Annotated in this window: 61 protein-coding genes (2 of these 61 running past the window's edge); 34 read left to right on the top strand and 27 right to left on the bottom strand. The window is 70.9% G+C overall.

All coding sequences use genetic code 11. The annotated features are described in order from the left end of the window. The 4 genes in view from ACIQID_RS16495 to ACIQID_RS16480 are tightly spaced (at most 40 nt apart) and all read right to left on the bottom strand, a layout consistent with a single transcriptional unit that may run on beyond the window. Nucleotides 1–410: the 5' portion of an acyl-CoA dehydrogenase family protein gene (locus ACIQID_RS16495; protein ID WP_400287111.1), read on the bottom strand. The gene continues 751 nt to the left of window position 1, outside the view; 410 of the gene's 1,161 nt are visible here — the first part of the coding sequence; it begins with the start codon at nt 408–410; the stop codon falls past the left edge of the window. Then, on the bottom strand, nt 407–1,165 hold the full coding sequence (locus ACIQID_RS16490) for an alpha/beta fold hydrolase (RefSeq protein ID WP_400287109.1): 759 nt from the start codon (nt 1,163–1,165) through the stop codon (nt 407–409). Before ACIQID_RS16490 ends, ACIQID_RS16495 begins: the two co-directional genes overlap by 4 nt. 40 nt (nt 1,166–1,205) lie before the next feature. Beyond that, nucleotides 1,206–2,123, bottom strand: a complete 918-nt coding sequence (locus ACIQID_RS16485; protein WP_400287107.1) for a sugar kinase — start codon at nt 2,121–2,123, stop codon at nt 1,206–1,208. After that, entirely contained in the window at nt 2,120–3,328 is a 1,209-nt protein-coding gene (locus tag ACIQID_RS16480; protein WP_331202170.1) for an MFS transporter, read from the bottom strand. Before ACIQID_RS16480 ends, ACIQID_RS16485 begins: the two co-directional genes overlap by 4 nt. A 377-nt stretch (nt 3,329–3,705) precedes the next feature. Between ACIQID_RS16480 and nrdH the strand changes: the two genes are divergently transcribed. The 4 genes from nrdH to nrdF are packed head-to-tail and all read left to right on the top strand — an operon-like array spanning nt 3,706 to nt 7,568. Next, a complete protein-coding gene (nrdH, locus tag ACIQID_RS16475) occupies nt 3,706–3,939 on the top strand; it encodes a glutaredoxin-like protein NrdH (RefSeq protein WP_017202656.1) in 234 nt (77 codons plus the stop codon). Between the two features lie 33 nt (nt 3,940–3,972). Continuing rightward, on the top strand, nt 3,973–4,407 hold the full coding sequence (nrdI, locus tag ACIQID_RS16470; protein ID WP_126893816.1) for a class Ib ribonucleoside-diphosphate reductase assembly flavoprotein NrdI: 435 nt from the start codon (nt 3,973–3,975) through the stop codon (nt 4,405–4,407). Continuing rightward, nucleotides 4,404–6,548, top strand: coding sequence for a class 1b ribonucleoside-diphosphate reductase subunit alpha (gene nrdE, locus ACIQID_RS16465; protein ID WP_060922464.1), 2,145 nt, complete (start codon nt 4,404–4,406; stop codon nt 6,546–6,548). Before nrdI ends, nrdE begins: the two co-directional genes overlap by 4 nt. Nucleotides 6,549–6,587: 39 nt before the next feature. Then, on the top strand, nt 6,588–7,568 hold the full coding sequence (gene nrdF, locus ACIQID_RS16460; protein ID WP_060922463.1) for a class 1b ribonucleoside-diphosphate reductase subunit beta: 981 nt from the start codon (nt 6,588–6,590) through the stop codon (nt 7,566–7,568). Nucleotides 7,569–7,760: 192 nt separating this feature from the next. On the opposite strand, the gene ACIQID_RS16455 is transcribed toward nrdF, so the two are convergent. Beyond that, complete coding sequence (locus tag ACIQID_RS16455) at nt 7,761–8,147, bottom strand: hypothetical protein (protein WP_400287103.1); 387 nt, start codon at nt 8,145–8,147, stop codon at nt 7,761–7,763. Between the two features lie 311 nt (nt 8,148–8,458). On the opposite strand from ACIQID_RS16455, the gene ACIQID_RS16450 reads away from it, so the two are divergent. Continuing rightward, nucleotides 8,459–8,821 carry a hypothetical protein gene (locus tag ACIQID_RS16450; RefSeq protein ID WP_400287101.1) on the top strand — a complete coding sequence of 121 codons (363 nt, stop codon included), beginning with the start codon at nt 8,459–8,461 and terminating at the stop codon, nt 8,819–8,821. Between the two features lie 190 nt (nt 8,822–9,011). Here ACIQID_RS16450 and ACIQID_RS16445 read toward each other — a convergent pair whose 3' ends face one another. Then, nucleotides 9,012–9,623, bottom strand: coding sequence for a hypothetical protein (locus tag ACIQID_RS16445; protein WP_400287099.1), 612 nt, complete (start codon nt 9,621–9,623; stop codon nt 9,012–9,014). Nucleotides 9,624–9,657: 34 nt separating this feature from the next. Beyond that, nucleotides 9,658–9,972 (bottom strand): hypothetical protein, encoded by a 315-nt coding sequence (locus ACIQID_RS16440; RefSeq protein ID WP_400287097.1) that lies wholly within the window; start codon nt 9,970–9,972, stop codon nt 9,658–9,660. A 134-nt stretch (nt 9,973–10,106) separates the two neighbouring features. Between ACIQID_RS16440 and ACIQID_RS16435 the strand changes: the two genes are divergently transcribed. Next, nucleotides 10,107–11,915, top strand: coding sequence for an oleate hydratase (locus tag ACIQID_RS16435; RefSeq protein ID WP_060922458.1), 1,809 nt, complete (start codon nt 10,107–10,109; stop codon nt 11,913–11,915). 8 nt (nt 11,916–11,923) lie between these two features. On the opposite strand, the gene ACIQID_RS16430 is transcribed toward ACIQID_RS16435, so the two are convergent. Together ACIQID_RS16430 and ACIQID_RS16425 are read right to left on the bottom strand one after the other, a co-directional pair. Next, nucleotides 11,924–12,328, bottom strand: a complete 405-nt coding sequence (locus ACIQID_RS16430) for a PIN domain-containing protein (RefSeq protein ID WP_400287094.1) — start codon at nt 12,326–12,328, stop codon at nt 11,924–11,926. Then, complete coding sequence (locus ACIQID_RS16425) at nt 12,325–12,579, bottom strand: type II toxin-antitoxin system VapB family antitoxin (protein ID WP_400287092.1); 255 nt, start codon at nt 12,577–12,579, stop codon at nt 12,325–12,327. Before ACIQID_RS16425 ends, ACIQID_RS16430 begins: the two co-directional genes overlap by 4 nt. A gap of 90 nt (nt 12,580–12,669) precedes the next feature. On the opposite strand from ACIQID_RS16425, the gene ACIQID_RS16420 reads away from it, so the two are divergent. Further along, nucleotides 12,670–13,341, top strand: coding sequence for a hypothetical protein (locus ACIQID_RS16420; protein WP_400287090.1), 672 nt, complete (start codon nt 12,670–12,672; stop codon nt 13,339–13,341). 16 nt (nt 13,342–13,357) lie between these two features. On the opposite strand, the gene ACIQID_RS16415 is transcribed toward ACIQID_RS16420, so the two are convergent. The 3 genes from ACIQID_RS16415 to ACIQID_RS16405 are packed head-to-tail and all read right to left on the bottom strand — an operon-like array spanning nt 13,358 to nt 15,169. Continuing rightward, nucleotides 13,358–13,747, bottom strand: coding sequence for a hypothetical protein (locus ACIQID_RS16415; RefSeq protein ID WP_400287088.1), 390 nt, complete (start codon nt 13,745–13,747; stop codon nt 13,358–13,360). A gap of 34 nt (nt 13,748–13,781) precedes the next feature. Continuing rightward, the gene (locus ACIQID_RS16410) at nt 13,782–14,489 is read right to left on the bottom strand and encodes an NADPH-dependent F420 reductase (RefSeq protein WP_400287086.1); all 708 of its coding nucleotides are present in this window, start codon (nt 14,487–14,489) and stop codon (nt 13,782–13,784) included. Further along, complete coding sequence (locus ACIQID_RS16405) at nt 14,483–15,169, bottom strand: SDR family NAD(P)-dependent oxidoreductase (protein WP_400287084.1); 687 nt, start codon at nt 15,167–15,169, stop codon at nt 14,483–14,485. The genes ACIQID_RS16410 and ACIQID_RS16405 overlap by 7 nt, the downstream gene beginning before the upstream one ends. Before the next feature lie 124 nt (nt 15,170–15,293). Here ACIQID_RS16405 and ACIQID_RS16400 point away from each other — a divergent pair, with 124 nt between their 5' ends. Then, nucleotides 15,294–16,154 carry a helix-turn-helix domain-containing protein gene (locus ACIQID_RS16400; RefSeq protein ID WP_400287082.1) on the top strand — a complete coding sequence of 287 codons (861 nt, stop codon included), beginning with the start codon at nt 15,294–15,296 and terminating at the stop codon, nt 16,152–16,154. On the opposite strand, the gene ACIQID_RS16395 is transcribed toward ACIQID_RS16400, so the two are convergent. The 4 genes from ACIQID_RS16395 to ACIQID_RS16380 form a co-directional block, all read right to left on the bottom strand. Beyond that, nucleotides 16,055–16,645, bottom strand: coding sequence for a GNAT family N-acetyltransferase (locus ACIQID_RS16395; RefSeq protein WP_400287080.1), 591 nt, complete (start codon nt 16,643–16,645; stop codon nt 16,055–16,057). The two genes, ACIQID_RS16400 and ACIQID_RS16395, sit on opposite strands and share 100 nt — an antisense overlap. 121 nt (nt 16,646–16,766) lie before the next feature. Continuing rightward, the gene (locus ACIQID_RS16390; protein WP_400287078.1) at nt 16,767–17,720 is read right to left on the bottom strand and encodes a sugar kinase; all 954 of its coding nucleotides are present in this window, start codon (nt 17,718–17,720) and stop codon (nt 16,767–16,769) included. After that, nucleotides 17,717–18,355 (bottom strand): bifunctional 4-hydroxy-2-oxoglutarate aldolase/2-dehydro-3-deoxy-phosphogluconate aldolase, encoded by a 639-nt coding sequence (locus tag ACIQID_RS16385; protein ID WP_400287076.1) that lies wholly within the window; start codon nt 18,353–18,355, stop codon nt 17,717–17,719. Before ACIQID_RS16385 ends, ACIQID_RS16390 begins: the two co-directional genes overlap by 4 nt. 32 nt (nt 18,356–18,387) lie before the next feature. Beyond that, nucleotides 18,388–19,527, bottom strand: a complete 1,140-nt coding sequence (locus tag ACIQID_RS16380; RefSeq protein ID WP_400287074.1) for a mandelate racemase/muconate lactonizing enzyme family protein — start codon at nt 19,525–19,527, stop codon at nt 18,388–18,390. 179 nt (nt 19,528–19,706) lie between these two features. Between ACIQID_RS16380 and ACIQID_RS16375 the strand changes: the two genes are divergently transcribed. The 13 genes from ACIQID_RS16375 to ACIQID_RS16315 all read left to right on the top strand — a co-directional run bounded on the left by ACIQID_RS16375 (nt 19,707) and on the right by ACIQID_RS16315 (nt 31,963). Next, entirely contained in the window at nt 19,707–20,525 is an 819-nt protein-coding gene (locus ACIQID_RS16375) for a transporter substrate-binding domain-containing protein (RefSeq protein ID WP_312675847.1), read from the top strand. 51 nt (nt 20,526–20,576) lie between these two features. Beyond that, the gene (locus ACIQID_RS16370) at nt 20,577–21,239 is read left to right on the top strand and encodes an amino acid ABC transporter permease (protein WP_126893827.1); all 663 of its coding nucleotides are present in this window, start codon (nt 20,577–20,579) and stop codon (nt 21,237–21,239) included. Further along, a complete protein-coding gene (locus tag ACIQID_RS16365; RefSeq protein ID WP_400287071.1) occupies nt 21,239–21,946 on the top strand; it encodes an amino acid ABC transporter permease in 708 nt (235 codons plus the stop codon). Before ACIQID_RS16370 ends, ACIQID_RS16365 begins: the two co-directional genes overlap by 1 nt. Then, complete coding sequence (locus ACIQID_RS16360) at nt 21,943–22,671, top strand: amino acid ABC transporter ATP-binding protein (protein WP_312675843.1); 729 nt, start codon at nt 21,943–21,945, stop codon at nt 22,669–22,671. Before ACIQID_RS16365 ends, ACIQID_RS16360 begins: the two co-directional genes overlap by 4 nt. A gap of 4 nt (nt 22,672–22,675) precedes the next feature. Next, on the top strand, nt 22,676–24,271 hold the full coding sequence (locus ACIQID_RS16355) for an amidohydrolase family protein (RefSeq protein WP_400287069.1): 1,596 nt from the start codon (nt 22,676–22,678) through the stop codon (nt 24,269–24,271). Then, nucleotides 24,261–25,775, top strand: coding sequence for a sugar porter family MFS transporter (locus tag ACIQID_RS16350; RefSeq protein ID WP_400287067.1), 1,515 nt, complete (start codon nt 24,261–24,263; stop codon nt 25,773–25,775). The genes ACIQID_RS16355 and ACIQID_RS16350 overlap by 11 nt, the downstream gene beginning before the upstream one ends. A 41-nt stretch (nt 25,776–25,816) precedes the next feature. Then, on the top strand, nt 25,817–26,659 hold the full coding sequence (locus ACIQID_RS16345; RefSeq protein WP_400287065.1) for a hypothetical protein: 843 nt from the start codon (nt 25,817–25,819) through the stop codon (nt 26,657–26,659). Between the two features lie 4 nt (nt 26,660–26,663). Further along, nucleotides 26,664–27,338: a GntR family transcriptional regulator gene (locus ACIQID_RS16340; protein WP_400287063.1), complete on the top strand. Its 675-nt coding sequence runs from the start codon at nt 26,664–26,666 to the stop codon at nt 27,336–27,338. Continuing rightward, nucleotides 27,335–28,120 (top strand): SDR family oxidoreductase, encoded by a 786-nt coding sequence (locus tag ACIQID_RS16335; protein ID WP_331202136.1) that lies wholly within the window; start codon nt 27,335–27,337, stop codon nt 28,118–28,120. The genes ACIQID_RS16340 and ACIQID_RS16335 overlap by 4 nt, the downstream gene beginning before the upstream one ends. A gap of 39 nt (nt 28,121–28,159) precedes the next feature. Beyond that, a complete protein-coding gene (locus ACIQID_RS16330; protein ID WP_331202135.1) occupies nt 28,160–28,780 on the top strand; it encodes a cyclodeaminase/cyclohydrolase family protein in 621 nt (206 codons plus the stop codon). Nucleotide 28,781: 1 nt separating this feature from the next. Next, nucleotides 28,782–29,636, top strand: coding sequence for an aminoglycoside phosphotransferase family protein (locus ACIQID_RS16325; protein WP_400287060.1), 855 nt, complete (start codon nt 28,782–28,784; stop codon nt 29,634–29,636). 13 nt (nt 29,637–29,649) lie between these two features. Next, on the top strand, nt 29,650–30,165 hold the full coding sequence (locus tag ACIQID_RS16320) for a hypothetical protein (protein ID WP_312675833.1): 516 nt from the start codon (nt 29,650–29,652) through the stop codon (nt 30,163–30,165). Nucleotides 30,166–30,466: 301 nt separating this feature from the next. Beyond that, a complete protein-coding gene (locus ACIQID_RS16315; protein WP_400287058.1) occupies nt 30,467–31,963 on the top strand; it encodes a thioester domain-containing protein in 1,497 nt (498 codons plus the stop codon). A 41-nt stretch (nt 31,964–32,004) separates the two neighbouring features. Here the strand turns inward: ACIQID_RS16315 and ACIQID_RS16310 are convergent, their stop codons facing one another. After that, entirely contained in the window at nt 32,005–33,096 is a 1,092-nt protein-coding gene (locus ACIQID_RS16310; protein WP_400287056.1) for a YihY/virulence factor BrkB family protein, read from the bottom strand. A gap of 198 nt (nt 33,097–33,294) precedes the next feature. Between ACIQID_RS16310 and ACIQID_RS16305 the strand changes: the two genes are divergently transcribed. Further along, nucleotides 33,295–36,084: a hypothetical protein gene (locus tag ACIQID_RS16305; protein WP_400287054.1), complete on the top strand. Its 2,790-nt coding sequence runs from the start codon at nt 33,295–33,297 to the stop codon at nt 36,082–36,084. 64 nt (nt 36,085–36,148) lie between these two features. Here the strand turns inward: ACIQID_RS16305 and aztD are convergent, their stop codons facing one another. From aztD to aztB, 4 genes are read right to left on the bottom strand one after another with little or no spacing between them, the layout of a single operon-like run. Then, the gene (gene aztD / locus ACIQID_RS16300; protein ID WP_400287052.1) at nt 36,149–37,348 is read right to left on the bottom strand and encodes a zinc metallochaperone AztD; all 1,200 of its coding nucleotides are present in this window, start codon (nt 37,346–37,348) and stop codon (nt 36,149–36,151) included. A 29-nt stretch (nt 37,349–37,377) separates the two neighbouring features. Next, nucleotides 37,378–38,295, bottom strand: a complete 918-nt coding sequence (aztC, locus tag ACIQID_RS16295; protein WP_400287050.1) for a zinc ABC transporter substrate-binding protein AztC — start codon at nt 38,293–38,295, stop codon at nt 37,378–37,380. Between the two features lies 1 nt (nt 38,296). Beyond that, nucleotides 38,297–39,523 (bottom strand): ABC transporter, encoded by a 1,227-nt coding sequence (locus tag ACIQID_RS16290; RefSeq protein ID WP_400287048.1) that lies wholly within the window; start codon nt 39,521–39,523, stop codon nt 38,297–38,299. Between the two features lie 16 nt (nt 39,524–39,539). Next, nucleotides 39,540–40,409, bottom strand: a complete 870-nt coding sequence (aztB, locus tag ACIQID_RS16285) for a zinc ABC transporter permease AztB (RefSeq protein ID WP_400287046.1) — start codon at nt 40,407–40,409, stop codon at nt 39,540–39,542. A gap of 55 nt (nt 40,410–40,464) precedes the next feature. Between aztB and aztA the strand changes: the two genes are divergently transcribed. Next, nucleotides 40,465–41,202 carry a zinc ABC transporter ATP-binding protein AztA gene (aztA, locus tag ACIQID_RS16280; protein WP_400287044.1) on the top strand — a complete coding sequence of 246 codons (738 nt, stop codon included), beginning with the start codon at nt 40,465–40,467 and terminating at the stop codon, nt 41,200–41,202. Here aztA and ACIQID_RS16275 read toward each other — a convergent pair. Continuing rightward, nucleotides 41,140–41,484: a hypothetical protein gene (locus ACIQID_RS16275; RefSeq protein WP_312675819.1), complete on the bottom strand. Its 345-nt coding sequence runs from the start codon at nt 41,482–41,484 to the stop codon at nt 41,140–41,142. The two genes, aztA and ACIQID_RS16275, sit on opposite strands and share 63 nt — an antisense overlap. Nucleotides 41,485–41,589: 105 nt before the next feature. On the opposite strand from ACIQID_RS16275, the gene ACIQID_RS16270 reads away from it, so the two are divergent. Continuing rightward, nucleotides 41,590–43,185 (top strand): DHA2 family efflux MFS transporter permease subunit, encoded by a 1,596-nt coding sequence (locus ACIQID_RS16270; RefSeq protein WP_400287042.1) that lies wholly within the window; start codon nt 41,590–41,592, stop codon nt 43,183–43,185. A 16-nt stretch (nt 43,186–43,201) separates the two neighbouring features. Here the strand turns inward: ACIQID_RS16270 and ACIQID_RS16265 are convergent, their stop codons facing one another. After that, on the bottom strand, nt 43,202–44,032 hold the full coding sequence (locus ACIQID_RS16265; RefSeq protein WP_400287040.1) for a zinc-ribbon domain-containing protein: 831 nt from the start codon (nt 44,030–44,032) through the stop codon (nt 43,202–43,204). Nucleotides 44,033–44,200: 168 nt separating this feature from the next. On the opposite strand from ACIQID_RS16265, the gene ACIQID_RS16260 reads away from it, so the two are divergent. Beyond that, complete coding sequence (locus ACIQID_RS16260; RefSeq protein ID WP_025102547.1) at nt 44,201–44,692, top strand: DUF1269 domain-containing protein; 492 nt, start codon at nt 44,201–44,203, stop codon at nt 44,690–44,692. Nucleotides 44,693–44,778: 86 nt separating this feature from the next. After that, nucleotides 44,779–45,294: a GNAT family N-acetyltransferase gene (locus tag ACIQID_RS16255; protein WP_400287037.1), complete on the top strand. Its 516-nt coding sequence runs from the start codon at nt 44,779–44,781 to the stop codon at nt 45,292–45,294. Between the two features lie 10 nt (nt 45,295–45,304). Here ACIQID_RS16255 and ACIQID_RS16250 read toward each other — a convergent pair whose 3' ends face one another. Continuing rightward, nucleotides 45,305–46,705, bottom strand: a complete 1,401-nt coding sequence (locus ACIQID_RS16250) for a threonine/serine exporter ThrE family protein (protein ID WP_400287033.1) — start codon at nt 46,703–46,705, stop codon at nt 45,305–45,307. A gap of 134 nt (nt 46,706–46,839) precedes the next feature. Here ACIQID_RS16250 and ACIQID_RS16245 point away from each other — a divergent pair, with 134 nt between their 5' ends. Next, nucleotides 46,840–48,279 carry a protein kinase gene (locus ACIQID_RS16245; RefSeq protein WP_400287028.1) on the top strand — a complete coding sequence of 480 codons (1,440 nt, stop codon included), beginning with the start codon at nt 46,840–46,842 and terminating at the stop codon, nt 48,277–48,279. 39 nt (nt 48,280–48,318) lie between these two features. Here ACIQID_RS16245 and ACIQID_RS16240 read toward each other — a convergent pair whose 3' ends face one another. From ACIQID_RS16240 to ACIQID_RS16230, 3 genes are all read right to left on the bottom strand, one after another. After that, the gene (locus tag ACIQID_RS16240; protein ID WP_400287023.1) at nt 48,319–48,657 is read right to left on the bottom strand and encodes an ATP-dependent DNA ligase; all 339 of its coding nucleotides are present in this window, start codon (nt 48,655–48,657) and stop codon (nt 48,319–48,321) included. A gap of 152 nt (nt 48,658–48,809) precedes the next feature. Further along, nucleotides 48,810–49,244: a redox-sensitive transcriptional activator SoxR gene (gene soxR / locus ACIQID_RS16235; RefSeq protein ID WP_025102542.1), complete on the bottom strand. Its 435-nt coding sequence runs from the start codon at nt 49,242–49,244 to the stop codon at nt 48,810–48,812. Nucleotides 49,245–49,292: 48 nt separating this feature from the next. Then, nucleotides 49,293–49,499 carry a hypothetical protein gene (locus tag ACIQID_RS16230; RefSeq protein WP_025102541.1) on the bottom strand — a complete coding sequence of 69 codons (207 nt, stop codon included), beginning with the start codon at nt 49,497–49,499 and terminating at the stop codon, nt 49,293–49,295. A 111-nt stretch (nt 49,500–49,610) separates the two neighbouring features. On the opposite strand from ACIQID_RS16230, the gene ACIQID_RS16225 reads away from it, so the two are divergent. The 7 genes from ACIQID_RS16225 to ACIQID_RS16195 form a co-directional block, all read left to right on the top strand. Beyond that, nucleotides 49,611–49,985 carry a VOC family protein gene (locus tag ACIQID_RS16225; RefSeq protein ID WP_312675804.1) on the top strand — a complete coding sequence of 125 codons (375 nt, stop codon included), beginning with the start codon at nt 49,611–49,613 and terminating at the stop codon, nt 49,983–49,985. Nucleotides 49,986–50,093: 108 nt separating this feature from the next. Next, nucleotides 50,094–51,419, top strand: coding sequence for a flavin monoamine oxidase family protein (locus ACIQID_RS16220; RefSeq protein ID WP_400287014.1), 1,326 nt, complete (start codon nt 50,094–50,096; stop codon nt 51,417–51,419). Between the two features lie 106 nt (nt 51,420–51,525). Further along, nucleotides 51,526–51,690, top strand: a complete 165-nt coding sequence (locus ACIQID_RS16215; RefSeq protein ID WP_164498166.1) for a hypothetical protein — start codon at nt 51,526–51,528, stop codon at nt 51,688–51,690. A gap of 105 nt (nt 51,691–51,795) precedes the next feature. After that, entirely contained in the window at nt 51,796–52,164 is a 369-nt protein-coding gene (locus tag ACIQID_RS16210; protein WP_400287012.1) for a hypothetical protein, read from the top strand. A gap of 75 nt (nt 52,165–52,239) precedes the next feature. Further along, on the top strand, nt 52,240–53,967 hold the full coding sequence (locus ACIQID_RS16205) for an MDR family MFS transporter (protein ID WP_400287010.1): 1,728 nt from the start codon (nt 52,240–52,242) through the stop codon (nt 53,965–53,967). 1 nt (nt 53,968) lies between these two features. Further along, nucleotides 53,969–54,424 (top strand): MarR family winged helix-turn-helix transcriptional regulator, encoded by a 456-nt coding sequence (locus ACIQID_RS16200; RefSeq protein WP_400287008.1) that lies wholly within the window; start codon nt 53,969–53,971, stop codon nt 54,422–54,424. 52 nt (nt 54,425–54,476) lie between these two features. Beyond that, on the top strand, nt 54,477–54,518 hold the 5' end (the start) of the coding sequence (locus ACIQID_RS16195) for a MarR family transcriptional regulator (protein ID WP_312675795.1). The gene runs 426 nt beyond the window's last position; only the first 42 of its 468 coding nucleotides appear in the window; it begins with the start codon at nt 54,477–54,479; the stop codon falls past the right edge of the window.

Genomic DNA, 54,518 nt, shown 5'->3' with positions numbered 1-54,518 from the left:
GGGACCGCCGCGGTGTCGCTCCCGAACAGCACGAGGTCGTTGCCGCCCTCGCTGATGCCGAACGCGAAGACCTCGCCGGCCACGGCGCCGTCCTGCACGAACTCGAGACCGGGCACCCCGCGGTCCGAGAAGACCTTGGCGACGCCGGTCCAGACGAGGTGCATGTTGATCGCCAGAGCGGTCGCGGGCGCGGCCCCCGCGAGCCGCTGCTGGAGGAGGGCGGCCTGTTCGAGGCCGAGTCCCGCGCCGCCGCGCTCCCGGGGCACGAGGATCGACAGGTAGCCGGCCGCGCGGAGCTCATCCAGGTCGGCCTGGGGGAAGGTGTTCTCCCTGTCGTGGAGGGGGGCGCGCTCGCGGATGCGGTCGAGCAGGTCGTCGGGGAGATACGCCGACGGGTCGAAATCGGTCATGCCAGAGCCTCCAGGAGGTGTCGGATCGATTCCTCCGGGCGGTCGCGATGCACCGAGTGGCCGGCGCCGGCCACGACCGACAGGGAGATGCGGGGGTTGCTCGCGAGCACCTCGTCGGCGAGGGCCCCGGTGAAGATGCTGGAGACCGCGGGATCGCCCCCGATCACGCGCGTGGGCACGGTCAGACGGGCCGCGTGCGCACGGACGTCCCACGGCTGGTTCTGTGCGCTGGTCTGCTCGACCGCCCACGCGCTCGCCCGCCGGACGGCGTCGACCTTGAGCTCCTGATCCTGCGGGTGCCAGTGCGGGTGCTCCTGCCGCACCGCGTCGAGGCGGTTGTCGGCGAAGGCGCGTTCCTGGCTGCGGCGGACGTCGGCCGCGTCCCGCTGGACGACGTGGATCGCGGGATCGATGAGGACGAGGCGGCGCGTCCAGTCGGCGTCGTCCGCGGCGGCCACCGTCCCGGCGGCGCCGCCGAGCGAGTGTCCGACGACGGCGTCCCAGGGGCCCGCGCCGGGAGGGCGCGTCGCGGCGAGGTCCGCGGCGTAGGCCGCGACGGAGTAGTCGAGCGTCCGCGGGGCGTCGCCGTGGCCGCGCAGGTCCACCGCCGTCGCGTGCCAGCCGGCTGCCGCGAGGGCGTCGCCGAGACGCCACATGAGCGCGCCGGACGATCCCAGACCGTGCACGAGGAGTGCGCGTCGCGGTGCAGCGGCATCGCCCCAGCTCAGGCGGGGGAGGGTGACGGGAGCGGGCATGGCACCAGCCTACGACCGCGCCGGGACGCGGCGGGCGGCGTCAGCGCGCGGGCTCCAGGGGCGGCAGGTCGGCCGCGATGCGGAGCACCCGCGCGGCGGCCTCGTGTCCGGCGGCCAGGCGGGTCTCGAGGTCGGCGCCATCGAGCGTCGCGGCGAGGAACCCGGAGGCGAAGGCGTCTCCGGCGCCGACGGGCTCGACGACGTCGACGGTCGGCGCGGGTACGAACACCGGGTCCGCGTCGCCGAGGAAGGCCGTGGCGCCGACGTCGCCGTCCTTGACGACGAGCAGACCGCAGTGCGGGAGGTGGGCGCGGATCTCCGCCGCCGTGGCGGTGCCCCAGATGCGCTCGGCCTCGTCGCGGCCGACGAAGGCGATGTCGGCGGCGTCGGCCAGGCGAGCCAGGGTGGCGGACGCCTCCTCGGGGCTCCACAGAGCCCGGCGGTCGTTCACATCGAAGGAGACGACGGCCCCGGCGGTGCGCGCGTCGGCGAAGAGCCGGTCGACCATCGCCACGCAGGTCGGCGACAGGGCAGGGGTGATGCCCGTGGTGTGCACGATGCGCACGCCGGCGAGCTGCGCGGGCGACAGGAAGCCCGGTGCCATGCGCGAGGCGGCGGAGCCGCGGCGGTAGTAGTAGACGGCCGAGGACTCCACGCCGGGATCCTTGAACATCACACCGGTCGGCGCCTCGGCGTCGATCTCGGTCCACAGCTCGACGTGGCGCCGCTCCAGCTCGCCGGTGAGACGTCGGCCGAGGGGATCGTCGCCGAGGCGGGAGGCCCAGGCGGCGCGGTGACCGGCGGCCGCCACGCCGACCGCGACGTTCGCCTCCGCGCCGGCGTGCGTGATCGACGCCGTGTCGGCGGACGCAAGGCCGGCGCCGGTCGGCGTGATCAGTGCCATCGACTCGCCGACGCACACGATCGCGGGGGAGGAGGACGGGACGGAGGGGCTCATGAGGGGGTGACCGCCAGGGGCTCGGTGTCGGGATGGGGGCTCGCGTCGCGGTGACGCAGATCGGGGAAGGAGCGCACGAACACGATGGAGACGAGCAGTCCGACGGCCGCGAAGATGGTGGCGGCCAGGTAGGCGCCGCGCCAGTCGCCGACGTCGACGAGGAAGCCGGCGACCGCCGATCCGGCTGCGGCGCCGATGAGCTGTCCGGTGCCCGCCCAGCCGAACGCCTCGGCGGTCTCGCTGAACTTCACGCTGGCCGTGGTGATGGCGAAGAGCACCGCGAGGGCGGGAGCGATGCCGATGCCGGCGAGGATGAGCGTGCCGCCCAGCCAGAAGACGTTGAGCATCACCATCGTGAGGGCCAGGCCCACGGTGACGATGAGCAGGCGGCGCGCCATGGCCCACGGACCGATCGGGATGTGGCCGAAGGCGAGGCCGCCGGCCAGGCTGCCGGCGGAGAAGACGGCGAGGATGAGGCCCGCCGCGAGGCTGCCGTGTTCGAACGTCGCGACCACGCCGACCTCGACCGCCGAGCAGGCGCCGATGAGGAGGAAGCCGATGACCGTCGCGAGGAGCACGGGCGGCTTGAGGACGACCTTGCCCAGCGCATTGCGGCTGCGGGGGATGCGCACGCGGCCGACCTCGGGGGAGAGGATGAACCACGCGCCGCCGGCGACGAGGACGATCGCCACCAGGAGCAGGCCCTCCATGGTGCCGACCTGGGTGGAGACGAGGGTGATGACCACCGGCGCCAGCACCCAGATGATCTCCTGGAGGGAGGCGTCCAGAGAGAACAGCGGCGTGAGCTGGCCGGCGTTCACGAGCTTGGGGTAGATGGTGCGGACGGCCGCCTGCACGGGCGGCGTCGAGAGGCCGGCGATCATGCCGAGAGCCATGTAGCCGGGGACGGAGAGCGGCAGCAGTCCGAGACCGAGCACCGCGATCACGCAGACGGACAGCGTGAGGGTCAGCACCCGCCGCATGCCCCAGGCGCCCATCCAGCGGCTGGTGATGGGGCCGGCGACCGCCTGGCCGACGCTGGTCGCGGCGAGCACGAGGCCCGCCGATCCGTACGATCCGGTCTGCTGCTCGACGTGCAGCAGGATCGCCAAGGACATCATCCCGTTGGGGAAGCGCGCGGTGAGCTGGGCGGCGATCATGCGGCCCACTCCCGGCGTGCGAAGAAGATCCCGATAGCCCGCCACCAGACAACGGTACCGGGCCGCGGGGACGTCGGGGAGACGGGCCGGGGACCGCGTCGCTGCGACACGCCGGAGACACGCCGACGGACGAATTCCACAGGCCTGGGGATGTCGGAAGCCCCTCGTATCGTGCCGCCTGTGGATGGATCTCGCACGGGCTCCGCTCCGCCGCGATTTCCCGCGGCTCGACGACCCCGGGAAGGAGGGTCGGCCTGTGGAAGAAACGGTGGACAACCTGTGTTGTATCTGTAGAGAGCGGTGGAAAAACTACACGGATGTAACTACTACCCCTTGTGGTCGCACCGAATGTCCGTCCCTATATGTAGTATTGAGATCCCGGCGGAGGTCTGCCGGAGAAACCAGAGATTTGAGGGGTTCAGATGTCGATCACGGTGTACACCAAGCCTTCCTGCGTCCAGTGCAACGCGACCTACCGTGCCCTGGATGCCAAGGGCATCGAGTACGAGATCCACGACCTGTCGGAGGACCCGACGGCGCTGGAGCAGGTCAAGGCGCTCGGCTACATGCAGGCGCCGGTCGTCGTCACCGACGAGGACCACTGGTCGGGCTTCCGTCCCGACAAGATCGACGAGCTCGCGTCCCGCCTGGCGTGACCCTTCGGCGTCGCTCAGGGACCGGGGTGAATCATGCACCTAGTCGCGACCGCAGCGCCGCTCCTGGTCTACTTCTCGAGCGTGTCGGGTAACACCGCGCGCTTCATCGAGAAGCTCGGGCTTCCCGCCCGACGCATCCCCCTCCACCGGAACGAAGAGGACCTCGTCGTCGACGAGCCCTTCGTCCTGGTCACCCCCACCTACGGCGGGGGTGCCGGGCGCGGGGTCGAGAAGGGGGCCGTGCCCAAGCAGGTGATCCGGTTCCTCAACGACGAGCGCAACCGGCGTCACATCCGCGGGGTCATCTCCGCGGGCAACACCAACTTCGGCGACGCGTTCTGCCTCGCCGGCGACATCATCAGCCGCAAGTGCCACGTGCCTCACTTGTATCGGCTTGAGATCTTCGGCACACAGGACGACGTGGATCGCGTGAGCGACGGATTGGAACGACGGTGGAATCTTCAGTGACCGAGACAGTGGCATTCAAGGTGAACCCCGCATACGAGGGCCTGGACTACCACGCCCTCAACGCGATGCTGAACCTGTACGACGCGAACGGGAAGATCCAGTTCGACGCCGACAAGCGCGCCGCGCGGGAGTACTTCCTGCAGCACGTGAACCAGAACACGGTGTTCTTCCACTCGCTCAAGGAGCGCCTGGACTACCTCGTGGAGAAGGAGTACTACGAGGGCGCCGTCATCGAGAAGTACTCGTTCGACTTCGTGCAGAAGCTCAACGACCTCGCCTACTCGAAGAAGTTCCGCTTCGAGACGTTCCTCGGCGCGTTCAAGTACTACACGAGCTACACGCTGAAGACGTTCGACGGCAAGCGCTACCTCGAGCGCTTCGAGGACCGCGTCGTGATGACCGCGCTCGCCCTCGCGGACGGCGACGAGAAGCTCGCCGTGAACCTCGTCGAGGAGATCATCTCCGGTCGCTTCCAGCCGGCCACCCCGACCTTCCTCAACGCGGGCAAGGCCCAGCGCGGCGAGCTCGTCAGCTGCTTCCTGCTGCGCATCGAGGACAACATGGAGTCGATCGCCCGCGGCATCAACTCCGCGCTGCAGCTCTCCAAGCGCGGCGGCGGCGTGGCCCTGCTGCTGTCGAACATCCGCGAGTCGGGTGCCCCGATCAAGCAGATCGAGAACCAGTCCTCGGGCATCATCCCCGTCATGAAGCTCCTCGAAGACAGCTTCAGCTACGCCAACCAGCTCGGCGCGCGTCAGGGCGCGGGTGCGGTGTACCTCAACGCCCACCACCCCGACATCATGCGCTTCCTCGACACCAAGCGCGAGAACGCCGACGAGAAGATCCGCATCAAGACGCTGTCGCTCGGTGTCGTGGTGCCGGACATCACGTTCGAGCTCGCCAAGAACGACGAGGACATGTACCTGTTCTCGCCGTACGACGTGGAGAAGGTCTACGGCGTCCCGTTCGGCGACATCTCGGTCACCGAGAAGTACCGCGAGATGGTCGACGACCCGCGCATCAAGAAGACCAAGATCAACGCGCGCGAGTTCTTCCAGACCGTCGCCGAGATCCAGTTCGAGTCCGGCTACCCGTACGTCATGTTCGAGGACACGGTCAACAAGGCCAACCCCATCAAGGGGCGCATCAACATGTCCAACCTCTGCAGCGAGATCCTGCAGGTGAACACCCCGACCACCTACAACGACGACCTGTCGTACAAGGAGATCGGCAAGGACATCTCCTGCAACCTCGGCTCGATGAACATCGCGCTGTCGATGGACGCCGACGACCTCGGCCAGACGGTCGAGACCGCGATCCGCGCGCTCACCGCGGTCAGCGACCAGAGCCACATCGGCTCGGTCCGCTCGATCGAGGACGGCAACGACCGGTCGCACGCGATCGGCCTCGGTCAGATGAACCTGCACGGCTACCTCGCCCGCGAGCACGTGTTCTACGGCTCGGAGGAGGGTGTCGACTTCACGAACATCTACTTCTACACCGTGCTGTTCCACGCGCTGCGCGCCTCGAACCAGCTCGCGATCGAGCGTGGCACGACGTTCGACGGGTTCGCCGACTCGACCTACGCGTCCGGCGAGTTCTTCGACAAGTACATCGACCGCGCCTGGGTCCCGGAGACCGAGAAGGTCAAGGAGCTCTTCGCGGGCAAGCACATCCCGACGCAGGAGGACTGGGTCCAGCTCAAGGCGTCGATCCAGGAGCACGGCATCTACAACCAGAACCTGCAGGCCGTGCCGCCGACGGGCTCGATCTCCTACATCAACAACTCGACCTCCTCGATCCACCCGATCGCCTCGAAGATCGAGATCCGCAAGGAAGGCAAGCTCGGTCGCGTCTACTACCCGGCGGCGTTCATGACGAACGACAACCTGGAGTACTACCAGGACGCGTACGAGATCGGCTACGAGAAGGTCATCGACACGTACGCCGCGGCCACGCAGCACGTCGACCAGGGTCTGTCGCTGACGCTGTTCTTCAAGGACACCGCCACCACGCGTGACATCAACAAGGCCCAGATCTACGCATGGCGCAAGGGCATCAAGACGATCTACTACATCCGTCTGCGTCAGCTGGCGCTCGAGGGCACCGACATGACCGAGTGCGTCTCGTGCATGCTCTGACACTTCGACAGGCTCAGTGACCCAGGAACTAGGACAAGAATGACTCCTCACTCCCCGCTCAAGCTGGTCTCCAGCGTGCAGGCGATCAACTGGAACCGCATCCAGGACGACAAGGACCTCGAGGTCTGGAACCGTCTGGTGAACAACTTCTGGCTGCCGGAGAAGGTGCCGCTGTCGAACGACGTGCAGTCGTGGAACACGCTCACCCCCGACGAGCAGCTGCTCACCATGCGGGTGTTCACCGGGCTCACGCTCCTCGACACGATCCAGGGCACCGTCGGCGCGGTGTCGCTGATCCCCGACGCGATCACGCCTCACGAGGAGGCCGTCTACACGAACATCGCCTTCATGGAGTCGGTGCACGCGAAGAGCTACTCCTCGATCTTCTCGACGCTCGCGTCGACGAAGGAGATCGACGAGGCGTTCCGCTGGTCCACGGAGAATGCGAACCTTCAGAAGAAGGCGCAGATCATCATGGACTACTACCAGGGAGACGACCCGCTCAAGCGCAAGGTCGCCTCGACGCTGCTGGAGTCGTTCCTGTTCTACTCGGGCTTCTACCTGCCGATCTACTGGTCGTCGAAGGCGAAGCTGACGAACACGGCCGACCTCATCCGCCTCATCATCCGCGACGAGGCCGTGCACGGGTACTACATCGGCTACAAGTTCCAGCGCGGACTCGAGACGGCCGACCAGGCGCGCAAGGACGAGCTCAAGGACTACACGTTCTCCCTGCTCTACGAGCTCTACGACAACGAGGTGCAGTACACGCAGGACCTCTACGACGGCGTCGGGCTCACCGAGGACGTCAAGAAGTTCCTGCACTACAACGCCAACAAGGCCCTGATGAACCTGGGCTACGAGGCGATGTTCCCCTCCAGCGTCACGAACGTGAACCCGGCGATCCTGTCGGCGCTCTCCCCGAACGCGGACGAGAACCACGACTTCTTCTCCGGCTCGGGCTCCTCCTACGTCATCGGTAAGGCCGAGGCCACGGAAGACGACGACTGGGACTTCTGAGCCCTGCGCGGCGGGACGCAAGCAGAGTAATGCGTCCGACTCCGGCCGACCCGACCCTCGGGCTGGCCGGAGGCGCCGTCGGGTGACCCACCGTGAGCCTGACGATCGCGGTCCGGTCGTCCGCTGTCAGCGCTCAGACGGAACGGTCGGGCTACGGCACGTACTCGCCCGATGTGTAGTCGGCGACGAGCTTCAAGGTGCCCGCTGACGGCCGCGCGGACACCCACACGGTGCGCGGATCCCACGATTCCCAGGCACCGACAGTTGCGGCGTCGCCCCCATCTCCGCGGCGAGTTGTTCCGGGGTCATGCCGTCGGGTGGGCGAACGGTGAACGTCACCGAGCAGCCGCCGCTTCCGCAGCCTTCGCTCTGGCCGACCACCTGCGCGCCGGCAGGGAGGGGCACGGCTGACAGGGGAGGAGTGTCGCCCTCGTCCGCCATCATGAACAGCCAGCCCAGCCGTGCGAGGTAGAACACGATGAGGAGAGCTGCGGCGACGATCAGGCCGACCCGGATCCTGCGGCGCCGGGTCGCACCCTTCTCCTGCGGACCGTGGTCGGCTATCGGAGCGGGTTCCATGGCGTGAGCATACCCATTGCGCCCGGAATATCCATCCGCCGCAGACCGAGCATGACGTTCATAGGGCGGCGTCCTTCGCTCCGCGCCGACCGCGGCGAGAGTCTCCGCGCCCGCGGCATCGGATACGCAACGACGCCCCAGCGCTGAGGATGTATGGGAGTCGGCGTGCGGTATTGGAGGATGGAGAGTGGCCGTGCCGAAGGTTCTCACGCGGATGGTGGTGCAGACCTTCGGCTATCAGAGAGAGGTTCTGAATGAAGATGCCGACGAGTCGCTCATCGCAGAACCCCCCGCGAGGCTTCCTCCGACGTGTGCTTCATCTGCTGGGCGCGGCTGCAGGCGCGATCCTGATCGTTGTCGGGGTCCGCTTCGGCACATCACCCGATTTTCAGTACATGTGTGGGCCGGGAACCTATGGGGGCCCCTGCAGTGGTGCCACGATCCTCCCCCTCGTCTGTCTCATCGCGGGGGCGGTGCTGTATGGGCAGTTCGGAACCCGCCGGTGGCTCTGGATACCCGGTGCCGGTGCTGCGGGCGCGGTCATCCTCGCCGAGTATCAGGGCGTTCCCGTGAACCCCTTCTCTTTCGTCGTCGTCCTCATCCTCGCCGCAGCGGCGGTTGCGACGAGTGTGATCAGCATCATCAAAGGGCATGTTGCGCGTTCCGCGAAGTAGCGCGGTCGTCTCACGAAGGCAGAGTCGCAAGCAGACAGTGCACCGGTTTCGATGATCGTGACGGGGATGGTCGTGCCTGGGGGCGTCCGACCCCGGCCGACCTGACCGCCAGGCTCTGACGTTCTGGTTCCGGCCCGTGATCGCGAGCCGTGGAGTGACGGGGAGTCGGTAGACCGCCGACTCGCGTCGATCAACCGCCGAGCACAGGGACGCCCCAGATCCGTGCCGCATCGGAGATGAGGCGATCCATGCCATCCGGCGACTCCCGGCGAAGCGGCGCGTCGTCCCTGGTCACCGGCACCGGGATCGCGACCTGTCCCGCTTCCTGCGAGACCACGATCACCAGGGTCGGATAGAGGAAGGCGCCCTCCTGGATGCCGCCCCTCGTCACGCCCTGGATCCGGTCCCGGGGAACGCTGTAGGCCGTGAGGAGACGCGCCCCGCCGCGGATCAGCCGAAAGCCCGAGGGGTCGATGACCCCGGTGGGGCTCGCCGTGAGCAGGCCGCGGGGTGCGGCGCCGAGTCCGAGAAGGGGGATCGTGCGCGAGAGGTACGCGGCCACGCCGTTGAGGGCGTAGGAGCCGAAGATCCGTGCCTGCGGCTCACGCTCCCGCAGCGCTCGCCGCTGGGCGCGCTGCAGTCGTCGGATGCGTCCGAGCACGATCCAGATGATCAGACCGGCGAGTGCCACCCCAGCGCCGAACACGAGCGAGGTCGCGACGGGCGGCTCGCCGTCCAACAGGGGGCGCACGAGCGTCCCCCAGACGAAGAACGCCGCCAGTGCGGCAGCTATCGCGAGCATCAGTTTGTTGGCGGGCGGGTTCCGGCGCACGAGATCATCCGCCCCACAGGAACGCGGCGGCGGGAAGGAGCGCCACCACGCCGAGCACGGCTCCGATGACGGGCCACGCATACCCGCCGCCGTCAGCGCGGGCGAAGACGAGCCCGATCACGCCGAGGATGAGGGCGATGCCGCCGAAGAGGACCGCGAGCGGCAGCGTGAGGAACAGCAGCCATCCGTAGTTCGGGTCCGCCGTCCCCGCCAGGAGGAAGACGATCGCGGTCGGCACGATGCCGACGAGCGCCACGACGGTGGCCGCGACCCCGCATCCGAAGGCGCGGCGACGGGGCAACGGAGGGATCTGGGTCACGGGGCGATCCTAGCGATCACGCGATCTCAGCGAAGACGAGCCCGATCACGCCGAGGATGAGGAAGCCCTTCCCTTCCGCATCGGTTTCGGCTGGACTGTGCGCATCGGTGTCGACCAATCGGAGGGTGGGACAGATGTACCGCAGCAATGGGAACTACGAAGCATTCGCGCGACCTCGGAAGCCGGAGGGGGCCGACGACAAGACGGTCTGGCTGGTCGGCGGCGGTCTCGCCGCGATGGCGGCCGCGATCTTCATGATCCGCGACGGGCAGGTCGCGGGGGAGCGGATCACGATCCTCGAAGAGCTGGGGCTGCCCGGCGGCGCGCTGGACGGCATCAAGTACCCCGAGAAGGGGTTCGTCATCCGCGGCGGCCGTGAGCTGGAAGACCACATGGAATGCCTGTGGGACATGTTCCGCTCCATCCCGTCGTTGGAGATCGAGGGTGCCAGCGTGCTCGACGAGTTCTACTGGCTCAACAAGGACGACCCCAACGTGTCCCTGTGCCGGGTGACCGAGAAGCAGGGGCAGGACGCGCATACGGACAAGCTCTTCACCCTCTCGGAGAAGGCGCAGAAGGAGATCGTCGCCGTCATCCTCGCCACCCGTGAGGAGATGGAGGGCAAGCGGATCGACGAGGTGTTCGGCGACGACTTCCTCGGCAGCAACTTCTGGCTGTACTGGCGGACCATGTTCGCGTTCGAGGAGTGGCACTCGGCGCTGGAGATGAAGCTGTATCTGCACCGCTTCATGCACCACATCGGCGGGCTGCCCGACCTCTCCGCGTTGAAGTTCACGAAGTACAACCAGTACGAGTCGCTCGTGCTGCCGATGCGGAAGTTCCTCGACGACCACGGCGTGCAGTTCCGGTTCCATCACACCGTGACCGACATCCAGTTCGACATCGAGGACGGTCGCATCCAGGCGACGCGCATCGACTGGATCGCCGACGGCGAGCCCGGCGGCGTCGATCTCGGTCCGGACGACCTGTGTCTGGCGACGATCGGGTCGCTGACGGAGAACTCCGGCAACGGCGACCAGCACACCGCTCCGGAGCTGAAGACCGGCCCGGCCCCGGCCTGGGACCTCTGGAAGCGGATCGCCGCGAAGTCGCCCGCGTTCGGGCGACCGGAGGTGTTCTGCAGCGACATCGACAAGACGAAGTGGGAGTCCGCCACCGTCACCACCGTCGACGAGCGCATCCCGAAGTACATCGAGAAGATCTGCAAGCGCGACCCGTTCAGCGGCAAGGTCGTCACCGGCGGGATCGTCACCGCCAAGGACTCGGCCTGGCTGATGAGCTGGACGGTGAACCGGCAACCGCACTTCAAGGCGCAGAAGCCGAACGAGATCGTGGTCTGGGTGTACGGACTCTTCGTCGAGACGCCCGGCGACTACGTCAAGAAGCCGATGCAGGAATGCACGGGCGAGGAGATCGCGCAGGAGTGGCTCTACCACCTCGGTGTGCCGGTGGAGGACATCGCCGAGCTCGCCGCGTCGGCGGCCAAGACGGTCCCGGTGATGATGCCGTACGTGACCTCCTTCTTCATGCCGCGCCGGGCTGGCGACCGTCCGCAGGTGGTCCCGGAGGGAAGCGTCAACTTCGCCTTCCTCGGACAGTTCGCCGAGACGACGCGCGACACGATCTTCACCACCGAGTACTCCGTGCGCACGGCGATGGAGGCCACGTATCAGCTGCTCGACGTGGAACGCGGCGTGCCGGAGGTCTTCAACTCGACCTACGACATCCGCTACCTCCTCAAGGCGACTGCGCGGCTGCGCGACGGCGAGACCGTCCACATCCCCGGCCCGAACTTCCTCCAGGGCCGCCTCCTCGACAAGCTCGACAACACGCAGATGGGAGAGCTGCTGACGGACTTCGGCCTCATCCCCGCGCACGGCGCGACGGTGCCGCGCCCGCGGGACGACGACGCGATCGCGTGAGCGTGCGCTCAGGCTGCGACGTACTCCTGGCGGACTCGGCCCGCCGTCGCCAGCTCGATGTATCCGAAGTCGTGGTCGGAGTTGAGGATCACGGCGTCGTTGGCGACGGCGTACGCCGCGATCAGGCAGTCGAAGGCGGCCGCGGCTCGCAAGAATCCGTTGGTCCAGAGCGCCTGCTGGATGTCCAGGGCGACCTGCTCGTCGGGATGCTCCCAGGCGGGGAGCAGCTCCTCCATGTCTTCCCGCAGAGCGGCGTACTCCTCCGCGTCACGGGCCGAGTGGCAGTACTCGAGCACCTGCGGCGGGCAGGTGATGAGGAGGTGGTTCGGCGAGAGGGAACGGAGGCGGTCGGCGATCGCGGTGCTTCGCCCTGCCTTCTGCCAGATGCTGTTGTCGACGAGGTAGATGGTCACCGGCGAGTGCTCGCGCTCCGTCCAGCGCCAACGCGCCGCTCCGGCATCGGCTCGGGAGCCACCGTCGGTGCGTCGATCTGTTCGGCCTCGAAACGGCGGCCGATGATGCGTTCGACGGCGGCGGGCTGGCGACGTACCGCGATGAGGGTGCGCAGGGCGAGATCCACGGTCTCGCGGTTGGAGGTCGTGCCGGCGAGCTTCTTGGCCTGCTTCAACTCGTCGGGGTCGATGTCGATGGATGTGACGGTCATGGTCGTTCCTTCCTCCCCGCGCTCTTGTATAGGACAGTATATAGGGCTGTCGGCCGGCGGTCGTCGGCCGGCCGGGGGAGGGTAGGGCGCATGCGATCGACCCGACCGATGCCCGGGAACCCGTGGCCGCACGACATGATCATCACCGTCGAGGATCGTCCGCACACGCTGCTCGAGCTCCTCTGGATCCGCGAGGCGCACGGGCTGGATCCCGCCGACGACGCGCTCCCGCCGCCGCTGGTCGACCGACCGGCGGCGGCCGCGCGGCGCGTGGACGAGGAGACCCGTGCGCGCTGGGCGGAGGTCTGGCCCCGGATCTGGGGCGATGCCGTCGCGCACGCCGCGACCGAGCCCGACTCGGCGCTGCTCGACCGCGCCGTCGCCGCGACGCTGAGTCCCGCCGAGCGGGAGACGCTGCTCGGGCGGATCATCGGGCCCACCGCGCGGGACGCGTTCGGGGTGGAGGTGTTCGACGATGCGGCGTACCGCGAGTGGGAGCGTCGTGGTTCCGAGGCGCATCTCGCGACGCACCTCACGACGCTCGCGGACAGTCCCGAACACCGCGACGTCGCCGCCCTGGCCGACGCCTGGCGGCGCGGCCTCGGGAAGGTGGTGACGCTGCCGTCCCGGGGGACGTACGTCCGGCAGATCGGACCGCAGGCGCTCCTGGTCACCGATGAGGTGCGGAGCGACGCCGCCGCGTACCGCGCGGCGTTGGACTCGTTCGGCCGAGGTCTCCCGGAGCACCCGTCGAGGGCGTGACGCCCCGCGGCGCGAGTCAGAGGACGAGCGGGAGGAACGACACGATCAGGCCGACGGCACCGACCGCGGCGAAGACGACCCCGACAGTCCGCAGGACCCGGCGCAGATGCGGCGGCTCACCGATCCGGATGCGAGCCGGGTCGTTCGAGCTGTGGAACCCGTCGAGCCATCCATCGGTGGTGGCCGTGGGCTCGCTGCGGCGCAGCGGCCTCTCGTGGAAGTCGCCGGCCGCGAACCAGCGAGCGGTGGGGCGGCCGTCCCGATCGATCACGGCGATCTCGACGGGGATCCACTGCCCCTCGACGAGCCGGATCAGCAGGGCCACGATGAGGAACGGCACGCCGACGCCGAGGCCGATCCAGGACAGCACCTCACCGACGACGGAGAGGGTGTCGACGGGGTGCACGACTCCATCGTAGAGAGAGGAACCGGCGAGGGAGTCACGCCATCGGACGGGATCGCGGGCGGTGGGCCTGCTCCAGGTTCCTCCGAAGCCGGTCGCGGCTCTGTCCGTCGACGGACATCGCCCACATCGGGGTGCCGGGGGCGCTGCGCCAGGAGGCGGCGAGCGGGCTGTCGTCGACGGCGTCGAAGCCGAGCTCGTCGTAGAGCGTCGTGACGAACGCGACGGCGTCCGCGTGATCGCTCGAGACGACGAGAGCCGTCCGATCGGCGGCTCCCCTCGGCCGCGCGAGCCTCACCAGGGCCGGCACGGAGTCCTCCGGCGTCCGCGCGGGAACACGGCCGTGGAACTGGATGTGGCTGAACGCCTTCACGACCAGCGAGCGGGGGAGCTGTCGCTGCCGGAGCTCGTGCACGGTCGCCGCTCCGGCGTCGACCTCGGGGAACCTCCCGTCGCGCCACGGCATGTAGTTGTTGTTGTCGATCACGATCTTCCCGGCGAGCGCCGCCGCGGGCAGGCGATGGTGCGGGGCATAGGGGAAGGCCAGGAACGCCACGTCGGCGGCCTCCGCGGCCTCGATGACGGTCGCGGCGCGCGCCTGCGGCCCGAGGTCCTCCACGAGCCCGCGCAGGGTGTGCGGACCCCGGGAGTTGGCGATCACGATGTCGTATCCCGCGCGGATCGCCGCGCGGGCGAAGACGGAGCCCGCCTGGCCCGCGCCGAGGACGCCGATCGTGGTCACCACGGCAGCACGCCGTCCTCGTCGCGGAGGGTGCCCGTCGGTGCGCTCGCGCCGCGCGTCGCCAGGGCCACCACCACGCGGGCGCTGTCTTCGACGGGGCGTCCGCCGTCGAAGCCGGCCGTCATGTCCGTGTCGGTGTAGCCCGGTTCCACGGCGTTGATCCGCATCTCCGGGTGAGCCTTGGCGTACTGCAGCGTCAGCATCGTCGCCGCAGCCTTGGACGCCGCGTAGACGGCGTTGGTGAGGTGGTACTCCGGCCGCGCCGGGTCGGTCACGGCCCCGAACGACCCGGCGCTGCTGGACACGGTCACCACGGTCGGGGCCGCCGACGCGCGCAGGAGGGGCAGGGCGGCCTCCGTGACGCGCACCACCCCGACGGCATTCGTGTCGAAAGCGCGCAGGGCCGCCGGCCCGTCCGCGGGACCGAACTCCTGGATGCCCGCGTTGTTCACGAGGATGTCGAGCCGCCCCTCCGCATCCGCGATCCGGTCGACGGCCTGGGCGACCGACTCGTCATCGGTCACGTCGAGCGTCACGAAACGGGCGCCGATCGCGGACGCGGCCGCGCGTCCTCGGTCGTCGTTCCGCGCACCGAGGTACACGACGTGTCCCCGCTCGGCGAGCTGCCGGGCCACCTCGAATCCGATGCCCCTGTTCGCTCCGGTGACGAGCGCTACACCCATGAGATCCTCCTGAAATACCTTCGTCGCAGCAGATGTTGACGAGCGTATGAGCGTCGACAGCGACCGACCAGGACCCGGATCGACCGGGGTCCTGGCAGACCCCCCTCTCCGTGATGCCGGGCTCTTGGCACGCTCGGCCCCGCGGGAGCGCGACAACCGCCTGGGGGCGTACCTCCGCGCTCGTCGCGACCGCGTCACCCCGGCGCAGGTGGGGATCGTCGTCTCCGACCGGCGCCGCGTCCCGGGGCTCCGTCGCGAGGAGGTCGCGATGCTCGCGGGGATCAGCGCGGACTACTACCTCCGGCTCGAACGCGGGAAGGACCGCACGCCCTCGCCGCAGGTGCTCGATGCCCTGGCGCGGGCGCTGCGCCTGGACGCCGACCATGTCGCTCACCTGAGAGCGCTCGCCGCAGAGCCGCCCGCCGTGGGGACCTCGTCGTCCGACGACGTGCTGCCGCAGACGGCGCTCGATCTGATCGAGGCTCTGGATCAGCCCGCCTTCCTCGAAGACGCCGGTCTCACCGTCCTCGCCGCGAATGCGGCGGCTCGCGACCTCAATCCGCGCCTGCGGCCGGGCCGCAATCAGCTCCGCGACCTGTACCTCGATCCGCAGGAGCGCGCCATGCACCCGGATTGGGAAGGGGTCGCCGCGTGCATGACCGCCGGCCTCCGGTACGCGATGGGCGCAGGGGACGACGCGCGGCTCCACGCGCTGGCCGCGGAGCTCTCCGGGGCCAGCGCGACGTTCCGGCGGATCTGGGCGCGACACGACGTCCGTGCGCAGCGCGGCGCCGTCGTCCGCCTCACCCACGCGGAACGGGGCGAGCAGGTCTTCACGCGTGAGCAGCTCCGCCTGAACGGGACGGACGGGCTCGCGCTGGTCATCTACTCTCCCCGCGCATCGTCCGTGGGAACGAGCGCCGTCATCCGCCAGACCGGAGGCGAACCGTCGGCATCGGTGCGGGCAGTCGTCCGGAATCCGTGACGCTCGTAGAGGCGCACGTTGCGCGCATCCGAGGTGTCCAGCACCACCGGTCCGCCGCCGCGGCGAGCGACCTCGCCGAGCGCGAAGCGGAGGAGGTGCGAGGCGATCCCGCGTCCCTGTCGCCCGGGGTGCACGCCCAGGGTCTCGAGCCGCCACGCGCCTGCGGGGGAGGGGGTCTGGGCGAGGCGGTCGAGGCGGTCGCCGTGCAGCGCGACGACCTGCGCGATGAAGGCGGCCTCCGGTTCCGCGGCGTCCGGGCGGAGAAGCGCGATGGTGCCCGCGCCCTCGCCGGCGACCGCGACGATCCCCTGGTCGTGCGCGTACCCGAGGTAGAGGCGCTGCAATGCCGCGAGCCGGGCGTCGTAGTCGTCCTCGGGGATCACGTGCCGGGTCCAGGGGTAGTCGCGGAAGGCAGCGGCGAGCGTATCCGCACAGGTCGCCAGTTCCTCGCGGCGGGCGAGGCGCACATCGACCTCCGTGTCGTCGTTCATTCCGGTGTCCTCTCGGTGGTGATCCCGTGTCAATGATCGCCTGAAGCGTGGCGAGGTGCCGGGCGAAGGCGGAGCGGCCGGCGTCCGTGATGCCGACGAAGATCCGGAAGGCGACGACCGCTCAGCGCCGCACACCTTCCGCCTCGCCGAGTCGCGCGAGCTCGGCCGCCGTCGGCGCGCCCTCCCAGTCGCCAGACGACAAGCACGCGAAGGCCCCCGCCGCCACCGCCCGCTGCACCCGCTCCGCGAGAGTCGCCTCCTCTGGCCGCAGGCTCAGGTACCCCGCCACGAAGGCGTCCCCGGCACCCACCGTGTCCACGGCGTCGACTGCCACGGCCGGCAGGTCGAGGCGGTCGCGGCCGTCGTCCGCGAAGGCCCCGGCCGCGCCGCGCTTGATGACGACCTCTCGCGGACCGAGGGTGCGCAGGCGCTCCGCGAGCGCACCCGGCGTCCCCGCGCCGACCAGGATGGCGGCTTCCTCCTCGCCCGCGAACAGCACATCGGCGGCCGCGGCGAGGTCCCGGTAGGCGGCGCGCGCGTCCCGGCCGCGCCAGAGCGCGGTGCGATGGTTGACATCGAACGACACGCGGGCCCCGGCCGCCCGGGCCCGCCGCGCGGTGTCCTTCGCGCAGGCGAGGGAGTCGGGGCCGAGCCCGGCGAGGATCCCGGTGAGATGGACGACGTCCGCGGTGGCCAGGAGCGCGTCCGGGACGTCCGTCGGTGCGAGCCGGGAGGCGGCGCTCTCCGCGCGCCAGAAGCTCACCGTGGCCATCCCCGTGGTCCGTCGGTGCTTGTGCATGATCCCCGTCGGGCGGTCGCTGCGGCGGGGGGCATGGACCGTCACGCCCTCCGCCCGCAGCTCCCGCGTGATGAGATCGCCGAGTGGATCGTCGCCCAGCAGGCTGACCCAGCTCGCGCGTGCCCCCAGGCGCGCCAGCCCGATCGCGACGTTGCTCTCCGCGCCGCCGAAGCTCAGCGTGTGCGCCCGCGCGGAGTCGAGGGGGCCGGGCCGGTCGTTCGTGACCACACCCATCGCCTCGCCGACCGTGACGACGTGGAGCGGCGGGAGGGTCACGCGCCGCGTCCGTGGGCGACGGCCGCGAGCGCCTGCTCGGCGCGATCGCGGAGGGCGACGAGACTGCCGCCGGCGAACGCATCCCCCAGGAGCGGGCCGCCCAGGCTCACCGCGATGCAGCCGGCGGCGATCCACGCGGGGATCTCGTCCAGCCCGATGCCGCCCGAGGGCAGCGTACGCACGTCCGGGAAGGGGCCGCGCAGCTGCCCGATGTAGTCCGGGCCCACGGTCGCGGCGGGGAAGATCTTCACCGCCGCCGCCCCGAGCCGCCACGCGGCGTCCACCTCGGTCGGCGTCATCGCGCCCGGGTAGACCGGCACCTCCCTGGCGGAGGCCGCCTCCGCCACCCCGGGCATGATCCCCGGCGAGACGAGGAAGCGGGCGCCGGCGTCGATCGCGGCACGCGCCTCGTGCTCCTCCCGGACCGTCCCCACGCCGATCTCCGCCTCACCCGCCGCGGCGATGAGCCGGGGCAGGGCGGCGATCGTGCCCGGGGTCGTCAGGGTCAGCTCGATGCAGCGGACGCCGCTCTCGGCGAGGGTCCGCACCACCGGTTCGTACAGGCTCGCATCGGGTGCGCGGAGCACGGCCAGCACGCCGGTGCGGGTGAGGGCGTCGGACGGGATGGGGCGCATGAGGGTCTCCTGCGGTCGGTCGCGCGGGGCGGTCAGGGCGTCGCGGTGGCGAACCCGGGGCGGGTGCCGTAGCGGCCGAGGGTGTCCTCGTCGAGGGTCACCCCGAGCCCGGGCGTCACGGGGATGTCGAGGCATCCCTCGGCGTCCAGCGTCCAGCCGCCGTGGATGAGGTCGTCGACGTAGGCCGAGCCCGTCTTGTACTCGACGAGGTCGGTGGCCGAGAGGGCGGAGGCCAGCTGCAGGTCGGCCGCGAGCCCGATGCCGGTGTTCCAGCCGTGCGGGATGAGCCGGATGCCGCGGTCCTGCGCCGCCCACCCGATCCGGCGGGACTCACTCAGTCCTCCGCCCTTCGTCGTGTCGGGCTGCACGATGTCGAACGCGTGCCGGTCGAGGTAGGGCTGGAAGCTCTGGCGCCGGGTGAGCACCTCTCCGCCCGAGATGCGGACGGGGGACGCCGCGCGGAGTTCCGCGAATCCGTCGATGTCGTCCGGGGCGAGGGCCTCCTCGAACCAGGCGACGTCGTAGTCGGCCAGCATCCGGGCGGTCCGCTTCGCCCAGGCCCTGTCGCCCGGGAAGAAGGCCTCGGATCCGCCGGCGTCGACGGCGAGCAGCCGATCGCCGACCGCGGCCCGCGCGGCGGCGACGGTGGCCTCGTCGGTCGCCGCATCCACGCGGCCGAACTTCCACCAGCCGATCTTGAAGGCGGAGAAGCCGGTCGCGACCAGCGCCTCGAGGTTCTCGGTCATCGGGCCGGCCTCGTCCATGAGGACCGACGCGTACGGGCGGACACGATCGCGGTGGCGTCCGCCGAGGAGCCGTCCGACGGGCTGGGAGGCCGCCTGGCCGGCGATGTCCCACAGGGCGATGTCGATCGCGCTCGTCGCGTGGGTGAGGGATCCGCCGCGTCCCATCCAGAAGGCGGTCTGGTGCAGCGTCTCGGTCAGGCGCTCGACCTCCTGCGGGTTCTCGCCGATGAGGTGCGGGGAGAGCAGGTCGATGGCGCCGCGCACCAGGGCCTCCGAGGTGAAGGCGCTGCCGACGCCGACGATGCCCTCGTCGGTGTGGACCGCCACGAGGGTGTGCACGATGTCGTCGGGCTGCAGCTCGTGCGACCATCCGCCCTCGGGTGTCGCACCTCGCAGTCCGCACGTGTCGATTCGGGTGATGCGCATGAAGACCTTCCAACCGTGATGAGGGAAAGGGATCCCCTTCCGAAACCGAAGATAGTCGATTGTCGACAACTGGGCAATCTGTGGGTAATGTCTGTTCCTGCACCCGTCAGCGGTGCGACGAGAGACCACAGCGTTGTGCACGACGGCAGCGCGAAGGCCCGAACCCGAAAGGCATCACAATGAAGTTGACGCGCATCCTCACCGGCCTCGCCGTGGCCGCGACGACCGCCCTCGCCCTCACCGCGTGCACCTCGAGCGGAAGCGCGGGAGCAGGCGGCCAGGAGAGCACCCTCACGAGAGTCCTCGAGAAGAAGACGCTCGTCGTCGGCGTGTTCGCGGACGCCCCGCCCTACGGGGTCATGAAGAGCTCGGGGGAGTACGAGGGCTTCGACATCGACGCCGCGCAGGCGCTCGCCGCCTCCCTGGGGGCGGAGATCGAGTACGTGTCCACCACGAACGCGAACCGCATCCCGCTGCTGGAGACCGGCAAGGTCGACATCGTCATCGCCGCCCTCACCAACCTCGACGAGCGTGCGCAGAAGGTGGCCATGTCCCGTCCCTACGCGGCGGAGGGCCAGGTCGTCCTGGTCCCGGCGGGGAGCGACATCTCGTCGTACGACGACCTCGACGGCCGCAGCGTCGCCGCGACCCGCGGCAGCGTGCCCGCCACCATCCTCGAGAAGCGCTTCCCGGAGGCCGACGCGAGCCTGTTCGAGGCGGTTGCCGACTCCATCCAGGCCCTGCGTAGCGGCAAGGTCGACGCCCTGATGGAGAGCAACTCCGTCGTCCAGGGGATCCTCGCCGACTCCGGCGACGAGTTCGTCGTCGTCGACGCCCCGCAGCTGAGCCCGTCCGTGGTCTCGATGGGGCTGAAGCAGGGCGACCAGCTGTGGCTGAACTACGTCGACAACTTCATCCGGAACTACAACATCAGCGACGCCGCGAACGACTCGTACAACGAGTGGCTCGGCACCGACGTCCCCGAGCTCATCAAGTAGCGACCTCCTCGGCTGCCCCGCCTCGGGCGGGGCAGCCGGAACGGACAACTCATGCAACTCTTCTTCGGGGACCTCATCCCCCATGCGCCCGAGCTGCTCGCCGGCCTCGGTATCAGCATCCTCATCACCCTCGCAGCCGTGCTCATCGGGTCGCCGTTGGGCGTCGGCGTGTACTTGCTGCGCGCCTCCCGTCTCCCCGTGCTCCGCGCGATCGGCGCCGCGTACGTCGAGGTGATCCGGAACACCCCGCTGCTGCTGCAGCTGTACCTGATCTACTTCGCCCTGCCGTCGGTCGGCGTCAACTTCGATCCGATCACCGCGGGTATCCTCGCCCTCAGCGTCAACAACTCCGCGTACCTCGCGGAGATCTACCGCGCCGGTTTCGAGGCGATCCCGCAGGGGCAGATCGAGGCGGCGGACGCCCTGGGTCTCTCGCGACGGACGACGTTCCTCCATGTGCGTCTCGTGCCGGCCCTGCGCAACGTCCTGCCGTCGCTGACGAACCAGGTGATCCTGCTGTTCCTCGCGTCCTCCATCGCCTCCATCGTCGCGGTGCCGGAGCTCATGCACGTGATGATGGGCATCACGACGAGCACCTTCCGCACGATCGAGACGTTCGTCGTCGGCGGCCTGCTCTATTTCCTCGTCGCGTTCCTCATCGCGGGGGCGTCGCGTCTCCTGGAGACGCGCGGCATCCGCTGGAAGGTGGCCTGATGTTCACGTCGTTCGATCTGCCCGATCTCCTCCTCATCCTGCAGGGCGCGTTCGTGACGCTGCAGATCTGCCTCTTGGCGGTGGTCCTCGGCGGGGTGGTCGGTATCGTCTCCGGCATCCTCGCGGCGAGTCCGTTCGCCCCGCTGCGCTGGATCAGTGCGATCTGGGTGGGGGCGATCCGCGGGGTCCCCGTGCTGCTCATCATCTTCTTCGTCTACTTCGCCCTGCCCCTGATGTCGCCCGGCAGCAACGTGCCGGACTACTGGGCGGCCGTGATCGCCCTCACGATCTTCGCCTCGGCGTACATCAGCGAGATCGTCCGCGGCAGCATCCAGGCCCTCCCGCGCGGACAGTTCGAAGCGGCGCAGGCGCTGGGCCTCTCCTGGCCGCAGCAGCTCCGGTTCGTGGTGATGCCGCAGGCGGCGCGCATCATGGTGCCGCCGGGCATCGGCTTCCTCGTCGTGCTCATCAAGGACAGCTCGCTGGTGGCCGTCATCGGCCTGATCGAGCTCACCCGGGCGGGCAACATCGTCGCCTCGCAGACCGGCCAGCCCATCCTCGCCTACCTCGTGGTGGGGGCGGTCTACTTCGTCATCTGCTTTGCCCTCTCCGTCGCCGGCCGCCGCTATGAACGCCGACTCACCATCCACGCGCGCCCGCCCCGGGTGGAGGACGCGCTCATCCCCTCCCGAGGAGACTCGAAATGATCACTGTCACCGACCTGCGGCTCAGCTTCGGCGCCACGGAGGTGCTGCACGGGATCACGTGCGACGTCGCCGAAGGCGAGGTCGTCTGCATCATCGGGGCGTCCGGCTCCGGCAAGAGCACCCTGCTGCGCTGCATGAACGGACTGGAGACGCCCAGCCACGGCAGCGTCGAAGTGAACGGGCACCTGCTCACCGCGAAGGAGCGCCGGGCCGACCTCGCCGCCGTCCGCCGCGACGTCGGCATGGTGTTCCAGCAGTTCAACCTCTTCCCGCACCTCACCGCGCGGGAGAACGTCACGCTCGCCCCGCGCAAGGTGCTCGGCATTGGGGCGTCGGAGGCCGCCGCGCGGGCCGACGCGCTGCTGGCGAAGGTCGGGCTGTCCGCCAAGGCCGACGCCTACCCCGGCAACCTGTCCGGTGGACAGGCCCAGCGCGTCGCGATCGCCCGCGCCCTCGCGATGCAGCCGCGCGTGATGCTCTTCGACGAGCCCACCTCGGCGCTGGACCCCGAGATCGTCGGCGAGGTCCTCTCCGTGATGAAGGGGCTCGCGCAGGAGGGAATGACGATGGTCGTCGTCACGCACGAGATCGGCTTCGCCCGCGAGGTCGCCGACCGCGTCATCTACATGGACGACGGGCGCATCGTCGAGAGCGGCACCCCGCAGCAGCTGCTGTCCCACGCGCAGACCGAGCGGGCGCGGGCGTTCCTCGGGAAGGTGCTCTGACGTCGTGGTCGACCTCCTCATCCGCGGAGCGACCGTCATCGACGGCACCGGAACGGAGCCGTTCCCGGCCGACGTCGGGATCGTCGGCGATCGCATCGCGGTCGTCGCGCCCGATGCCGGCATCGTCGCGGCCGCGGAGCTCGACGCGGGCGGTCTTCTCCTCACCCCGGGGCTCATCGATCCGCACAGCCACAGCGACTGGTCGATCCTGGGCAACCGCGATGCGCTGAGCACGGTGCACCAGGGGGTGACGACCGAGGTCGTGGGCAACTGCGGCGTGACGTATGCGCCGATCGCCGACGGCGACGAGGAGACCGCCCGCCGAGCCCTCGCGGCCTTCGGCTACGACGGCGAGGTGCGCTGGCGATCGTTCGCCGACCTCCTCGCCGTCGTGCACGACGGCGGCACGGCGCAGAACCTCGCCTGGTTCGTCGGGCACACGGGTCTCCGTCGCGCCGCCGAGCGGGCGGAGGGCGACCTCGTGCGCACCATGGAGCGGCATCTCCACGAGGCGCTCGACGCCGGCGCGCTCGGTTTCAGCTCCGGCCTGGAGTACGGGGCGGGGCGCAACGCCTCGACATCGGAGCTGGAGGCGCTCGCCCGTGTCGCTGGACGTCATGACGCCATGTACGCCAGCCACATCCGCAACCGGGACACGGCGCTCGCGGAGGCCGTGGGGGAGTTCTTCCGCGTCGTCCACGCCGGGGAGCTGCGCGCGCAGCTGTCGCATCTGAACGTGCGGCACGATACCGGCGCGCACGAGGGGGCGTGGGAGGAGGCGGTGGCACGGCTGGAGAGCGAGCGCCACTCCGGGGTCGACGTCCTCGCGGACATGACCCCCTATCCCGACGGCATCGGGCTCGCCGCGGGACTGCTGCCCGACTGGCTGCTCTCGGCGGGGGAGGAGTCCGCGGCCCACGCCCTCCGCGATCCGGCGGTGCGTGCGCGGGTGCGTGCGGACGCCGACCGGTACTGGCGCTTCGTGCACAGAGGCCAGTGGGAGCGGGTCCGACTGGCGGTGAGCCCGGCCACCCCCGACTGGGAGGGGCTGATCCTTCCGGAGATCGCGGCGGCGAACGGGACGGACGAGTGGGATGCCTACTTCGACATCATGGCGGCGTCAGGGGGCGACCTCGGAGCCGTGCAGTTCATGGGAGCGCTGTTCCATCCCGACCACGTCGCCGAGGCGGTGCGCCATGAGCGCTTCCTCCTCGGCGTGGACGGCTTCACGTCCCGTCGGGACGGCGTCCTCGGTGCCCGGACCCCGCATCCGCTGTTCTTCCACGGCTCCCAGCACTTCCTGAGCCATCACGCCCTGCGCGCGGGGACCCTCCCCCTGGAGGTGGCCGTCCACAAGATGACCGGCGCGGTCGCGCGGCACTTCCGCCTCCGCGGCCGGGGCGTCGTCGCCGACGGGGCCTTCGCCGACCTGGTCCTGTGGGACCCCGAACTGCTGCGGGCGACGGACACCTTCGTCCTGCCCGAGACCTACGCCACCGCCGCCCGCCACGTCTGGGTGAACGGCACCGCGGTGGTCTCGTCGGGAGCGCGCACCGTCCACCGACCCGGAATCCGACTGGAGAGAGCCGATGTCCTCTGAATCCTCATCCGCCGTCGCCGGCGCCGCGGCCGAACCCCGCCGTCGCCGGAGCGCCGCCACGACGCCCCCGCCAGGGGAGGGCGGACGCCTCACCCCCGCTGTGACCGGGTTCGCCGTCGCGGCGGCGGTCGGCGGCTTCCTCTTCGGCTTCGACACGGCCGTCATCAACGGCGCGGTCACCGCCATCGAGAACAACCTCGGATTGGACGCCGTCGGTCTGGGCGTCGTGGTCGCCGTCACGCTCCTGGGGGCGGCGGTGGGTGCGCTCGGCGCCGGGTGGATCGCGGACCGCATCGGACGGCCCCGCACCATGCTCACCGCCGGTGTCGTCTTCTTCGTCGCCGCGATCGGGTGCGGTCTCGCGCAGGGTGTGGTCGACCTCGCGGTGTGGCGGCTCGTCACCGGCATCGCGGTCGGATTCGCGACCGTGCTCGGCCCGCTCTACATCTCGGAGATCGCACCGGCACACGTCCGCGGACGGCTCGCCTCGATGCAGCAGATGGCGATCGTGCTGGGGATCTTCGTCGCCCTGCTCTCGGACAGCGGGATCGCATGGGTGCTCGGCGGCGCGGATGCGGAACTGTTCCTCGGGCTGCCTGCCTGGCGCTGGATGTTCATCGCAGGCGTGGTGCCGGCGCTGATCTACCTTGTGCTCGCGCTCGTCGTCCCGGAGTCCCCGCGATTCCTCGTGGCCCGTGGCCGGGTGGAGGCGGCGCGTCGGGTGCTGATCCGGCTGCAGCGCGTCGCACCGGCCGAGGCGCGACTCCTCACCGACCGGATCGAGGAGTCGCTGCAGCACAAGGATGCGGGGCGCTTCCGCGACCTGCTGGACCGGCGTCGGGGGCTCCTCCCCGTGGTGTGGGTGGGCATCGGGGTCGCCGCGCTGCAGGCGCTCGTCGGCATCGACGTCATCTTCTACTACTCGACCTCGTTGTGGGAGTCGGTCGGCTTCGAGGAGTCCGCCGCGTTCGGGCTGTCGGTGCTGAGCTCCTTCATCAATGTGGCGGCCACCGTCGTCGCGATCGTCCTCATCGACCGGGTGGGGCGCCGCCGGCTGCTGCTGACCGGCTCGGTGGGCATGTTCGTCAGCCTCGTGATCGTGAGCATCGGCTTCTCCACGGCGCGCCTCGTGGACGGGGCGCCCCAGCTCGAGGGCGTGTGGGGTCCGGTGACGCTGATCGGCGCGAACCTCTTCGTGGTCGCGTTCGCGGTGTCCTGGGGTCCGGTCGTCTGGGTACTGCTGGGGGAGATGTTCCCCAACCGGATCCGCGGCGTCGCCCTGTCCGTGTGTGCCGCGGCGAACTGGCTCGCGGGCGTGGCGCTCAACTTCTCGTTCCCCAGCCTGCGGGATGTGTCGCTGCCCGGCAGCTACGCCCTGTACGCGGTGATGGCGGCGCTGTCGTTCCTGCTCGTGTACTTCGGGGTCCGTGAGACCAACGGCCGCTCGCTCGAGGAGATGGAGGCGAGCGTGGGGCGCGGCGGGACGGCGGGCCCGTCGCGATGACGACGTCGCGCCCAGGTACCGGGGAGCACGCGCCGGACACGGTGACCGTGCACGTTCTGCGGGCGGGCCGTGCGCGGGCGACGGTCGTGCCCGCGCACGGCTGCCTGATCCATGAGTTCGATCCGGGCGGCGGGGACGTGCTGTGGTCCGACGGTCGTCGCCCGCGCGTGCTCGTGCCCTCGGGGCTGACGGGGGAGGAGTCGGCGCAGGAGTTCGACGAGGAGGTGCTGGTCGGCGGGTGGTTCCCCATGTTCCCCGGCGCGGGGCTGCCGACCCCGTCCACGGCGCAGCACGGCTGGGCGCCCCGGGTGCCGTGGACGGTCGTCGCACACGCCGCCGACCGGGTGGTGTGCGTCGCCGACGGGCCGTTCCTCGACGGCGGGGTGGCGGAGCTGACGCGCACGATCGTTCTCGAGGACGGCGCCCTCACGGTCTCGACCGTGGTGCGGAACACGGGCTCGGGGGTTCGGTCGTTCACGTGGGGCGAGCACCCCTGCTTCTCGCGCGCGTTCTTCGCTCCGGGGCGCGTGCTGTTCGCCGGAGAGCAGGTCGTCGCCGTGCCGGCGCACGCGGACGGCGCAGCGGGCCATGTCGCCCGTCACGGGGTGCATGCGGCCGCCGCACTCCTCGGGCCCGCCGGCTCGGTCACGCTGAGAGACGTCGCCGGGACGCTGCCGCACTGGCTGCTGTGGTTCAACCATGCCGCCGCCGACCTTCCCCGCGCGGACACGATCGCGTGGGAGCCGTCCACGGCGGCGGGACTGGGGGTGGGCGATGCGCTCGCCGCAGGGTCGGTGGAGCGCCTGGCCGCAGGCGACGTGTTCCACGCGGTTGTCCGCTGTGAATGGACTTTGTCGACAATCTCCCACGCCTCGGTACGATGACATGATGAGCGCTCTCTCCTCCCTCCCCGCGGTCCCTGCGGCGTCGCGCCGCGAGCGCGTCGCCGAGATCCTCCGCGAGGCCATCACCACCGGTGACCTGGAGCCCGGTCAGAAGCTGACCGAGCTCGAACTGGCCGCCCAGCTGGGGACCAGCAGGGCGCCGGTGCGCGAAGCCCTGCGCCAGCTCGAGCAGGAAGGCCTCGTCGTCTCCTACCCGTACCGCGGCACGGAGGTGCTCGGCGTCTCCCAGGAGGAGATCGAGAACGTGCTCGTGCCCATCCGCATCGCGCTCGAGCGCTTCGCGTTCGAGAAGGCGATGGCCGTCGTCACCGATGGGGACGTCGCCGCCCTGACCGCGATTATCGACAGCATGGACGAGGCGGCATCCGCGGGCGACCTCGCCCGGCTCGCGGACGACGACATTCGCTTCCACGAGGCCATCGTGCTCCTCTCGGGTCAGCAGCACTGCCTGCAGATCTGGCGCACCATCCAGCCGCGGGTCCGCGCCTACTTCCGCCGCGACGCGAACTACTACGGCGACTCGCATGCCGTAGCGGACCAGCATCGCGAGCTGATCGGCGCGCTGGAGAGCGGCGATCGCGATCACGGCCTCGACACCATCACGGAGCACATCCGCACCCACTTCTCCGCGGGCACCGCTCCGGAGGCCGACCGGTGAGCACGGTCGTCGTCACCGGTGCCGCCGCCGGGATCGGCCGCGGCATCGTGCTCCGCGCTGCCGCGCGGGGCCAGCACATCGCCCTCCTCGACATCGACGAGCGCGCGCTGGCCGACACCGCGGCGGCGGCGCTTGCCGCGGGGGCGTCCTCTGCCCTGTCGCTCCGCTGTGACGTGAGCGTCGAGAGCGAGGTCGACGCGGCCTTCGCGACCGCCGCCGAGCGCCTGCCGGCGATCACCGGGGTCGTCGCGAACGCGGGCATCGAGGTGAGCGAGCCGCTCTCGTCGGCGAGCGTCGAGTCGTGGGACCGCGTGATGGCGGTCAACCTCCGCGGGACCTTCCTCACGGCACGTGCGGCCCTCCACCGCTGGCGAGCCCAGGGCACGGGCGGTTCCCTGGTGTGCGTCTCGTCGCCGTCCGCCTTCGTGGGCTTCGCCGGGGGAGCGAACACGGCCTACGGGGCATCGAAGGGCGGCATCTCTGCGTTCGTGCGGGCCGCCGCGTTGGACGCCGCCCCGGACGGGGTGCGGGTCAACGCCGTCGTCCCCGGCGCCACCGACACCGACATCCTCTACTTCGGCCTGGAGGGGGAGGCGTTGGCCGCCCGCCGCACCGAGCTGGGGGAGGCGGCACGCCAGCAGATCCCGCTCGGCCGGATGGCGCGTCCGGAGGAGATCGCCGACGCCGTCCTGTGGCTTCTCGGCCCGGAGAGCGCGTACGTCACCGGCAGTCACCTCGTGTGCGATGGCGGCCTCCTCGCGAAGAGCGCGAACACCTTCTAGGAGCGAGCGGGTCGGGCCCGCGCGGATAGCCTGGTGCGCATGACGGATTCCGCAGAGGTGCCGACGTCCCGCCCGATGGACGCGTGGCTCGACGCTCTCAGCCAGCCCACCGGTTCGCCGGGAGGGGGCGCTGCCTCCGGGGTGATGCTGGGCCTCGCCGCCGCACTGATGGGCATGGTCGCCGGGTACACCCCGGACGAGCCCGCGGTGGTCGCGGGCACAGGCCGGCTCGACGCGGTGCGCGCCGAGCTCCTGGAGGCCGTCGAAACGGACGGGATCGTGTCGGCCCGCTTCGGCGCGGCGCTCGGGCTGGCGTCGGACGATCCCGCGCGGGAGCAGCGGGTGCGGGAGGCGGCCGTCGAGGCGGCGCGGTCAGTGGCGGAGCTGGGGCGCATCGGCATCAGCCTCGTCGCGGAGGCGCGCACGCTGGCCGCGGACGGCAACCCGCACCTCGCCGTGGACCTCGCCGTCGCCACGGAGGCCCTGGAAGCGGGGCTGGCGGGGGCGTCCCTGAACCTCCGGGCCAACCTGCGGCTCGCCCGCGTGCACGGAGCATCGGCCGCGATGCGGGCAGGGCTCGACGAGGAGGTCGGACGACTGGCTGCGGCGCGGACCCAGGTCGAGCGGATCACGGCGGAGCTGTCCGCGCGCCTCGACTGACGTGGCGCACGAGCGGTCGCTGCATGCGCGTATCGAGGAGATCCTCGATGCGTGGGACCTGCGCCCGGACGGTCCGCTCCGGTCCGGCGAGGCCGGAATCGTCGTTCCGGTCCGGCGGGCGGACGGCCTCGCGGCGGCGGTGAAGATCCAACGGCCGGGTCCGGAGGCGGATGCCGCGATCCTCGGGCTGTCGCGGTGGGACGGGCGAGGGATCGTCCGCCTCCTCGCGAGCGCGCCGGATCGCGGAGCGATGCTCCTGGAGCGGCTCGATGCCGAGCGCAGCCTCGAGGCGATGGACGATGACGATGAGGCCACACGGATCGTCGGCTCCCTCCTCGCACGTCTGCACAGCGTCGACCCGCCGGCCGGCCTTCCGCGACTGGAGATGGTGGTGTCGCAGATGCTGGACGATGCGACGGAGGCGGGCGCGCTGCTGACGGGAGAGGACCGACGGCGGTTCGACCGGTGGCGGCGCCTCGTCGCGGACGTCGCCGCGACGCCCGGCAGCGGGTTCCTGCACTGGGATCTGCACTTCGGCAACGTCCTGCACGCGGAGCGCGAACCGTGGCTGGCGATCGACCCCGAACCCCTCGTCGGCGACGCGGGCTTCGATCTGTGGCCGGCGCTGGACAGCGGCTGGAGCCGCGATCCGGGCACCGTCGATGCGGCCCGCATCGTGCGGCGTCGTTTCGACATCCTCACCGAGATGCTGCACCTCGACCGCGCACGCGCGGCACGCTGGACGACCGCGCGGCTCCTGCAGAACGCGCTGTGGGACATCGAGGACGGGGAACCCGCGATCGCTCCCGCCGCGACGGTGCTCGACGATGCGCTGCGGTCGGCAGGGCTGTCTTGATAGCATCCCGGCCATGAGCACGCCGGACTCCGATGCCGCTCGGCCCGAGCACGACCGCGCCGCGATCAAGGAGCGCGTGTACGCGACCTTCACGGGCCTCGCCATCGTGCTCGTGCAGAACGCCAACGTGGCGCACACCAGCGCGCTGCAGGCCACGGTGACCCTGCTCATCGGCATCGTCGCGATCGCTCTCGCGGGCTTCGCCGCCGATCTGGTCGCGCACCTCGCGACGCATGGCAGCTTCCCCCGGGGCGCGGACCTGCGTGAGGTCCTGGGGCTCACCGGCACGGCGCTCGGCTCGGCGGCGGTGCCGCTGCTCGTCCTCCTCGCCGCCGTGCTCGGATGGATCGAGCTGCGGACGGCGCTGACCATCGCGTCGATCGTCTACGTCGCGATACTCGGGCTCATCGGGTACGTCGCCGTCCGCCGGACCGGGGTGAGCGGGTGGCAGCAGCTCATCGCGCTGGGGATCCTCGTCGGGCTCGGCGGCATCGTCGTGCTCGTCCAGCAGCTCGCGCACGGACACTGACGGACACACCCGTTGCTCGGGCCGTGCGCATGGTTCATCCTGAACGTGCTGCACGGATCGACGTGGGGGGCCTCGACGGTCACGCTGCGGCCGACGGAGCGCCTGCCACTCAACTCCCTCCCCCGGCGGGCGCTCCGCTGCGAGAGTGATCCGCCGAGGGACCGCGGCTCGACTCACCCGGGTGATCATCATCTCGGCCCCTGTGATCGCGTGGCGCTCAGGCTTATCGTCGGTGAGCAACGGCGGGCTGTCGCAGTCGGAGAACCCGTCACTCGGATCATCGGCGAGATCGAGGGACACCATGCACACGGAGACCACGCGCGCACGCTCGCGGACAGCAGGGGCACTTCTGGCGACGGCCATCGCGGCGGCGATGGTGCTCTTTGGCGCGACGCCGGCGTCCGCGCTGTGGGATCCCGACCCCGTGCTGCCCCGGGCGGGCTTCTTCACGCAGGTCACCATCACCGGGTCGCAGTACCCGACGAACGTGACGGGCGAGCTCACCACCCTGGCCCCGACCCCCGGGGCGTATCCGGCGACCGGCGCCTCGGTGGAGGCCGTGAGCCCGCAGCTCATCACCATCGCCGACCCCGTCTCCGGAGCGACCGCGTCGGCGTACTGCATCGACTTCAGCACGGAGACCGGCATCGGCGCGGGCTACAACATCGGGGAGTGGGATGCGTCGAACGTGCCCAACCTCGACTACATCAACTACATCCTCAACAACTACTTCCCGTTCAACACGGCGAACCCGCTCTCCGGTCTCACCCTCTCGCAGCAGGTCGCCGCGGTGCAGAGCGCGATCTGGTACTTCAGTGACGGCTTCGTGCTGGCGACGGGGACGAATGCGACCATCCGGAACGCGACGGCCGCCGTCGTGCAGGCCGCCCTCGACAGCGGCGGCCTCCCGGAGCCGTCCGTGCCGACCCTCGCCATCGACCCTGACGCCACCACGGTGCCCGAAGACGGATCGATCGTGGGACCCTTCACCGTCTCCGGCACCACTGATGGCACGCTCGACGCCGCCGTGGGAGTGGAGGTCTTCCTGGATCAGGCGGGGACCCAGCCCGTTCCCGTCGGCACCGCGGTGGCCGCCGGCACGCAGCTCTGGGCGCGGTGGACCGGGCCGGCCGCTCCGGTGAACGGCTTCCGGATCACCGCCCAGGCCTCGCTGACCCAGGGCACGGTCTACCTCTATGACACGGAGTCGTCGGACAGGCCCGCGGCGCAGAAGCTCGTCCTGGCGCAGACGACGACGCTCCCGCTCCGCACCGGCGTCCGCGCGACCCCGTATGCGTCCGGGGAGATCAGCGTGCAGAAGATCATCGCCGGTGACGGCGCGGGGCTCCAGGACGCCATCACCATCGATCTCACCTGCACTCCCGCGCCGGCGTCGGGCGTCGTCGTCTCCGCCACGATCCCTGCGGGGGCCACGAGTGCGGATCCCGTCGTCTTCACCGGCCTGCCGGACGGGGCGACGTGCACGGTCAGCGAGTCCGCGGACGGCGCCAACGACGCGGTCACTCTCGCCGCGCAGACCATCGAACCGGAGACGGTGACGGTCGACGCGGCCGCGACGGAGCCCGTCGTCGTGACCGTCACCAACACGTACGACCCGGTCGAGACGCCGAGCAACGGCGGTGGCGGCGAGGGCGGCTCCGGCGGGAGCACCGGCGAGGGCCAGGGACTCGCCGCCTCCGGGCCGACACCGATGACCGGTCCGCTGACGGTCGCCGGCCTCGGGCTCCTGCTCGCCGGTGCCCTCCTCCGGATCCGTCGTCGGGCGAACCTCCGCTGAGCAGTGGGGGGGCGGCCCGGCCGCGCCCCCCACTCCGGGGATCAGGACCGCGGGGCTTCGTCTCGCTGCGGTTCCCCTTCGTCGTCCTCGTTCGCGATGCGGATGCGCCGACCTTCCTCGATGTCCTTCCGCTCCTTCTCCGCCCTCTTGTCGCTCTGCCGGGTGTCGCGAGCGGGGAGCTGGATGTCGCGTTCGGCCGCGATGCCGGCCTGAAGCTGGCGACCGCGTTCCAGCTCGGCGTCGAACTCGGCGCCGAACAGGAGGGCGAGGTTCGCGATCCACAGCCAGAGCAGGAACACGATGATCCCCGCCATCGACCCGTACGTGCGCTCGTAGTTGGCGAAGGTGGTGACGTAGAGCACGAAGCCGAGGGTGGCGATCGCGAGCACGACGATCGCCACGAGGGCACCCATGCTGATCCACCGGAACTTCGGCTGCTTGGCATTCGGCGTCGCGTAGTACAGCATCGCCACGAGGAACACGACGACGAACAGCAGCAGCGGCCACTTGGCGATGCTCCACGCGAGCTGCACGCCCTCACCGGCGCCGATCGCGTCGCCCAGCGCCGACACCACGTCGCCGGAGAGCACGAGCACGATGGCGACGATCGTCAGGGAGACGACGGTGATGAGCGTGACGAGGAGATGCAGGGGACGCAGCTTCCAGAACGGCCGCCCCTCCTCGATCTCGTAGATGCGGTTCATCACCCGGCTGAACGCTCCGACGTACCCCGACGCCGACCACAGGGCGAGGAGGATTCCGAACACGAGCGCGATCCCGGCGCCGGGGGCCTGGGAGATCTGCTCGATGGGTCCGCGCAGCGCCTCCGCGGTCTCCGGCGGTGCCACGTCGCCGATGATGCCCAGCACGGCGTCGGCGGCGGCCCCGCCCTGGCCGAACACGCCGAGCAGCGAGAAGACGGCGATCATGGCGGGGAAGATCGAGAGCACCGCGTAGTACGTGAGGGCCGCGGCGCCGTCCATGCACTGGTCGGCGGAGAACTCCCGGACGCTCTTGACGAGGACGTACTTCCACGACCGCTTCTGCAGATCGGTCGGGCTGTCCGGCTTCTCGTCGTGCTCGGGCGGTGGAGCGGACGCGGATCCGCTGCGTGCTGTGGCTGCCTTCGACATGGTTCCTCCTCGCGTCGGCGCGAGCGCTGCTCCCGCGATCCAGTCCTATGAGCGCGGCGGCGTTCGGGCACGGGGGTTGCGCGAACCCGAGACGAGGGGGATGCTGTGCCGGCCTCCACCGACCCTTGCCCTGCCACGGTCCCCGCCCCTACGGTGAGGGGACGGGTGGGGATCCGCACCCGGGGCGGGGGCCACGCGATGAGAAAAGTCCGATTCGGAGTTCTGGGCGTGCTGCTGGCCGCCGTGGTCGGCATCGGTGCTGCTCTTCCCGCCGTCGCCGCCGAACCCACCGCCCGGCTCTCGCTCTTCAAGGCGATCGAGAACCTCGACACGGGCGCCAGCCTCGGCGACCGCACGCTGTGGACGATGCACGCCGTCAACGTGGCCACGGGGGAGACCTTCACCGGCGACGGCCTCAACGGCGTGCAGTCGCGCCTCATCCCGCCCGGCACCTACCGCATCTTCGAGACGGGCGGCGTGGCCGGCTACGCCTTCTTCTCCTGGAACTGCGACGGCGACGTGACGACGCAGCCGGAGCGCACGATCACGGTCACCGCGAACCAGTCGATGACGTGCACCGTGCAGAACAACGCGATCCGCAGCAGCCTCACCCTCGTCAAGAACGTGCAGGGCGGGGGCGCGACCCCCTCGGAGTGGACACTGCGCGCTCAGGGGCCGTCGACCATCGAGGGCGCAGGAGGCTCGGCGGCGGTGCAGAACCAGCCGGCACGGATCGGCACCTACACGTTGAGCGAGTCCGGCGGACCGGGAAGTTATGTGCCGGGGCCGTGGACCTGCGAGCGGCGGGATCTGACGACCGGCGCGGTCACCGCCGTCGCCGTGGCCGGTGATCAGTTCGAGATGACCCTCGGCGGTGCGGTGACCTGCCAGATCACCAACACCGGGGATCTGCCCCACCTGACGCTCGTCAAGGACGTCGTCGACCCGGCGGCGACCGGCTACCCGCTGGCCGCCCCGTCGGACTTCGTCCTGACCGCGAGTGGACCCGAGCGGATCTCCGGCCCTTCCGGCTCGGACGCCGTCGACCATGCCTCCATCGACCCCGGCGCCTACACGCTCGCCGAGAGCGGTCCCCTCGGATACACCGGTGGCGCGTGGACCTGCGTCGACGCCACGAGCGACGGCGGGATCGACGGGGCGCTCCTCTACGTGCGCGAGGGCTCCGACATCACCTGCCGCATCACCAACACCTTCGCGGGCGGCTGGCTCACTCTCGTCAAGAACGTGGTGGGCAGCGACCAGCCGCCGTCCGACTGGACCCTGACCGCCGCGGGCCCGGAGACGGTGACCGGCGGCTCCGGATCCGCTGCGGTCACCCGCGTCCCGGTGCCGGTCGGCGACTACACGCTCGCCGAGGCGGACGGTCCCGCCGGGTATGCGGACGGCCCGTGGTCGTGCACCGGTGGCACCCTGACCGCCGACACCGTGACCGTCGTGGCGGGGGCGGATGTCACGTGCACCGTCACGAACACCCTCGAGGTCGGCCAGCTCACCCTCGTGAAGAACGTCGTGAACACCGGCGGCGGTCCGCTCGCGGCGGAGGACTGGGAGCTCACCGCGAGGTCGGCCGACACCGTCATCAGCGGTGCCTCCGGCTCGGGCAAGGTCAGCTTCGCGGCAGTGGCTCCGGGGACTTTCACGCTGTCGGAGGCGAGCACCGCTCCGCAGGCGGGCTCCTATGCGAGCGAGGGGTGGTCGTGCGTCGATGACGAGGGCACTCCCGTCGGCACCGGCGACACCGTCGAGGTCGTGCCGCTGGAGAGCGTGATCTGCACCGTCACGAATCGCTGGACCCAGTCGACCCTGACGCTGCGCAAGCAGGTCGCCTCCGCCTTCGGGACTCCGGCCCTGCCCTCGGCGTGGACCCTGTCCGCCACCGATGGCACCGCCACCGTGTCGGGACCAGCGAACTCGCCGGCGGTCACCCAGGCCGCCGTCGCCCCCGGTACCTGGACGCTCAGCGAGCGGGACGGGCCCACGGGCTACGACCCGCTCGGCTGGAACTGCTCCGGCGCGTCAGCAACGGACGGTGTCGTCCAGGTACCGCCAACCGCGGACGTCGTGTGCATCATCACCAATGCGTCGATCACTCCGCACCTCACGCTCGTCAAGCAGGTCGTGAACGGCGAGCGCGGGCGCGCCGTTCCCGCCGACTTCGAGCTGAAGGCACGCGGCCCCGGCAACGCGGCCCTCTCCGGTCCCAGCGGGTCGGAGTTCGTCACCGACATGTCGCTCCCGCCGGGCGACTACATCTTCTCGGAGGACGGTCCGAGCGGGTACGAGGGCGAGTGGACCTGCACCGGGACGGCCTGGGACGGGACCACGGCGACCCTGGGATTCGGGGACGACGCGATCTGCACCGCCACGAACACCTTCGTCGGCGGCACCCTGACGCTCCGCAAGGCCATCGTCGGGAACGCGCCAGGGGCCCCGGCCGGTCCGGCCGCGGTCACGGACTGGACCCTGCACGCCCTGGGCGGCGGCGAGTTCCCCCGGCCGCGTATCGAGGGGGTATCCGGCGAGGCCACGGTGACCCTCGCTCCGCTCGGTGCCGGTGGTTTCCGGCTCTGGGAGCGGGCGGTGTCCGGCACGCCCACGGCCGACTACCGCAGCGACGGCTGGGAATGCACCGGGGGAGCGCTGGAGGGCGACATCGTCCAGGTGGTCGCAGGGGTCGACACCGTGTGCACGGTCACGAACGTCTACGACCCCCGCTCCGGTCCCGGTCCCGACCCCGAGCCCGAGCCGGAACCCGAACCCGAGAACCCGGACCCCGGGACAGACGGAGGCCCCGGGCCGGCGACCGGGGCCACCGGCGGATCCGCCTCCGACCTCGCGACGACGGGTCTCGCGCCGGGCGCGGCCGCGGCGGCCGGAGCCGGTGGTCTGCTCGTCCTCCTCGGAGCCGCGCTCCTCGCGGCGCGGCGTCTCCGGCGGACGCGCCCCGGGCATCCCGGATCGCGCTGACCCGACCCCTCCGCACGCGCGCGGCGGGTCCGCCCGGGAGAGGACGGACCCGCCGTGTCGAGGCTCAGCCGGCGGCCGGTGCGATCTCGTTCGGCGTGATCTCCAGCTCCGTGCTCGCGAGCACCTCGCCGGTGGTGAGGTCGACGGCGTGCACGCTGTTCGCGGCCGGCTCGGTCACGTAGGCGATGTCGCCCGCGACGACGATGGCGGGGTGCGGGTCCTGCCACTCGGCGGGTCCCTCCCACGCCTCGATCACGGGGTAGGAGTCGGCGATCTCGCCGGTCTCCGGGTCGAGCACGTGGATGGCGCCGTCGGCCCCGAGGATGTAGGCCCGGTCGGCCGGACCGCGCACGACGTCGCGGAAGGTGTATTCCGCCCCCTCCGGAAGGGACACGACCTCGGACGTCATCGCCGCGGTGTCGATGAGCGTGACGGCGCGGAGCAGGTAGCCCTCGGCGTCGGGGTCGTCCTTGTAGTCGCCCACGACGATCGGACTCGTCTCGCTCACGTACGCATTGCCCATGCGGCCGTACGGCTGGTCGGGAGCGGCGAGCTTGGTGATCTCGCCGTCCTTGTAGACGAGCGCGCCGTCCTCGCAGCCGAACACGACGACCTCGTCCGCTGCCGTCCCCTCGCCGTGGACGCCGGGGCACTGGTCGGACGAGGCGATCTCCGCACCCTCCGTATCGCGCACCACGATGCCGCTGCGACCATCGGCATCGCCCACTGTGGTGAGGAACGTGCCGTCCTCCAACAGCACCGAGACGCCGTGGTGCGCCTCGACGCCGTCCACGGTCTCCACCTCCGGCATGCCGCCGTCGCCGAGATCGGCGGTGTCGAAGATGGTGGTGTCGCTCGTGCCGTCGGCGTAGAGGATGGTCTTCCCGCCGTGGCGGACGACGTGGCCGGGGGTGTCGGCCTCGAACACGGTGTCGGTCAAGGCGGCGTCGTTGGTCGAGCCGGCCCCGGTGTCGAGCACCTGGAAGCCCTCGCTCATCGTCACCATCACGTGGCGTCCATCGCCGGCCGGGTTCAGGCGGGTGAACGGCTCGGAGTCGAAGGCGGCGACGGTGTCGAGGGTCTCGCCGTCGAGGACGAGGATGCCGCCGTCGTAGGAGATGGCCACCCGGGGGCCGGCGTCCGACCCGGGCGCGTCGCTCGCGGCGGAGTCGTTCCCGGGGCCGGCCGTGCAGGAGGCGAGGGTCACGGCGGCGCCGAGGGCGACCGCCCCGACCAGCGCCCGGCGCAGGGGGAGTGTCTTCATGCGGTGCTTCTTTCTTGTGAGGGGTGGTCTCAACGGCTGAGACCGGAGGCGATGCGCGCGGTGTTGACGCGCATCATGGTCAGGTAGTCGGGGGCGCCGCCGTCCTCCGCGGTGAGCGACTCGGTGAACAGCTCGATCACCTCGACGTGGACGTCGGCCTCCTCGGCGAGCGCCTGGACGAGGCGGTCGGGCGAGGACGACTCCGCGAACACGGCGGGCACGCCCGTCTCCTCCACGGCATCGACGAGATCGGCCAGGTCGGAGGCCGACGGGGCCGCGAGCGTGGTCCCGCCCGGGATGACGGCGCCGACGACCTCGAAGTCGAACCGGTCGGCGAGGTAGCCGAAGACGTGATGGTTGGTGACGAGCGCCCGACGTTCGTCCGGGATCCGGGCGAAGGCGCGCGTCATCTCGGCGTCGAGCGCCGTCAGCTCGTCGCGGTAGCCGGCGACGTCCGCCGCGAGGGTGTCGACGTCGACCCCGTCGAGTGCGGCCAGGGCGGGCTCCAGGGCGTCGACGACGTCGACCATGCGTCCGGGGTCGGTCCAGAAGTGCGAGTCCGGCATCCCGGCGGCGTCGCCTTCGCGGTAGTCCAGGACCTCGATCGCGTCGCCCGCGACGAACGACGGCACCGCGGCTGCGGCGGCCCCGTCGAGATGCTGCTGCAGACCCTCTTCCAATCCGAGCCCGTTGGAGACGAGGAGGTCGGCATCCCGGAGTGTGGCGGCCTCCTGCGCGGAGATCTCGAACGAGTGCGGGTCCGCGTTCGGCTTCATGAGGGTGACGACGCGCGCCTGACCGCCGACGAGCTCGCCGACCACATCGCCCAGGATGTTGGTCGTGACGACGACCACCGGCCGTGCATCGGCGGGGGCGGTGCAGGCGCTCAGGGTGACCGCGGTGAGCGCGGCGAGGGCCGTGGCGACGGTGGCGCGGAGGAGGCGCATGTCAGCGTCCCGTCTCGGCGACGAACGCCGGGGCGTCGGCCGTGTCGAAGCTGCGTGCGAGGCGGGCGTCGTCGGCGTAGTCGATCTCGAACAGCCGGTGCTCCGCCGGTCCGCTGAGGTAGGCGCGGTGCTGGTCGGCGATGAGGGTCGGCGTCTCACCCGCGGTCAGTGACGCGGCCACCAGGGGAGGGGTCTCCGCTCGCACGCCCCCGTCGGTCGCGTCGAGCACGAGCACGCGCCCGTCCTGCGCGAGGGCGAGCAGCGTGTCGTCCTCGTCGCCGACGGCCGTCACCTGCGCGAGCGGGGTGGGAGCGGTGAGGAGGGTCCAGGAACGGGTCCGGGTATCGAGGAGGCGGATGTCGGTGGCCCCGGCGAGGCCGGCGACGGTGGGGCGGCCCTCGCGGTTGTGGAAGGAGGACACGGCTCCCGCCGGCGCGTGCTCCGGGTAGGGGATGCGGTCGACGACGACGGCTCCGTCCTCCACCTGCGCCAGCAGCGCGCCGTCCGCGCAGCCGATCACCGCGCCGACCCGGGTCGTGATCGTGCCGGCCGGCGCGACGCAGGTCTCCCGGAGCCCGGTGCGCTCGCCGTCCGCCGTGTAGCCGACGACGACTCCGCCCGTCTCCCCGTCGGGCTCGGTCACCAGCGCGAACGACCCGATCGGCACCACCGATCCCTCGTGGGGAGCGCGCTCGATGCGGAACCGCTCCCGGATCTCCCCTTTCGACAGGGCTTCCGTGTCGAGGAGCACGGCGTCTCCGGAGTCCGCAAAGGAGATGCCGATGCCGCCGGTGGTCGAGCTGTTCGTCGTCGCGACCGTCGCCGACCCGTCGCCCGCGACCGCGCCGAGCAGCGCGGGCTCGGCGCGGTAGTAGTGGAAGTGGTCGACGTGATCCCACGTCCAGACGCCGCTGTCGACCACCTCCACGCCGTCGCCGGTGTCGGCGAACAGGTACCGGCCGTCGGTCGTCATCGCTATGGGAGCCGCGATCGTGCCGAGCGCGGTGACGCTCTCGTCGAGGAGGTCGAGGTGCGTCACTCGGCCCTCGTGATCGATGGTCGTGAGCCCGAGCTGCGGCTCGGCCACCTCCTCGGCTCCGGCGATCGCGCCGTGACCGTCCGCGGGGAAGGAGGGGGCGGTCGGGCTCGGCGTCGGGGATCCGGCGCAGGATGCGAGGCCGAGCGTCAGGGTGACGGCGGCTGCGAGAGGCAGGAGACGGGAGGGCATGAGGTCCTTTCGGGGCTCAGGAGAGGGAGGCGGGCGCGGTGCGGAGCGCGGAGGGTCGGCGGACAGCCACGGCGCTCCGCCCCGCCCAGGACAGCGCGGCGAGGCCGATCGCGGCTGCGGCCACGGAGGCGCCCGCCGCGGTGGCCGCGAACCAGGAGGTGAGCAGTCCGAGCACGACCGCGGCGACGCCGAAGGCGGCGGCCAGGACCATACGCGTCGGCAGCCGCGTGGTCCACTGTCCGGCGGCGACCGCCGGGGCGAGGAGCAGTCCGACGACGAGCAGCGATCCGACGGCCTGATAGGACGCCACCACCGCGAGCGTCACGAGCCCGACGAGGGCCGCCTGGGCCCACCGCGGACGGAGGCGGAGCACCGTCGCGATCCGGGCGTCGAGGGCGAGCGCGACGAACGGCCGATGGCAGAGGATGGCGACCGTCACTCCCAGGACCGCGGCCGCGGCGAGCAGGAGGAGATCGGCGGGGGTGATCGCGAGGATGTCGCCGAACAGGATCGCGGTCGCGTCCGTGGCGAAGCTCCCGGAGTGGGAGATGATCAGCACCCCGAGAGCCAGCATCGAGACGAAGAGCAGGCCGATGCTCGTGTCGTAGGAGAGGCGGGCGCGCCGGTGCAGGGCGCCGATGCCGATGCTCATGGCGACGGCGCTGAGTGCCCCGCCCGCGAGGACGGGCATGCCGAGCACCGTGGCGAGGGCGACGCCGGGCAGCATCCCGTGAGCCAGGGCCTCGCCGAGGAACGCCATTCCGCGGATGACGACCCAGGTGCCGACGACCCCGCAGAGGACGGCGACGAGCGCGCCGCCGAGGAGCCCGCGCTGGAAGAACTCGAGCGTGAAGGGGGCGAGCAGGGCGGCGAACGAGAGGGTCACGGAACGCGAGCCTATTCGTAGTTGAGAATGATTATCAAATTCATAAACTGGAGACATGACGATGGAGACCGCGACCCCCGGCTGCCCGCTCCGACTCGACGACGTCGCCGTCCGGCTCGGGGATCACGACGCGCTGCATGGCGTGACCCTGGCGGTCGAGGCGGGGGAGTTCGTCGTCGTCACGGGCCCGAACGGCGCGGGGAAGTCGACGCTGCTGGAGGTGGTCGCCGGGGTGCGTCCACCGACTCGAGGGCAGCGGACCGTGACGGGCGAGATCGCCTTCGTGCCGCAGCGTGCCGCGGTGCCTCCCGGCCTTCCGCTCACGGTGCGGGATGTCGTCGCCGTCGGCACCTGGGGGCGGCTCGGCGCCTTCCGGCGACAGGATCGGCGGGCTGGCGCCGCCGTGGCGGCGGCGATGGAGCGCACCGCCGTGTCAGGGCTGCAGCGGCGACCCTTCGCGACGCTCTCCGGTGGCCAGAAGCAGCGTGCTCTCCTGGCTCAGGGGCTGGCGGTCGAGGCCGGGATCCTGCTCGTGGACGAGCCGACGACGGCGCTGGATGCCGAGTCGGTGCGGCGCATCAGGGCCGTGCTCCGCGAGGAGGCGGATCGCGGGACGACCGTCCTCTGCGTCACGCACGACGCGGCGGTGATCGCGGATGCCGACCGTGAGGTCGTCCTCCGCGACGGTGCGCGGGAACCCGCTGCCCGCCGGGTGCGGGCGCTCACACGGTCAGAGTCCGTGGCCCATGTCGAAGTCGGAGAGCGCCGGGACCTCGATGTCGCCCGGCGATGACGTCTCGCTCGGCGGCTTCGGGAACAGGCGGTGGGACCGCAGCTCGTCGACCTCGGCGGAGAAGTCCGGGTCGGCGTCCACGGTGTGGTGAGGGCTGACGAGCACGTCGTTGCCGACGCCGACGAGGAGATCTGCCCAGTCCTTCTCGCCCTCCAGGAGGATCGGGATCTCGACCGCTTCGGACTCGCCCTCCCTGGCGATGGCGGCGGCCAGGGTGAGCAGCGTCTCCGCGATGTCGTCGGAGGTGATGAGCTGCTGGCCGGCGTAGGAGACGAGTTTCATGAGGGCATCATCGCGTTCCGCGCGTCCGCGCGCACGGGGGTTGCGCTCGCGGGAGAGAACGGATAAAACTGCTTTCCATTCAAGTATCTAACTAGGCTAGCGAACATGGACAGGTCTCAACGCCGGCGCTGGGCGGGGCTGGTCTTCATCAGCATCGCCGTCAGTCTCATCATCGTCGACTCGACGATCGTCAACGTCGCCATCCCGGCCATCGTCGACGACCTGGGGATCACCTCGACCGAGGTGCAGTGGGTGCAGGAGTCCTACACCCTCGTCTTCGCCGCCCTCCTGCTCGTCTTCGGCAGCCTGGCCGACCGCTTCGGACGCCGCCGCGTCATGATCGTCGGCGTCATCGTCTTCGCCGCCGCCTCCGTCCTCGCCGCCACTGCGCCGAGCGGAGGTGTGCTCATCCTCGCCCGGCTCGTGCAGGGCGTGGGCGGGGCGATGATCCTGCCGACCACCCTGTCGATCATCAACGCGACCTTCCGCGGGCGGGAACGCGGCATCGCGTTCGCCGTCTGGGGCTCGACCATCGGCGGCATGGCGGCCGTGGGACCGCTCCTCGGCGGGTGGCTGACCACCGCCTTCTCCTGGCGCTGGGCCTTCGGCATCAACATCCCGCTCGGCCTGTTGATCGTCGTCGGGGTCCTGCTGACCGTGGCCGAATCGCGCGGCGAGCGCACGGAACGGATCGACGTCGTGGGAGCCGTCCTCTCCGTCGTGACGATGGGCAGTCTCGTCTTCGCGCTCATCGAGGGCCGCACGTACGGCTGGTGGCTCGTGGACGAGCGCCCGCAGGTGGGCGGCTGGACCTGGCCGGGAGACCTCTCGCCCATCCCGTTCGCGTTCGCCCTCGCGGTCCTCGGGCTGGTCGCGTTCATCGCCTGGGGTCTGCACCGCCAGCGGCGCGGGCGCTCCACCCTCCTCGCGCTGCGCCTGTTCGCGATCCCGTCGTTCCGCAACGGGAACATCGCCGCCGCCGTCGTGTCCCTCGGGGAGTTCGGCCTCATCCTCGCGCTCCCGCTCTGGCTGCAGTTCGTGCTCGGCTTCGACGCGCTGCAGACCGGACTGCTGCTGCTCGCCCTCGCGGGCGGATCCTTCCTCGCCAGCGGGGTGGCCGGTGCCGCGAGCGGACGGATCGCCCCGGTCTGGGTGGTCAGGGTCGGGCTCCTCGCCGAGATCGTCGGCGTCGCCGGTGTGGGGCTCGTGATCGCCCCGGAGGCGTCCTCGGTGCCCCTCGTCCCGTTCCTCTTCGTGTACGGGCTCGGCGTGGGGCTCGCGACCGCGCAGCTCACCGGCGTCGTGCTCGCCGACGTGCCGGTGACGGACAGCGGGGCCGCGTCCGGCACCCAGTCGACGTCTCGTCAGCTCGGTGCGGCGCTCGGGGTGGCCGTGCTCGGCACCGTCCTGGTCACGAGCACGGCGGTCGTGCTCGGGGCGGCACTCGACGACCACGGTGTGCCGTCGGCGGCGCGCGACCAGGTGGTCTCCGCCGTCGTGGACAGCGCCGGCGCCGCCATCGCGGGGCTCGACCAGAATTCGGAGACCGCGCCGTTCGCCGAGGCGGCCCGCAGCGCGTTCTCCGACGGCACCCGCTACGCGGCATGGACGGCGGCGGGTTTCCTCACTCTCGGCCTGCTCTCCACCGTCGCCCTCGGCTCTCCCCGGGAGCGGCGCGGCGACGAGTCGGTCGCATCGTGACGCGAAGCGAGCTCCCTCAGCGCAGGTAGGCGTCGACCAGGAAGGCTCCGCGGATGTCGCGGAGCCGGTCGACCAGCCGGGTGATGCCGCTCGCGCCGAGGGAGATGAGCGGGAGGTCGAAGGGCCCGAGGGGCTCGAGCTTCCCCATCCGCACCCGCACGACCTCCCAGCCGGCGCCGCGCACCGCGCGATCCTTCCGGCGATCGGCCTCCTCCCTCTTCCCGACGTGCTCCAGCCCGTGTCGGCCGACCGTGTCGTACTCGATCGCGATCCGCAGTTCCGGGAGCAGGATGTCGGGCCACACCTCCGTATGCCGGAAGAACGGCCGCGCGACCTTGATCGCGTTGACGTCGTCGGGGAACACCAGTCGCGCCGCCAGCGCCTGCCGCAGCTTCCCCTCCGCCGCCGAGGCCGGCTTCGGAGCGCACGCGCTCAGGAACGCCGTGCCCGTCGGCAGCGCGGGAGTCTTCGTGCACAGCGCCGGCGCGGGCTTCTTCGGGCGAGCGGGGAGTGCCCGCGCCTCTCCGAGGATCACGGGCTGCGGACGCGCCAGCGCCGTGCATTCGGGGCACCAGGACGAGCGCCGTCGCACCCGCCCCGGGCGTTCGCGCTGCTCGGTCGGCGTGGCCGCGAACAGGTGGCCGACGGCGCATTCCCAGCAGAGCAGCACATCGGCCGCCAACGGGATCTGCGAGAGCGTGATGCCGTGGTTGAGCTCCGGGTGGTACTGCCGGATGAGCTCGGGGTAGGCCGCCCACGCCGCCCGGTAGGTGCCGACCGCGTAGGGCACGTCGAGTCCGCGCGAGAACTGGCGTCTCGCCCACCACTGCTGCACGGACTCGGGCACGACAGCGACCGTAGGTCAGGCCACGGACATCGGCGCTGCGGAGTCACCAGGGTGAACATCGACGGCGACTCTGTCCTGTGTGCGGGGGCGCGCCTAGGGTCGGTGGCGAAGACCGGTGCCTCTGCGCGCGTGGAGAGCATCTCCGATCGCAACCGAAAGCAGGAAACCATGGCTGAACTGATCGTCATCTCCTATGACACCGAGAGCGACGCGGAAGGCGCCTACAACCGCGTCCAGGCGCTGCAGGACGACCTCGTCGTCGAGCTCGCCGGTCTCGCGCTCGTGAAGGTCGACGGCGAGGGCAAGACGAAGGTGGAGTACCCGGGCGCCGGGAGCCGGATCGGCCTCGGCGTCGCCTCCGGTGCTCTGTTCGGTGCGCTGATCGGCATCCTGTTCTTCATCCCGGTCGCCGGCCTGGTGTTCGGCGGCCTCCTCGGGGCCCTGTTCTCCGGTCTCGACAAGACGGGTATCGACGCCGAGTTCCGCGACCGCGTGAAGGCCACCGTGACGGCCGGCAAGTCCGCCGTCGTCATCTACGCGCTCAAGCTCACCGAGGACAAGTTCGCCGAGGCGCTGGCCCCGTACAACGGCACCGTCGTGCAGACCTCGCTGTCCAAGGAGGACGAGGCCGAGCTGGTCAAGGACCTCGGCGGCCACTGACCGTCGACCGATGCGCCCGCTGTGGATCCGTCCGCGGCGGGCGCATCGTCGTCTCCGGTGTCGGTGGGGCGTGCAAGGCTCCGAGCGTGGACACACTGAGCCTCCGCCCCTGGTCGGCCGACGATCTCCCTCTCCTGCGGGCGGCGAACACCCCGGAGATGACGGCGCATCTCAACGGGCCGGAGAGCGCGGCGGAGGTGCAGTCGCGACACGAAAGGTACCTGCGCCTCGTCGCCGAGGGCGAGGCCCTGATGTTCGCGATCGTCGACGACGAGGGGCAGCCTCTCGGCTCGATCGGCGCGTGGCGGATCACGTGGCACGACGAGCCGGCGTGGGAGACCGGCTGGTTCGTGCTGCCCGCCGCGCAGGGCCGGCGGGTGGCGGCCCGCGCTCTCGCTCTGCTCGTGGACGTGCTGCGTGGTCGAGCGAAGGACGGGCGGCTCCTGCTCGCGTTCCCCGGGGTCGACAACCCCGCGTCGAACGCCGTGTGTCGTCACGGCGGGTTCACCCGGCGGGGAACGATCACGGAGCAGTTCCGCGGGGCCGAGCTCACGGTCAACGAGTGGGTGCTCGACCTCGCCGCCGACTCCGCGGCGGGATGACCCGGTCGGATCAGCGGCGCACGCGCGCCCTGGTCTTCGCGACACCGGCGAGAGTCGCCCGCACCGGCGTTCCGAGGTAGAGCCCGAGGGACGCACCGGAGGCGAGGGCGATGCCGATCACGGCGGCGTCGATGAGCGATCCGCCCACGGTCAGCATCCCGGTGGAGGTGCCGGCCGCGTGCACGACCTCGAGGAGGCCCTGGAACACCGCGACGCCGGGGACGAGGGGGACGATCGCGGCGGTCGTCACCGCGACCGAGGGCACGTGCAGATTGTGCGCGATGAGCATGCCGATGAAGCTCGCCAGCAGCGCTCCGACCGCGCTCGCCGCAGCCGGGTGGAGCTGGAGGGCGATGGTGCCGGCGTACCCGGCGAGGGTGACGGCGCTGAGCAGCGCGCTGACGAGGATGATGCGGATGCCGGCGCCGTTGAACACGGCCACGGCGATCGCGATGATGATGGCCCCCGCGAACTGGTTGAGCAGGGGCCCGAAGGGCGCGGGGTCGTCCGGCAGCTCCATCGTGAACCCCAGCACGCCGCCGAGCTCCAGCCCGACGAGGATGCCGATCACCACCCCGAGCGTCTGCATCGTCAGGTCGAGGATGCGGCCGCCGGCGGTGAGGGCGAAGCCGTCGATGGCATCCTGCGCGGCGCCCACCACCGTGAGCCCGGCGAGCATGAGCACGATGCCCGAGGCGACGATGATCGACGGGCGGATGCCGACGAACGGTTCGATCCCCGCGCTGCCGAGCGCCGAGACGGCGACCGCGACGACCGTGGTGACGAGGCCTCCGGCGATCTGGCTGAAGAACAGCGGCACCCGCAGCCGGGCCAGGCCCGCCTGGGTGAGCGCCGCCCCCAGCGCGGCGACGAACGTGAGACCGACGATGAGCGGAGAGGCCCCGAGCATGATGCTCACGCCGACCGCGAGGAGCGCCCGCGCGACGATCACCACAGGCTGCTGGTAGCGGAAGGGCACGCGACGGATGACCCGGAACGCGGTGCGCGCGGATTCCAGGTCCAGGCCGCCGTCGATGTCGGCGACGAGGGCCTGCACGCGCTGCAGCTTCGCGTGGTCGGGGGCGGCGACGCGCACCACGCGGACCAGCGTCTCCGGCCAGACCTCCCCGCTGAGGTGGAAGGACACCGTGATCGAGTTGTAGGTCACGTCGACCTGTACGCCCTTGAGGCCGTACGCCTCGCAGACACGGGTGATCGCGAGCGTGACCTCGTGCGCCGAGGCCCCGACCGCGAACATCGACTCCCCGATGCGCGTCGCCAGATCGAGGACCCGCGGCACGGTGTGCTCGTCGATCACGGGCATCGCCTCGGTGTGGGCGACGGCGGACGGATCGGTGTGCAGCAGGCGCCGGACGGAGAGGAGCAGTCGCTGGGGGGAACGCGCGGGCATATGTCCCATTCTCCCGCGGCCTGAGACCTCCCCATCGACGGCCCGTCTGTCAAGGCCCGAGACGCCCCTCGGCGGCGGTTCTAGAGTGAGGCTTCGCCGCGCCGCTCCCGACGTCGCGGCAGGAGGATTCGACGATGACGGATGACTCGCTTCCCACGGAGGCGCTGCTCGATGGGCGCTACCACCTCCGGGAGTGCGTCGGGCAGGGCGGGATGGCGCGCGTGTACCGCGCGGAGGATTCGCTGCTCGGGCGCACGGTCGCCATCAAGATGCTCCGCGCGGAGACCGAGCAGGGCGCCGCTTCCGAGCGCGCCCGCGGCGAGATGACCGTGCTCGCCTCGCTCAACCACCCCGCCCTCGTCACGCTGTACGACGCGCAGCTGCATCCGGGGCGGGCCGAGTACCTGGTGATGGAGTTCGTCGACGGCCCGACCCTCGCCGCGCGGATCGCCCAGGGGCCGCTGCCCTCCTCCGAGGTGGCGGCGCTCGCCGCCGACCTGGCGGAGGCCCTGCATGTCGTCCATGGCGCGGGCATCGTGCACCGGGACATCAAGCCCTCCAACGTCTTGCTCACCGGGCGTTCCCTCGCCGGGAGCCGCTCGGGCGCGAAGCTCGCCGATTTCGGGATCTCGGTGCTCGTGGACGCGGCCCGGCTGACGTCTCCCGGAACCGTGATCGGCACCGCGGCGTACCTGGCGCCGGAGCAGCTGAACGGCGCGGCGCCGGCGCCCGCCGCCGACATCTACGCGCTGGGTCTGGTCCTGCGCGAAGCGCTCACGGGAGAGCGCGCCTTCGCGGAGGCGGAGGGGATCGGTGCCACCCTGGCCCGCTTGATCGAGCCCCCCGCGATCCCGGAGTCGGTGGGTCCGGCGTGGTCGGCGCTGCTGCAGCGGATGACCGCCACGGATCCGGAGGACCGGCCGAGCGCCGCCGGCGTCTTCGCGGCGGTGTCCGCACTCGCGCACGACCCGTCGATTCCGCCGCGACCGCCACTGCCCGCTCCGATCGCCGCCGCAGCGTTCGCGGAGCAGGCGCCGACCGCGCCGTCCGCTCCGACGCCGACCCTCGTGCTTCCCCGCCGTGTGACTCCCGAGGCTGCGGTGCTCCGCTCCCGGGGTCCGCGGATGCAGCGTGCCCGGCGACGCCGGGGGCTCCTGACCGGGGCGGTCGCCGTCGCGGTCGCCCTCACCGTCGCCGGAACGCTCTGGGCGGCGGGGGCGCTCAACCCGAATCCGGTCGTGACTCCCGTCGACACCGAGCCGACCCCGCGCTCGTCGCCCACACCGGCCGTCGTCGTGCCCGTGACCGTCCCGGAGGAGGCGGACGAGCCGGTGACCCCGGTCGACGCCCCCGCCCCCGCCCCGGAGCCGGAACCGGCGCCTGGGGTGCCGGACGACAAGAAGGCCGAGAAGGCGCAGGAGGCCGCGCAGAAGGCCGCCGACGAGCAGCGGAAGGCCGAGGAGGACGCGCAGAAGAAGGCCGAGAAGGCTCAGGAGCGCGCCGAGAAGGAAGCGGAGAAGGCCCAGGAGAAGGCCGAGAAGGCGAAAGGGGAGGACGCCGACCTCGAGGACTGAGTCCTCGGGCCTGCGCCCTCCCCTGCGGCGGTGCCGGTGTCAGACGGCGAGGTCCGCGAGCTGCCGGGAGGCGGTGCTCGTCTCCGTCGGCTCCGGCACCAGATACAGGCCGTTCGGCGTGTTCGCGGTGAACGCGAGCGCGTCCACCCACCGCCGGTTGATGGCCGGGGGCCTGCTGTCGAAGAACTTGAACACGATGTTCGAGTGCGCATGCACCCATACGGTCGTCCGGCCACCTCCGACGGAGGCGTCTTCCTTCCACGAGAACGGCATCGGTTCGCCGCGCCGGAGCTTCGTCGTCATGACGAGCTGGATATGTGTGAGAGCGCGGTCCTCGATCTCGATCTTCGGACCGCCCTCATAGATGAACTTGCCCATTGGATGGATCCTTCGTTCCATCTCCACAGGAACCCGTTGCCAAGAGGCGCAACCACGCTGATCGCTGGTGGGGATGTCTCCACGCTCTCACCGATCCCGGCTCCGCAACACCCCACCTTCGTCCAGCAGGTCGGTGGCGGACGTCCCCGGCCTCAGATGCGGCGGGGGCCGGGGCCGCTCTCGCCGAGTGCGTCCTCCGGATTCAGCAGGCGGCAGGCCTTCAGAGACAGGCAGCCGCAGCCGATGCAGCCCGCGAGCTCGCGCTGCAGGTGCTCCAGCTGGGTGCGCCGCTCCTCGAGCTCGGCGCGCCAGCGCTTGGCCACGCGGCGCCAATCGCCGTGCGAGGGCGGGGCGTCGACGGGCAGGGTCTGGAAGAGCTCCTGGACCTCGCTGAGCGGGATGCCGATGCGTTTGGCCACGACGATGATCGAGATCCGTCGCAGCATGTGACGGCGATAGCGCCGCTGGTTGCCGGGCGTGCGCGTCGAGGCGATGAGGCCGAGCTGCTCGTAGAAGTGCAGCGCGGAGGGCGCGACGCCCGTGCGTCGGGTGACCTCCCCGATCGGGAGGAGATCGTCCGGTTCCATCCGCCGCCCTTCGTAGACCTCAACAATAGTTGAGGAACAGGCGAAGGGTCAGCGCGACGTCGGCGGAAGCTTGTCGACGCCGTGGCGGTTCGGCTTGTCCGGCTCTGCCGCGGTCTCCGGCGTCACGTCCGGGCTGTCGGCCGGCGCGCCCGACGTCGGATAGTGCGGCTCGTCGATCTCGACGGCCTTGTCCCGCTCGTCCGCCGGGGGCAGGTGGTCCAGGGGCTGCTTGATGTCATCGGGGTGGTGGCTCATGGCCCCAGGGTGCGCTGTGCCGCGTGCAGCGCCCAGGGGGTTGTCATCCGGCCCGCGGTGTGGTCGGTGGGTGACGCTACGGTGAACGGACACGACCTCGGAGGGTTTCCCATGGCATCCGTCCTCGCCGGACTCGATCACATCCAGCTGCCCGTCGCCGACCTCGCGGCGTCCATCGCGTGGTACGAGCGTCTGCTCGGCTTCCGCGTCCTCACCGACTACGGGTCGAGCGCCATGCTCCGCGCCGAGGGCGGTCCCGATCTCATGCTCTGGGAGGCGCCGGGGCACGCGCCGATGAAGCTGACGGTGTCGGGGGAGGACCGGCCGCTCTTCTTCCTGCGCACGACCGAGATCCACGCCCTCGCCGAGCGGTTCGCGGCAGAGGGCGTCGAGGTGGTGAGCTTCGACGACGGCGGCTTCGCCCTCTTCCTGAAGTTCTTCGACCCGGACGGCAGTCTGCTCGGACTCATCCAGCACGCCGCCTGACACCGGCGTCGCGGGCGGGGCGTCGGGCCGCACCGCCCTGTCGATGGCCGTCCGCCTGGGCTATCGTCGGGGCACGGCTCCCTGCGGAGGGGCAGCGAGGAGGAGCGCATGGAGCAGGTCGACACGGTGATCGTGGGCGCGGGCGTGGCGGGCTTGACGGCGGCCCGGCTGCTGCAGGATGCGGGGCGGACGGTCGTGGTGCTCGAAGCGCGCGATCGGATCGGCGGCCGGGTGCACACGGACCGGACGGACGGCGTCGTCGATCTCGGCGCCTCCTGGATCCACGGTGTCGACGGCAGTCCGGTGGCTGCGGCCGCCGCGGCCTTCGGCATGCGGACCACGGAGTTCACCGTCGGCGGTTTCCAGGTGGACAGCCGGCCGATCGCGTATCACGGCCCGGACGGGCGCCCGCTCTCCGCCGAGGAGGCGCGCGCCTTCGCCGCCGATGTGCACGCGGTGGACGCCGCGCTGCCCGACGTCATCGCCGCCTCCGGTCCCGCAGCCTCCTACCGCGACGTCACGGACGAGGCCCTTTCGCGCCAGGAGTGGAGCGCCGATCGTACGCAGCGGGTGCGGGAGTACCTGGAGCATCGCGCCGAGGAGCAGTACGGGGCGTGGATCGAGGACCTCGCGGCGCACGGCCTCGACGACGACGCGATCGAGGGTGACGAGGTCGTCTTCCCCGACGGCTACGACGTGCTCCCGGAGCGCCTCGCCGAAGGACTCGACGTCCGCCGCGGACATGTCGTCACCCGCGTCGACTGGAGCGACGACGGCGTCTGGGTGCGGACCTCGCACGGCGACTTCTCCGGCGACACGACGGTCGTCACGGTGCCGGTCGGCGTGCTGCAGGCCGGGACCCTGGAGATCGTCCCTCCGCTGCCGCCGGTGAACGCCGAGGCGCTGGGGCGGCTGCGCATGAACGCCTTCGAGAAGGTGTTCCTGCGGTTCCCCGCGCGGTTCTGGGAAGACGGGGTGTACGCCCTCCGGCAGCAGGGCCCCGAGGCGCGGTGGTGGCACTCCTGGTACGACCTCACGGCGCTGCACGACGAGCCGCTCCTGCTCACCTTCGCCGCCGGGCCCGCTGCCGTCGCGACGCGGGACTGGAGCGATGCGCAGGTGCAGGCCTCGATCATGGCGCAGCTCCGCCGGCTCTACGGCGACGGGATCCCCGATCCGGTCGGGCTGCACCGCACGGCCTGGCAGGACGATCCGTTCGCGCACGGGTCGTACGCGTACATGACGGTGGGGTCGACCACCGCCGACCACGACGACCTCGCCACTCCGGTCGGCGGCGTGCTGCACATCGCGGGCGAGGCCACGTGGACCGACGATCCGGCCACGGTGCCGGCGGCCCTGTTCTCCGGACATCGTGCGGCCGAGCGCATCCTCGGGCAGGCGGTGCCGATCGAGCGGCTCTGGGCCCAGGTCTGACACCGCGAGCGACGGCAGTGTGGTCGCCGCCGCCCACCCGGTCAACCCCCTGCGTCATCGGCGACCGCCGCGCGTACGGTCGTCGGACGAAACAGAGGAGGAGAGCATGAGCGACCCCCAGAACACGCAGGGCACTCCGGGCGCCGACGAGGAAGCCGACACGGCCTCCGGCGGCGCTCCCGACGACAGCGGCGAGAGCACCGACGACGTGCTCGAGCGCGAGACGACGGACGACGAGGGCAAGCCCCTCGAGAACCCGTCCGGCGGCTGACCGCCGCACCGCCCGAGGGTCAGCCGCGCCTCAGACGGCGCGGCTACCCTCGCCGCACCGCCCGAGGGTCAGCCGCGCCTCAGACGGCGCGGCTACCCTCGGGACATGCGCCGAATCGTCCTCGTCCCCCTGCTGCTCGCCGTCGGCCTCCTCGCGGGGTGCGCCCAGGTCACCCAGGCCGCAGGCGAGGCGTTCGGGGTCCCGGTGGCGGAGACCTGCACCACGATCGACGACGCGTACGCGCAGTATCAGGAGTTGCTGAGCCAGGGCGACGCTTCCGCGGAGCAGCTCGACGCCGCCCGCGACGACCTCGTCGTCACCCTCGACGGCGTCGCGGACGGCATGGACGGACAGCTCGGCGACCTCATCCGCTCCGGCGCCGATCAGCTCGGCGGCATGACCGACCTTCAGGCCCCGGAGACGGTCGAGGCGATCGAGCGCCTCCACGAGGGGCTCTCCTCGTTCTGCGGCTGAACCGCGGTGGGGAGTGTTGGCCGATAGTTGCGAAACCGCAACTATCGGCGTATGGTTGATCTCGATCAACTTTCTATGCAGGAGCATTCCCCCGTGACACACACCTCATCCTCTTCCGAGACCGCGCGCTCGGCCCGCGAGGTCTTCACCGCGATCTCCGGCCTCATCGTCGGCATGTTCGTCGCCGTGCTCTCCGGCACGGTCGTCTCGACCTCGATGCCCGTCATCATCGCCGACCTCGGCGGCACCCAGTCGCAGTACACCTGGGTCATCACCGCGAGCCTTCTCGCCACCGCCGTCTCGACGCCGATCTGGGGCAAGCTCGCCGACCTCGTCGACCGCAAGGTCCTCATCCAGATCTCGCTCATCCTCTTCACGGTCGGCACCGTCATCGCCGGCTTCTCTACCGACACGAACATGCTCATCGCGGTCCGCGTCGTGCAGGGCATCGGCGTCGGCGGCCTCATGTCGCTCGTCATGATCGCCGTGGCCCTCATCATCTCCCCGCGTGAGCGTGGCAAGTACATGGGTGTCGTCGGCGGCATCATGGCCCTCGGCACGATCGGCGGCCCGCTGCTCGGCGGTGTCATCACCGACGCCTGGGGCTGGCGCGCCAACTTCTTCGTCGGTGTCCCGTTCGCGATCGTCGCCCTCGTGCTGCTGCAGTTCACCCTGCACCTGCCCAAGCCGCAGCGCGGCACCAAGGTGTCCATCGACTACTTCGGCATCGTGCTGCTCGCCGTCGGCGTCTCGACCCTGCTGATCTGGGTCTCCATGGGCGGCAACCAATTCGATTGGGACTCCGGGACCAGCATCGCCCTCGCCGTCACCGCGGGTCTCGCCATCGCCGCCTTCGTCGCTGTGGAGTTCTTCGTCAAGGAACCCATCGTCCCGATGTCGCTGTTCCGCAACCGCACGTTCACGCTGTCGGTCGTCGCCTCCATCGCGATCGGCGTCTCGATGTTCGCGACCTCGGTCTTCCTCGCGCAGTACTTCCAGCTGGCCCGCGGGGCCACGCCGACCGAGTCGGGCCTGATGACCATCCCGATGATCATCGGTCAGATGGGAGCGTCGATCATCATCGGCCAGCTCGTTAGCCGGTTCGGCAAGTGGAAGGGCTGGATGGTCACCGGCTCGATCCTCTCCACCATCGGTGTGAGCCTGATGGCGACCCTGCGCTACGACACCCCGTTCCCGCTCGTCGCGGTCTACATGTTCGTCCTCGGCGCCGGTCTCGGCATGGTCATGCAGAACCTGACCCTGATCGTGCAGAACGACACCGCCCCGCAGCAGCTCGGTGCGGCCTCGTCGAACGTCAACTTCTTCCGCACGATCGCCGGCACCATCGGCGTGACCGTCATGGGATCGCTGCTGTCGACCAGCGTCGCCGACTTCATGAAGGACGGCCTGAAGGGCTTCGTCCCGACGTCGCCCGACGAGATCAGCGCCCTGGAGCGCCTGGGCTCCGGCGACGTGCCGAAGGTGGGCGAGCTGCCCGACTCGATCCGCACGATCGTCGAGAGCGCCTACGGGCACGGCATCGCGGACGCGTTCATCCTCGCCATCCCGCTGGCTGTGATCGCGATCATCGCGATCGCCTTCATCAAGAACAAGCCGCTGTCCACCAAGAACGCCGCCGAGCAGCTGCGGGAGCAGGCGGAGGAGTCCGTGATCGAGGTCTCCGAGGCCGAGGTGGGCGCCAACCTCTCGACCGGGACGATCCGCACCGCGCACGCCGAGCCGGCGACCAGCACGGGGTCGGTGAGCGTGCTGGAGCGCGAGGATCGGAAGCAGGAGCGCTGACATGTTCGCGTCCGAGGCGGTCGGCACCCCCGACGTCGACACCGCCCTCAGCGACCTCCAGGCGCATCTCAACCTGATCTTCGCCCGGACCCGGTCGCTGTGGAAGGAGTCGGCGTCCCGGGTCCACCCGGAGCTGCAGGTGGCGGGGTACAAGCTGCTCACGTTCATCGATCGGGCGGGCTCGGCCAGCGCGCACGAGCTCGCCGAGCGCTTCGAGATGGACAAGTCGGTCGTCAGCCGTCAGGTGCGGATGCTGGAGGACCTCGGGCTGATCGCCTCCGTGCCGGACGAGCGCGACGGCCGGCTCCGGGTGCTCACCGCGACGCCCACGGCCTGCTCCGCGCTCACCGCCGTCCGTCGGGAGTACGGCACCCGGCTCCGCGCCGTGATCGACGAGCTGACGCCCGCCGAGATCGACGCCGCCTCCAAGGTCTTCCGGCTCCTCGCCGAGGTCTGAGCGCAGCCCCGCGACCGCATGCGGTCGCGGGGCTGCGCCGTACACTGGCGATATGAGCGCCTCGCCCGACGACTCCGCCGCCGGCGCCCCGATC

This window comes from Microbacterium sp. NPDC091676, assembly GCF_044756645.1.
In the GTDB taxonomy this organism is placed as follows: domain Bacteria; phylum Actinomycetota; class Actinomycetes; order Actinomycetales; family Microbacteriaceae; genus Microbacterium; species Microbacterium paraoxydans_D.
The sequence above is the reverse complement of the archived record's forward strand: the minus strand, read 5'-3'. Positions and strand labels throughout refer to the sequence as shown.

Bases quoted from the DNA above. Each gene is read 5' to 3' on its own strand.
- ACIQID_RS16490 (WP_400287109.1), bottom strand. From the start codon at position 1,165: ATGCCCGCTCCCGTCACCCTCCCCCGCCTGAGCTGGGGCGATGCCGCT.
- ACIQID_RS16485 (WP_400287107.1), bottom strand. From the start codon at position 2,123: ATGAGCCCCTCCGTCCCGTCCTCCTCCCCCGCGATCGTGTGCGTCGGC.
- nrdH (WP_017202656.1), top strand. From the start codon at position 3,706: ATGTCGATCACGGTGTACACCAAGCCTTCCTGCGTCCAGTGCAACGCG.
- nrdI (WP_126893816.1), top strand. From the start codon at position 3,973: ATGCACCTAGTCGCGACCGCAGCGCCGCTCCTGGTCTACTTCTCGAGC.
- nrdF (WP_060922463.1), top strand. From the start codon at position 6,588: ATGACTCCTCACTCCCCGCTCAAGCTGGTCTCCAGCGTGCAGGCGATC.
- ACIQID_RS16455 (WP_400287103.1), bottom strand. From the start codon at position 8,147: ATGGAACCCGCTCCGATAGCCGACCACGGTCCGCAGGAGAAGGGTGCG.
- ACIQID_RS16445 (WP_400287099.1), bottom strand. From the start codon at position 9,623: ATGCTCGCGATAGCTGCCGCACTGGCGGCGTTCTTCGTCTGGGGGACG.
- ACIQID_RS16435 (WP_060922458.1), top strand. From the start codon at position 10,107: ATGTACCGCAGCAATGGGAACTACGAAGCATTCGCGCGACCTCGGAAG.
- ACIQID_RS16425 (WP_400287092.1), bottom strand. From the start codon at position 12,579: ATGACCGTCACATCCATCGACATCGACCCCGACGAGTTGAAGCAGGCC.
- ACIQID_RS16420 (WP_400287090.1), top strand. From the start codon at position 12,670: ATGCGATCGACCCGACCGATGCCCGGGAACCCGTGGCCGCACGACATG.
- ACIQID_RS16405 (WP_400287084.1), bottom strand. From the start codon at position 15,169: ATGGGTGTAGCGCTCGTCACCGGAGCGAACAGGGGCATCGGATTCGAG.
- ACIQID_RS16395 (WP_400287080.1), bottom strand. From the start codon at position 16,645: ATGAACGACGACACGGAGGTCGATGTGCGCCTCGCCCGCCGCGAGGAA.
- ACIQID_RS16385 (WP_400287076.1), bottom strand. From the start codon at position 18,355: ATGCGCCCCATCCCGTCCGACGCCCTCACCCGCACCGGCGTGCTGGCC.
- ACIQID_RS16380 (WP_400287074.1), bottom strand. From the start codon at position 19,527: ATGCGCATCACCCGAATCGACACGTGCGGACTGCGAGGTGCGACACCC.
- ACIQID_RS16375 (WP_312675847.1), top strand. From the start codon at position 19,707: ATGAAGTTGACGCGCATCCTCACCGGCCTCGCCGTGGCCGCGACGACC.
- ACIQID_RS16370 (WP_126893827.1), top strand. From the start codon at position 20,577: ATGCAACTCTTCTTCGGGGACCTCATCCCCCATGCGCCCGAGCTGCTC.
- ACIQID_RS16365 (WP_400287071.1), top strand. From the start codon at position 21,239: ATGTTCACGTCGTTCGATCTGCCCGATCTCCTCCTCATCCTGCAGGGC.
- ACIQID_RS16360 (WP_312675843.1), top strand. From the start codon at position 21,943: ATGATCACTGTCACCGACCTGCGGCTCAGCTTCGGCGCCACGGAGGTG.
- ACIQID_RS16350 (WP_400287067.1), top strand. From the start codon at position 24,261: ATGTCCTCTGAATCCTCATCCGCCGTCGCCGGCGCCGCGGCCGAACCC.
- ACIQID_RS16340 (WP_400287063.1), top strand. From the start codon at position 26,664: ATGAGCGCTCTCTCCTCCCTCCCCGCGGTCCCTGCGGCGTCGCGCCGC.
- ACIQID_RS16330 (WP_331202135.1), top strand. From the start codon at position 28,160: ATGACGGATTCCGCAGAGGTGCCGACGTCCCGCCCGATGGACGCGTGG.
- ACIQID_RS16320 (WP_312675833.1), top strand. From the start codon at position 29,650: ATGAGCACGCCGGACTCCGATGCCGCTCGGCCCGAGCACGACCGCGCC.
- ACIQID_RS16315 (WP_400287058.1), top strand. From the start codon at position 30,467: ATGCACACGGAGACCACGCGCGCACGCTCGCGGACAGCAGGGGCACTT.
- ACIQID_RS16310 (WP_400287056.1), bottom strand. From the start codon at position 33,096: ATGTCGAAGGCAGCCACAGCACGCAGCGGATCCGCGTCCGCTCCACCG.
- ACIQID_RS16305 (WP_400287054.1), top strand. From the start codon at position 33,295: ATGAGAAAAGTCCGATTCGGAGTTCTGGGCGTGCTGCTGGCCGCCGTG.
- aztD (WP_400287052.1), bottom strand. From the start codon at position 37,348: ATGAAGACACTCCCCCTGCGCCGGGCGCTGGTCGGGGCGGTCGCCCTC.
- aztC (WP_400287050.1), bottom strand. From the start codon at position 38,295: ATGCGCCTCCTCCGCGCCACCGTCGCCACGGCCCTCGCCGCGCTCACC.
- ACIQID_RS16290 (WP_400287048.1), bottom strand. From the start codon at position 39,523: ATGCCCTCCCGTCTCCTGCCTCTCGCAGCCGCCGTCACCCTGACGCTC.
- aztA (WP_400287044.1), top strand. From the start codon at position 40,465: ATGACGATGGAGACCGCGACCCCCGGCTGCCCGCTCCGACTCGACGAC.
- ACIQID_RS16275 (WP_312675819.1), bottom strand. From the start codon at position 41,484: ATGAAACTCGTCTCCTACGCCGGCCAGCAGCTCATCACCTCCGACGAC.
- ACIQID_RS16270 (WP_400287042.1), top strand. From the start codon at position 41,590: ATGGACAGGTCTCAACGCCGGCGCTGGGCGGGGCTGGTCTTCATCAGC.
- ACIQID_RS16260 (WP_025102547.1), top strand. From the start codon at position 44,201: ATGGCTGAACTGATCGTCATCTCCTATGACACCGAGAGCGACGCGGAA.
- ACIQID_RS16250 (WP_400287033.1), bottom strand. From the start codon at position 46,705: ATGCCCGCGCGTTCCCCCCAGCGACTGCTCCTCTCCGTCCGGCGCCTG.
- ACIQID_RS16245 (WP_400287028.1), top strand. From the start codon at position 46,840: ATGACGGATGACTCGCTTCCCACGGAGGCGCTGCTCGATGGGCGCTAC.
- ACIQID_RS16240 (WP_400287023.1), bottom strand. From the start codon at position 48,657: ATGGGCAAGTTCATCTATGAGGGCGGTCCGAAGATCGAGATCGAGGAC.
- soxR (WP_025102542.1), bottom strand. From the start codon at position 49,244: ATGGAACCGGACGATCTCCTCCCGATCGGGGAGGTCACCCGACGCACG.
- ACIQID_RS16230 (WP_025102541.1), bottom strand. From the start codon at position 49,499: ATGAGCCACCACCCCGATGACATCAAGCAGCCCCTGGACCACCTGCCC.
- ACIQID_RS16225 (WP_312675804.1), top strand. From the start codon at position 49,611: ATGGCATCCGTCCTCGCCGGACTCGATCACATCCAGCTGCCCGTCGCC.
- ACIQID_RS16220 (WP_400287014.1), top strand. From the start codon at position 50,094: ATGGAGCAGGTCGACACGGTGATCGTGGGCGCGGGCGTGGCGGGCTTG.
- ACIQID_RS16215 (WP_164498166.1), top strand. From the start codon at position 51,526: ATGAGCGACCCCCAGAACACGCAGGGCACTCCGGGCGCCGACGAGGAA.
- ACIQID_RS16210 (WP_400287012.1), top strand. From the start codon at position 51,796: ATGCGCCGAATCGTCCTCGTCCCCCTGCTGCTCGCCGTCGGCCTCCTC.
- ACIQID_RS16205 (WP_400287010.1), top strand. From the start codon at position 52,240: ATGCAGGAGCATTCCCCCGTGACACACACCTCATCCTCTTCCGAGACC.
- ACIQID_RS16200 (WP_400287008.1), top strand. From the start codon at position 53,969: ATGTTCGCGTCCGAGGCGGTCGGCACCCCCGACGTCGACACCGCCCTC.